The following is a 56,952-nucleotide window of genomic DNA, read 5'->3' as shown; positions in this document are numbered from 1 at the left end:
CGAATACCGCGCCCTGCTCTCCCTCTACAACATTACGGTGGAGGAAGCCCGTGGCAACGTGGACGGGCGCGAGTATCACGGGCTGGTCTATGCCGCCACCGACGATGCCGGGAACAAGGTGGGCAATCCTTTCAAGGCATCCCGTATCGGGAAGTCCGTCGGCTATGAAGCCGTGCGGCGCAGGTTTGAATTTTCCAAAGGGCAGATCCGCGACAAGCGTCTGGCGGATATGACACGCAAGACCGTCGCCGCCGCGCTCGCCCGGACATACCGCAAGGAGGAGTTCATCGACCTGCTTCATGCAAAAGGCGTGGATGTGGTGTTCCGCCACACGGACGAGGGGCGCATCTACGGGGCGACCTTCATCGACCACCGCACGGGCTGCGTGCTGAACGGCTCGCGCTTGGGCAGGGAGTTTTCCGCCAACGCCTTGCAGGAGCATTTCACCCTGCCGTATGCCGGCACTCCGCCGATACCGTTCACTTTCACGGAGGACACGCCACAGGCAGACATCCGTTCCTATGAGGAACACGACGAGGGGCACTCCACCGGCTTGGGGCTGCTCGGTGGCGATGCATCGGGCGCACAGGCTCAGGAAGCCGCCTTCGAGCGTGACCTCAAACGCAGGCGGAAGAAACGCCGCAAGGGTTTGGGGCTGTAATCCATTTTTTCATCAACTTAAAAAAGAAACAGATTTATGTCACAACAGGAAGACGATTTGAGGGCATTGGCGAAAATCATGGATTTTCTGCGTGCCGTAAGCATTTTAATGGTGGTCATCCACCTCTATTGGTATTGTTACGAAGCCGTAAGGCTGTGGGGCATCGACATCGGCGTGGTGGACAGGGTACTGATGAATTTCGACCGCACCGCAGGGCTGTTCCGCTCCATCCTTTATACGAAACTCTTTGCGTTGGTGCTGCTGGCACTCTCGTGTCTGGGCACGAAGGGGGTCAAGGAGGAAAAAATCACGTGGGCAAGGATTTGGACGGTGCTTGCCGCAGGGCTGGTGCTGTTCTTTCTGAACTGGTGGATATTGTCCCTGCCGTTGCCCGTAGAAGCAAACGCGGCATTGTACACCGCCACCGTTGCGGCGGGCTATGTCTGCCTGCTGATGTCCGGCACATGGATGAGCCGCCTTCTGCGCACCAACCTCATGGAAGACGTGTTCAACGTGGAGAACGAGAGTTTCCAGCAGGAAACGCGGCTCATCGAGAACGAGTATTCGGTGAACCTGCCCACACGCTTCTATTACAGGAAGAAGTGGAACGACGGGTACATCAACGTGGTAAACCCGTTCCGTGCGTCCATCGTGTTGGGCACGCCGGGCAGCGGCAAGTCGTATGCCGTGGTAAACAGTTTTATCAAGCAACAGATTGAGAAAGGTTATTCAATGTATATCTATGATTTCAAATTCAGCGACCTTTCGACTATCGCCTATAACCATCTGCTGAATCATGGCGATTGTTACAAGGTCAAGCCGAAATTCTACGTGATAAACTTTGACGACCCGCGCCGCTCGCACCGCTGTAATCCCATTCACCCCGATTTCATGGAAGACATTACCGATGCCTACGAGAGTGCCTACACGATAATGCTCAATTTGAACAAAACTTGGGTGCAAAAACAGGGCGACTTCTTTGTGGAGTCACCGATTATCCTGTTTGCCGCTGTGATATGGTTTTTGCGCATCTACAAGGACGGCAAGTATTGCACCTTTCCCCATGCCATTGAACTCTTGAACCGCCGTTACGAGGACGTGTTTCCTATTCTCACCAGCTATCCCGAACTGGAGAACTACCTTTCCCCGTTCATGGACGCATGGCAGGGCGGCGCGATGGAACAGCTTGCCGGACAGATAGCGTCGGCGAAGATACCGCTATCCCGTATGATTTCCCCGCAGCTCTATTGGGTCATGTCCGACAGCGAGTTTACCCTCGACATCAACAATCCCGACGAGCCGAAGATACTCTGTGTCGGCAACAACCCCGACCGTCAGAACATCTACGGTGCGGCATTGGGCTTGTACAATTCACGCATCGTGAAGCTCATCAACAAGAAGGGCAAGCTGAAGTCGGCGGTAATCATAGACGAGCTGCCTACCATTTACTTCAAGGGGCTGGACAACCTTATTGCCACTGCCCGAAGCAACAAGGTGGCGGTCTGCCTCGGCTTTCAGGACTTCTCACAGTTGAAGCGCGACTACGGCGACAAGGAAGCCGCCGTAGTGATGAACACGGTGGGCAACATCTTCTCCGGTCAGGTGGTGGGCGAAACCGCCAAGACCCTTTCGGAGCGTTTCGGCAAAATCTTGCAGAAGCGGCAGAGCATCACCATCAACCGCGAGGACAAGTCCACCTCCATCAACACGCAGATGGAGAGCCTTATCCCGGCGAGCAAGATTTCCACGCTAACGCAGGGCATGTTCGTCGGGGCGGTGGCGGACAACTTCAACGAGCGCATCGAGCAGAAGATTTTTCATTGTGAGATAGTGGTGGATGCCGAGAAGGTGAAACGCGAGGAGCAGGCTTACAAGCCTATCCCCGTCATCACGGACTTCACCGATGCCGACGGCAACGACCGCATGAAAGAGATGATTCAGGAGAACTACAACCGCATCCGTGCGGAGGTGCGGCAGATTGTCGCCGACGAATTGCAGCGCATCCAGTCCGACCCCGAACTGCAACACCTGTTGCAGAACAAATAGGTACGCCATAGGCGAAAAGAGAAAATCCGTAGCTCGGTTCAATTCACGACCGGGTTACGGATTTTCCTTTTCTTGTATCTTCTTTTCCGCTTTGAGCAGCTTGTTGAGGGGGGAAATGACAAGGGTCATCAGATAGTTTTTCAACTCGCTGTCTTCCTTCATCAAGATGCCGTATTCTTCGGCGAAGGCTTCCAACATCCATTTCCGGATGTCTGCCATATCCTCCCCGAAAGGTATCAGCCGGTTCTCATTCCAATAGGAGGTAACGGCAGACACAAACATTGACTTGAAAGCCGCCTTTTGTTCCGCGTTCAGTTTCTTGTAGCGTGTCCTTTCTGTAACGGGCGGTTCGCTGTATGGCATGACGGATACCGGGTCATAGACGGACACCAAGTCGCCGCCGTAATCAATGATTATCGGCAAGTCTGGCTTTATACCATGTTTCCGCTTTTTCTTTTTCGCCATCGTGTTTGGGAAAATATGCCGCTATAAATGAAGAACGCCCCCCAAGTATGCTGCCTTGCGGCTCGCCTGGGAGGCTTATTATCTTTTAGTTTATAACTGCCTTGTTAATCTTGTGATGCAAAGGTAGGCATTTTTTCTTGAACGACAAGCGTATGAAGCCGGAAATATGACTATTTCCAGATTTTTTCGTTTTCCCAACCCTCGGCAAAGCCCATTGCGGAAAGTGGAGCTACGCTTTTGTATTCATTGACCAACGCTTTTAGCCTGTCTTTGAACGAGGAAGTAGGATTGGCTGTTTGTAAGAGATACCCCAACATACAGAAAAAATAATATGCCTTGCCACGCTGTACCGTATCCGGATTGCTTATCCATACCAAATTTTTGGAAAAATGCAGTTTTTCAGGAACGATGCTCATATCCCTGTTCCAAAGCCTTGCATGGTGGGCGCACAGGTTACGCACGTAGTTCATGGTATGCAACCATGAGCAGAATGTCTTGGGAGGCAATCCGAAATAACCGGCTATACCGTTGATGTCCGCTCTATTCTTCAATCCCGTACAGATACGGGACAGATGGTTGAAATACATGATTTCCACACTCATCCACGAAGGAGGATTGACCGGATTGTCATATTTGTTCCGGTAGTGCTGGATGAATACCTCCGCACGGTTGCTGTGCAATTGGTCGCTGATATGTTTCTGGATTTCGGCATACACATCGAATGTCACGATTGAACCGTCACGCAGCACACGCCGTTCCGGGGCTTTGAATATGGAGGGATTGTCTTGCCAATGGGAACCGTATTTGTGGCTTAACTGGTAAATGATTTGTGTCCGGACGGCGATTTCCAGCCGTTCAATGGCATCGAACACGAGCAGGCGCAATTTCCGGTCGAATACGTACAGGTCATACACCATGTCCCATGTCGTGCCTTCCTTGAAGTTGTCAATGATTGTGCCGTTCTCCTTTTTCTTATAAGGCAGCATATAGGCACTGAGCCGGTAATAGCTGATGTTGGCGAGCAGTCTCTCCGCCCGTGGTATGTCCGAAACAGACATGCCCCTTGATTGCAACAGGGCGACTTGTTCCGTATAGCTCAAAGGCGGTTTCTTATATGTTTCCATTCTGTATGCTTTATAAAATTGAGCCACCTTTTAAGGTGGCGAGCCTTAGCTTTTTCCATCTAAGGGGGATAATTGTTACAAAAGTAATCTTTTTCATGGAGAAAACAGGCAAGGAATAGTCTTTTCTTCACGGATGCGTATAAAAACAGGCAAGGAGACGCCTCACGCGCCCCCTTGCCCGGTCTCAAAAGAAAATATATGAATGAAATGATTTATCTTTTCCGCATCCGTTCCCGCTCCTCGTCCTCCTGCATACGCCGGTTCAGCTTCTCCGCCGCCTTGTCGAAGAAATAGGTGCGGCTGTCGCTCTTACGCCGCTTGATGTCGGCATAGGCGTTGTAGCATTGCTTGTCCTTCAGCTTCAGGCCAAACAGCTTGCCGAAGCCCAGCAGCAGCTCGGTCACGCCCGTCTCGCCGCCGTTGATGCACTTCAGCGAGTCCAGCCCATACACCATCTCCACGAAGTCGGAGAGGTTGCCCGTCCACCGCATGAGCAGGGCATCGGCAGGAGTGTCGTCTTTCTTTTCGTCTTTGAAGGGGATGGAGGATAGTGGCGGCACTTGGGTCTTCACGCCGTCGAGCAGGTGGCGCACCAGCGACAGCGCCTTTTCCACGCAGGGGCTGGCACGCCCGCCGGCATATTGGCTGACGGCACACAGTTCCGCTTCCGCAAAGGCGAGCGTGAAATGCAGGTGGCGGGGGCTGCCGCCGCCCGTATAGACGGCGAATATCTGTTCTGAAAACTCGGTATAGGCGGCTTCCTGCTCCGGGAGGCTCATCCCTTTCTCTTTGGCGAGGCGAAGCAGCCCGCCGCTGGTCAATGTTCGGTAATCCATATCGGTTATTCTTTTTAGTTCGTTGATGACGGTCGGTTGCCGTACCGTAAAGAATAAGCCAAATGGTATGCCGGTTATGCCCGCACGAAGTGAAAAACAATGTAATATACTGATAGATAAGCAGATAAAAATTTTAAGTTCGGAAAGTCGGAAAAATAAAATCCTCTCATTTGAGAGGACTGACAGAACCGTTGAGAGAATCATTCCGTCTTTTTCCGATAGACCAGCCGGCAGATGCCGTTGCCGAAACTCCGGCTCTGGCGGAGCGTCCATGCCGAGGCACGGGGCAGGTCTGCCAGCGGCGAGAGACCCCCGCCGGAAAGCTGCGGCAGCAGATAGACCACCAGCTCGTCCACCATACGGTAGAGGAACAGCCCGCGAAGCAGCTCCACCTGACCGGCGTCTGTCACCTCGGCCACATAGGTGCAGCCCTCGCTCATGCTTTTCAGTTCGCACATCAGGTCGATGAGCGGATAACCGGGAGGAAGCGTGAACGTGCAGCGGCTGAGCCACAGCGGAAGGCCTTCCCGGTCGTGCCGGAACCATTCCATCCATTGCCCGCCAGCCGGCGGAAGATACCCGTCGAGGGTGAGTGCCATGATTACCTGTATCTTTGCCATACCTCTTTCCGTATTAAAAGCCGAAAGCGTGAAACCCACGCGACTCCGGACAGAGGCTCTGGTAAGCCCGAAAACAGAAGTGCATGGGCTCACGCTATAAGGTATAGCATAAGCCTCACGCAACAGCTTCCGTTTCTTGAAATGTACCAGATTTCTGTCCGAAACTCTTGCGACTTATGTATAATATCGGCAACAGACACCGTCCGTCACCGTTATTCTTCTATGTCTTTGGCCCGGCCATTGCCATGAACAGCCAAACCGGTTACAAATGTACGAAATCCGACCGAAATTCGGGCAGGATACGCCGTTTTTATTTCACTTCACCCCGTACTTCTTCATCTTGCGGTACAGCGTCGCCTCGCTGACGTGCAGTAGCGCGGCGGCGTGACCCCGGTGTCCGCCGCACAGGGCGAGTGCCTTCTCTATCGAGGACCTCCATTCCGCGTCGCCCTTCGGGTGCGGGTGGATGCCGCCGGTAAGGGAGGACGTGCCGCCGTCGGGGAGGTCCAGTTCCTCCGTACCCACCAGCGGGCTTTCCGCCAGCAGCACGGCACGGCGCACACGGTTCTGCATCTCGCGGATGTTCCCCGGCCACGGGTAGGACAACAGACGTTCCTCCGCCTCCGGCGTGAAACCCTCCGTCGGCTTGCGCAGCTCGGAGGAGAAACGCTCCCGGAAGAAACCCGCCAGCGGCAGGATGTCCGCACGGCACTCGCGCAGCGCGGGCAGACGTATCTCGAACTCGGCGAGACGGTGGTACAGGTCTTCCCGGAAGCGGCTCTCGCGGATGCCTTGCGCCAGATCCTCATTGGTGGCGGCGACGATGCGCACGTCAGCCCTCCGTTCCCGGTTGCCGCCCACCGGCGTGTAAGTACCCTCCTGCAACACACGCAGCAGCATGGACTGCGCCTCATACCCCAACGTGCCTATCTCGTCGAGGAACAGCGTGCCGCCTTCGGCCATGCCGAAATACCCTTCCGTGTCCTTCTCCGCACCCGTGAACGAGCCTTTGGCGTGCCCGAACAGCAGCGACGGGGCAAGTTCTTTCGAGATGACGCTGCAATTCACCGCCACAAAGGGCATCAGGCGGCGGTCGCTCTCCTCGTGTATCCGGCGGGCGACGGACTCCTTGCCCGTACCGTTGGCGCCGAGGATAAGCACGGACACCTCCACCGGGGCAACCAGTGTGGCCATGCGTTCTACCTCACGTGCCGCAGGGCTGCCAAGCCGGAACAGGGTTTTTCCGCCTTGCGGCAGCGATAGCGAGGGACGCAGCAGCTCACGGACGGTATCGAGCAGACGCTCCGGATCTACGGGCTTGGGCAGATAATCGTCCGCACCCGACTTCACGGCACGCACCGCGTCAGGGTAGTTCGCATACCCCGTCATTACCACAAAGGGCACGTGACGGTGCCCGCCGTTCAGCCACTCCAGCAGCGACAGCCCGTCGCCTTTGGGCAGGCGCACGTCAGCCAGAACCAGGTCAAAGCCCGACTTGCGGATGAGCCTGCGGGCGGAAGGCTCGTCGATGGCTGTCTCCACCGCATACCCGCACCGTTCCAGACGGTCGCGCAGACGCTGTGACAGGGCGATGTTGTCTTCAACGATCAGTATCTTCTTTTTCATCTTCCATTCTTTTTATTTCAGCGGCGGCCTCGGTTATCAATGCGCCCAGACGCCCGATAAGCCGTTCCGTTTCCTTATTTATCTTGCTGTCACCGCCTTCCCTGTCGTGGAGCGTCCGGCGGTAAGCGTCTAATTCGTTCTCGATGCGCAGCAGTTCCCACATGGGGTACATCCGGTGTACGGTCTCGCGCAGTTCCAGCCGGTTGGAACATGCCGCCGCTTCTCGCAGGGCGGCGATGTCGCGCCGGCTTTCCTCGATGAACATCTCCAGCAGTTTCCGTTTGTCGCTCACCTCGGCGGTCAGCGAGGCGAAATCGGCGGTGGAAGCTGCGTCTTCTTGGGGCTCGCCCGTCCGCCATGTGACGGAGGAGAGGAAGACCAGCAGTTCCGGCGAGGAAAACGGCTTGCGTATGTACCCGGCGAACCCGGCTTTCAGGTAATTCTCACCGTCCGTGTCACCCCGTGCGGTCATGGCAGCCACCGGCAGGCTGCGGGACTGCCCGATGTGGGACTGGCGCAGCAGCCGTAACAGGTCGAACCCGTTTGTGCCCGGCATCTGGATGTCGGTCAGCAGCAGGTCGAACTCCCCGCCGCGCAGTTCCCGTACCACCTCCTTGACGGTGCGGCACGTTCGGCAGCAGATGCCGTTGCGTTCCAGTATCTCGCCCGTTATCGTCAGTTGCACGGGGTCGTCGTCCACCACGAGGACACGTTGGGGAAGACGACCGCCCGTGCCGGGCGGGGCGGACGGCTCTTCCACAACCTCGTCCGTTTCCGCCAGCGGCAGCGTGACCGTGAACGTGCTGCCCGCCCCCGGACGGCTCTCCACGCTGATCTCACCGCCCAGCAAACGCACCAGCCCCTGTGTGATGGACAGTCCGAGTCCGAACCCTTCCGCGTTGGTCTCCGGCGCGGCACGCTCGAAGGGGGCGAAGATCCGCCGGGCGGTCTCGCCGTCCATGCCGATGCCCGTGTCCGACACCCTGAGCCGCAGAAAGCCGTTCCCGTAACAGGTCTCCAAGATGATCTTCCCCGCCTCGGTGAACTTCACCGCGTTCGAGAGCAGGTTGTCGGCGATCTGCTCGATGCGGTCGGCATCGCCCCGGACCGTCACGTCCGTGTCGGAACGCTCGTCCGAGAGCAGCAGCCCCTTGCTGTTGGCCGTGTGCGTGTATTCCTCCACGATGCGGTCCAGCAGACCGCCGAGACGGAACGGCACCTCGTTCAGCGTCTCCTTCGACTCGTTCAGGCGCGACAGGTCGAGCAGGCTGTTGGCAAGGCGCATGATATGGCGGGAAGCGTCGAGGATGTTCTCTAAATAGGCATTGCGCCGTTTCCGGTCTCTCGTGTTCATCGCCAGCTCCGCGCTGCCGCTGATGGCGTTCAGCGGACCCCGGATGTCGTGCGACAGGGTCACGATGATGCGCTTGCGTATCTCCAGCATCTCATGCCCCTTGCGGTGTGAGTCCTCCAACTCACGGCGGTCACGGTATTTCCGGCGGATGTCACGGTAAATGAACACGTAAAGCAGCAGGGCGCACAGCAGTCCCGCCGACGAGATGGCGCATATCAGGGCGAAAGCCTGCTCACGCAGGGCGGACACCCGTTGCAGGCGTTCCTCCGTGCGCAGCATGGCGTCCCGCTCGAAATCGTTTACCAGACGGTTGATATGGCGGTTCAGCAACCGGTTACGACGCTCCAGCGAGTCAGACAGGGCACGGTATATCTCCTTCTGTTCCCGCAGGGCGGCGAACACGTCATCACGGAACTGCCGCATGTCACGCACATGACGGGAGTTCGGCACGACACGCACGGTACTCGCCCCATACGTCCCCTCATTTCCGTCCTTTCCCTTTTTCTTCTTGGGCTTGAACCAGTTCCAGAAACTTTTCTTGCTTTTCTTTTCGCTTTCCTGTACCGGTGCGCTGACCACACGGTCCGGCACCGAGGCGGACTGTTCCAGCGGGGGCAACCGCTCGCTGAGCAGACTGTCCATGCGGCTGGCCGTCGAGGGCGTCTCCGCCAGACGGAGAATCTGGGTCTTTTTCTCGGCAAGCAGCAGCCGCACCGTGTCGATGCGGCTCTGTTGCAGGGAGTCGGGATAGGCGTCGCCTAACCTTTTCAGTATCTCCGACATCCGGCGGTCCTTCTCTTCGTAGGAGCGCAGGTCGTCCTTGTCCCACAGCAGGGCGCCGTCGCTGTAAAGCAGCAGGGCGATAAGGCTCTTGAAGGCGTCGTTCGTCAGTTTCCGCTGTCCGAGCATTGCCCGTTCCTCCTGTTCGGCTTGCTGGAACACCCGTTTCTCGTACCACACGGCATAGACGATGCCGCCTACCAGCAGGGTAAGCAGCAGATAGCCCGAAAGGATCTTGACCTGCAAGGTTCCTTTCGGGCGGGGTGTGGGCACTGTATGTCGTTTTCCCATGAACTTTGCGGATTCTACAAAAGCGCAAAGTTAGGAGGGTATGGGTGAAGCCTTGTTCTGATTTTCTGCGGAAAATTTCTGATTTCCGGCGGACATTCATCCGGCTGCGTCTTTCCGCATTTGCGAGGGGGATTTCCCGAAGTTCCGCCGGCAGTAGTCCGACAGGGTCGATAGCGACTGGAAGCCGTTGCGCACGGCTATGTCGGACAGCGGAATGGAGGTATCTGACAGCATGGCGAGGATGTCTTCCTTGCGGCGCTCGCGCAGCCATCCGGCCACCGGCTGCCCGAACTCCTCCTTGAACCGCTCGCGGAACACCGTTTCCGACTGGTGGCAGCGGGCGGCCAGCTCACCTGCGGTCAGGGTGCCCACGGGCATGCGCCCGGCCATGAGACGTACCGCCTCCCGGAAACCTCCGCACCGGAAATCCGGCAGACAGCGTTCCACCCGGTGGAAGTCCGCTTCCGTCAGAAAACAGGGATAATCCTCGTCCCCTTCAAGCAGGCGTCGCCATTCTTTCAACGCTAGCCCAGTCATCAGGTTGTACAGGGTGTTCAGGTACGGGTGCTCGCCATGGAGCGTCATACGCCCTGCCACCTCCATGCAGAACAGTACCCCGGCACGGTGTTGGGTGCGGTAATAATGTACGGAAATGTCCCTTACATAGCCCAATGCGGTGTTGTCCCGGCAATGGGCGGCCAGCAGGTACAGGACGCACCATGTCCTGTCGTCTGGTGACGGGGCGGTGGCTGCCTTGCGCAATTCTTCGGTGAGCCACCGCACGGCGTGAACATTCTTCGCTGGCTGTTTCAGCACCGTCCATGTGTCCGCGCGGCGCAGGTCCACGAGGTCGGCCGTCTTCTCCACTTCTTTCAGCCATTCCCGCCACTCCGTGCCGAGGGCGGCATATTCCAACATGTCAAATAAATTATCACTCATCATATATGTTTCGTCTTTATTTTAATCCTTCCGTTTTTCCTTTCTTCATATTCCATTTGACTTTATTGTCATGCTCCAACCGATGCCGTCTGTGTGAGCCAAATGATAATCCGGACTGGAATACAATAAGGCTTGTCAGAATGGTATGAAGACCGGTATCATCTTTTGCGACCACAGGTACATTGACAAGGCTACAAATGCAAGCGTAAATAAAACAAACAGCAGCGAGAGTGTTCCCCACAAAAACTTTCTGGGTTCTTCCTCCACCTCTTTTTTTATACGTTCAAAAGCCCCATTTTTACGCAAGGAATGATTACGAATCATCCAAAGAATAAAACCTCCACCAAGTAAAATAAGTACATACAAAAGCCCGTAGCAAGGAATTAAATTATAACCTGTTAATCCATCTATCAAAAATACAATCCCCGAATATACGCAAAAGTCAAGCTCTACAACAAACAACATTGCCGTATAATCTCCTGCAAGTGTCTCCCGCCGGAATTGATAAAACTTTATATAGGTATATTTCCAGACATTCATATCATTTGGCATTAAAGGTTATTACCGTTGTTACAAGGGTTCTAAAAATCTCAACCCATTTTTGCCAACATAGCAGCAAAACAAGAAAAAGAGAACCACAAATATAATATACAGGATGGACAAAATCCCCCAGAGCATCTTCCGAGGCTCCGCTTCGACTTCTTTCCTTATGCGCTCGAACGCATCTCCTTTGCACATGGAACGGTTGCGAAGCCATCCAATGGTTAGCGTCCCCAATATATAAAGAGCAAAGAAGAATGGCTCGTATTTCGTGGACAATACATTATCCACTAATCTGTCGATAAGTATCAGTATTCCAAAATACAGGAACATATCAAGAAATGCCACAAACAACATGGCCGCAAAATCGTCCGCGCCGTCTTTTCCGATTACCCTGCGGCGTATCTTGAAGAACTTGATATATATGTATTTCCAGACGTTCATATCAATTCACTAACGATACCGACTTAAAAAATGCCGCCCAGGTCAGAATGAAATAGCAAAATGCCCATAAACTTCCCCAACTTCGTCGTCTCTTGGATTTTACCGCATACTCCTGAATCATATTTGAGAACTTTTCCTTGGCGAAATATCTCTTATATACAAAAGCAATGAATGGAGCCATTATGATGATTATACAAATCCAAGAAGTCAGCTCGTATCTTGTCGTTACCGGTATATATGCGAGCACATCAATGGACGTGTAATAATTGAGAAGATTCAGCAAAGTAAGTACATTCGCAAACAGGCATACTGAAACAACCATCACTGAATCCATCTTCCCGTTATTATCTTTTCTTTTTTGAGCGCGTCTCAGTTTGTAGAAAAAACGATATATCCAATATACTATTTCTTTCAACATAAGCTCTAAGTTTTAGTGTCCTTCTGTTTGTTTCTTATACTTCGGAGAATCGACGGTTAAAGGCTCCAATATCTTCCTTACCTTTTGCACCGCCTCTTTTCCGTCATGGAACAGGCTGCACCACACGACGACCAGTTTCCTTTCCTCTGTGAACACAAGGCATTGTTCCGGGGATTCCGGCGCCCATTTCAAGGCGTAGTACTCCTTTTTCCCAATGGCATTCAAGCAGCGATTGAAATCCGGGTTATTGGACGACAGGATGTCCACCGTTATCCAGATATTTCCTCCCTGCAGGGAATCCGTTCCGGGCACTTCGAGGTAATGGCGGACATCGCAGTATCCAGCTCGGTCGGCCATGCGCTCCGCTTCTCCGCATCCGTTCAGGGAGGATGCCAGCTCTGCCAGGACAGGCCGTATCATGTTTTCATGGATGCCTGCGCATTGCTCTTTATCTGCATCGTCTGTTATTATGATGGAATCACCCGTATAAGTGTACCGTAAGCTCTGCAGCAGCCGGTAATCCGGCAGCTTGTTCCCGTTCCGGTCGATATAATACCATCCGTCGCTTTCCCAATAATGGTACTCTCCGCCGGAACCGGGCACCTCTTTCCGTTGGCCGGAATCCGTTACCTTTGCCCTGCCTCCCTCAAAGGGATAGCCGAAAGCAAAACGGGGGCGGATGACCGTCTTTCCCTCTTTGTCGGCATAGCCGATGCGTCCTTTCCTGTCCACGATACGGTACAGCCCCTCACTGGAATAATCGTCGCCGTTGTCGTATTGGAAGACCGTGTAATGCCGTGCGCAGCCGCAGCCGCACAGAATCATGGCGACACACAGGAATATTATGTTTCCCTTTGTTTTCAGCCCGTATTTCCGTTGTCCCTTCTCCATATACGTCAGTTAAGTTATCGGTCAGTTGTCATGCTCCAACTGAATGTACCAGTCTCCCTTAATCCGTTTGTACAGCGTGGTGTCGTTGTATGCCTTGCGGTATATCTCGTTCAAATCTCCGTGTTCCGTGACGTGCCCGTCGGGATGGTCTTCCAGTCCCGGATCGTACACGAAGTCCTTGCTTGTCCCGCCAATCGAGTAGCCGTGCGAGAAGTACGGCACGCTAAGGCTCGTGTAAGTGGTGTCCTGCCCGTCCCAACCGGACTTCTTCATCGCCTCTTTCTTCGCCTCCTTCCCGTAGTAGAACACCCGCTCACAAGAGATTGCCGCCAGCAGCGAGTCCAGCCTATGCCGGTCTTCCGTGGAGATTCCTTTCAGGCAGGCGGTGTCCTGCGTGTCGTAGGGCGGATAGTACATTCCGTAGGGACAGCGGGCAATGACCTCCCGAAGCGTCTCGAACGCCGCCTCATGCGCGAGGAAGTGCTGTGTCATCTCCTCGTCGGACGGTGGCACGGGAGGAGCGCCGCACCCTGCCGCAAGCAGCAGCGCCGTCCACATTAAAATCGGTATGTATTTTCGTATCTTGCCTTTCATTTGCATACAAAATTATAAAAAACACCTCGCAATCCTGCCGTAAAAGCCGGAAAAATGGTACATTTACGCTCAATTTTCAATATGCTTCCTTGGAGTCTTCCTGATGATTCATTTCGGCTTTTGGAAGTTAGGAAGCTGTTTGTGACCCGTTTCAACACTTTAAGTTTTCCGCTTATTTCAATGAACCTTTCCACCGTTGTGGAACTTCAGCGCTGACTCCGGCTTAGTATTATAAGTAGGGAAACGCAATGTTCACCGCTACCACCAACGCCACGATAGCCGCAATGTAAATCACCATCGCCCGTTTCCAGTAGCGGGGATGCTCACGCAGTTCCTGCCGGACTTCCTTGCGGATTTTCTTGTCATCCAGAAATCCCAAGGGAATGACCATCAGCAGCAAAGCCAGCACCGACACGCCGTAAAAGACGACCTTCTGACAGTCGGATTCCAGATGCACATACCCGTCTTGTCCCGCCGCCGCGAACAGAGTGCCGTTCAGCAGGAGCAATTCGGGGAGGATGGTCAGGGCATATATCCCGGCCCCCAACGCCTTGCGCTTCCTTTTGTTGTTCCAATCGGTGAAATGGCTATGCATGATTTTATGCAGCATCACTAATATGTAGAAGAAGCGGCAAAACACGTTCCGACTGTCTGTCATTTGATAGTTTTGTCTATCCATTTTAGTACTGTTCCCCATAAGGGTATATTGGCGACAAGCAAAAAGCCAAGAGAGAACAGAAAAAAGTAACACCGGGCAGGGCTGAACTTGCGTCCCGCATAGTGCCGCATGACCGCCTTCCGCCGGGAGGGTGGATATATCCTGCCGGGCAGATAGACTACCACGCTACAACCAACAATCATGGCGATTACAAGGAAATCGCGTACAGGAGGGTCGAAACATAAGACGATGGTAATTATCGGCCCAAGGACAACAACCATGATGCAAAGCATCAGCATACTATCCCCGTCGGGCCGACGTGGCTCGCCTTTGTAATGCTGCTGCGCCATTTCTCCCAACCAAAACAAATAGTCGAAGAAATAGTAGCGTCGTGGCCGCTCTTGCTCTTTATATTCCTGTTTCCTCATAAGGCATTCCGTTTTTCGTTTCCTACGCCGTGGCAAAATAAAGGCACGCCACACCTGCCAGGGCGATGACCAGCAATGCGCCCACACAGATACGCAACGCCTTTTCGCCGAAAGTGTCGCGCACCCAATACCATCCCCACCGGTTCGGCTCGTAGGTCCATTTCCACCCGCATATCACGCCGATGAGCCACAGCAGCAGGATGCCGCCCGCTATCAGATAGCCGTAGCGGGGATTCTCGGCTATCCACTCAAAATGTCTGTCTATCTGTTCGTTCATTGTCTGTATTATTATAACGTTTGGTAGCTAATCACCCTTTTCAGGAGAGGTTGAGCCGCTTGTTATAAGCTGTTTTTTATTCATTTGCTTTTTCTATATAGCCAAATTTGATTTTCTTAATAACTGAATTAGGCAATGTTGAATTTGATAAAAATAAGACATCAAGAATCCTATCTTTATGCTTACAATAACAATCAAGTTCTGACATGACTATATCAGGACTTGATATTATAAACAAGCTATAATTATAAACAAATGCCCTTTTCATAAAAGTAGCTTTACCATCCACACTATTATCCAAATACGCATAGAATAGAGCCTTGTTATTCTGATACAATTCGATAAAGTCGGTGGGATGAAAATAATAATACGAATAGATATCCTTTTGAGGATGATAAGGCATAAATAATTTCTCGCCTACCATATATGAATATGTCGTTTTTAGTATGCTATTTATGCCGTCAATCATAGCACTCTTGTCCGTTTCGTTTTCTTCTTTCTCTACATTAAAGAATTTAGATAGAATATCCTCAATATTATTCCCATTGTATGTGATACAATTTTTTGATAGTTTTATGTGTCGGCTAAACTCCCAAGAATATGGTGAAGAGAAAAGAAACGATTGGAAGAGTTTATTTCTATAATGCGCCTTGTTTTTCAAATTTGACCGATTCACGTTAATAATATTCAGATATGAATATAGTTTTGTAAATTCATTAAAATATGAATTTGTATGAATAGGTGCAAATATCAAAGATTGTAAGCATTGTGCAAATTCCCAAATCGCCAAATAATCAGAATACATAGGCTCTGAATCATAGTAACACCTATCAATTAGTGTTTTCACCTTCTCCCCGTATTCAAACAAAAAGAAGCTGGGGGTTATTTGAAATAGGCTTATGAATTGTTTATCAGATAATCTGAATAAGTCATTTCGACTATCCGTTCTTTGAAAGATAGCCGCCAGAACTGCCAAGTCTATATTGCCATGGCAATTATATGATGCGTTTTCAGAAATACCTGTTATCAAATTTGGTTTCATTGTTTTCTGCTTATAATGTTCAGCGGGTAATCGACCATTATAGGCGATTCATCCGCTTGTTATGCGCTTTATTTTATAATACAATTAAATTCTTTTATAAAATGACTTCCTTCAATATCTTTTGATGCAGTAGGACTTATCTTTATCTTAGTTCTATGCACATTTTCACCTATCGTAATCGTCAGATTTCTGCATAATTGCTTAATCCTTTCTACCACCACTTGGTACACATCATTATAATTTTCCAACTCATCACATAGTATTTCTCTATTTTCCTCTGTTGAATATATTTTCTTAGGATATTGTAATTGAACCCCCATGATATTCTCCGGGGAATTTATGTAACTGAATTTGGTTTGTAACTTACGTTCTTTGTCAAGGTATAGAGCAAATATATTAAACCCAACACAAGGCTCACTGAAATCCATTGTTTTATACCATAATTTATCATTTGAATCTTGAAAGGGAGCTCCATAGGCACACTTACTTAGATTATTCGAAAAGCCTTTGAGCAAATTGTTGAGTATAATATGATCGATTCTTTCACCGGACGTTAGTAAACGGTAAAAATTTTCGTAATCCCTTACAAAATCTGCAAAGTTGCTTTCTATATAATCCGCAGGTACTCTCCTGCAGTGTTCCACAATGTGAAACCCTCGCAAAATGTCTTTCAATTCTTGCGGTGTAACCAAGAAATTGTAAATATGCCATCCTTTTGGATAATATTTCATGCTCATATTGTATTAGCTTCTAAGCAGATAATGGTATGCAGCTTGCCGCCGTTAGGTGGCACAGGTGCTTGTTAGCTGCTTGTTACACTATACTTCCTCTTTTATAATCAGTTATGGAATGCCCTAATTGAGTTATTAATTCTTGAACAGTTAATCGTTTGTCCATTATTTGTTGAAGTTCATTATTAGTTACACCAACCAACTGGACAAATTGGAGTTTTCCATTTGGGGTTGTAATTTCTCCAGCTTCATCAAGAATGGTAACGAAACCTGTTAATTCAGACAATCCTTCTGAGTCAATTCCATTCGTTTGACCAGTATAGATATATTCAAAAGGTTGGAATATAGAACCATTTGAGAACGTTTCTCCTGCCAAGGATTGTAAGATGCCACAAACACATTCTAACTCATTTTGGACATTGTTCAAAGACGATTTTTTTAATTTCAAAGTAAATTCAAAACCGTAACCGCTATATTCCTTATCTTCGGATTCTTTTTCATAAAGTTCAGACAATCCGTAAGATACAAAATGAAAGAAATCGTCACTTTCATACACATTTATATTATCTAACGGATCTCCTCCAAGTCTGTATGAAAACAATGGAGCGAAATGTAGTGGTTCCGTTTGCTTTGGATATAGTTTTAGGAATGTGTCTGTTATTGCATTCCATCCTGTCATGTTTTTTACTTCTTCCATACTATTTTTACTTTTTGTTTTGCAGCTAATGTTTGGCAGATAAACCACTTACCTTAAGGTTTCATCTGTTTGTTAGCAACTTGTTCAATAATCAAAATATCTCCAAAGATATTTGAAAGCATTTTTCTATACTCATTTACATCTTCAATTATATTTTCATCATATGACACAGTTATTGAAGTAATATCATCCATACATTTATGTTTTGCCGAAAAGACAATCCCATTTTGACGTAAAATGACTTTGCCGCATAATCCATATCCAGAATTAGATTGGTCTGAATACTCAAAATAATATGAGTCCATACCTAATTTAATATCTTGTTCATCAAATTCTAATGCTCTTTCGACAATTACATATTCTTTGGGTTCATTCTTATCATCAGCAAAACCAACTAAATATGAGTTGTATTCTGTCACTTCATATACTATTTCATTTGCTATAAAATTTATTTCCATATTTCATTTAGCTTAATTAGTTGCTAATGTTTGGCAGCCTTCCGCTTATTCAGTCGGTTTGCTGTTTGTTATCTGCCATTATTATTTACATACTCATTATTTTCGTTGATCCCGAAATGTTCTAAACGGTATTTGTTTCGGGCTTCTTTATCCAATAATATAACTCTTTGAGGACGATCTATACCTTTTAGCAACATCTTGTCATAATATGTATCTTCATACAAAATATTCCATGGCTCTAAACCGTAGTAAGCATTACATAAACATAACAAGTTGGCATCTCCGGTTGACTTGTTTTTATTTACTTGCTTTACGTCAGCAAGAGGTTCCGCATTAAAAAGGACTTTGAATGTCTTGTTATTCAGGCATTCTCCTGTAGTGTTTTGAATGGAAATAACTCTGCTTCCTTTCAATTCATCAAACAAAACATCCTCTGTAGCACATTTAATCTCAAAAATAGCGCAAGTCGGAGATTTAGGTGTTAAATGCGTCCCAATAATTTGCCCAAACATAAATGTGTTGTCCTTCAGTTTTAAGCTGAAGACATCCCCAACTTTCCATTTTGCAGGACGGGGACGCTTCCATTCTTTTAATTTTTTGAAGACCTTTTGCCTATCAGTATCGGAAACTTCTATTTTTTCTTCCTTTTGCACCAGATCATTTATAATACCTGCCACCAAAAAGATTGTATTTGCACTTCGACTTGAAATGTCCGCATAGTCAGATTCAAAATCTATACAAGGTTTAGGTTTCAAATCTGTATGATTTTCCAATTCGCTTTTCAATAAAGCTATAGCCTCCGATTGAAAATCAACACCGAAAAGTTTTGTCAAGTCTTGAAATATACAAAAACATGCAAGATTTTCATCCGGTAGTTGAATCTCGACATTCCCATATTTAACCAATCCATCCATATTCTATATTTTTCTATTTGGCAGATAATGGGTTGCAGCTAATCGCCATTTTAAGGCGATTGAGGTGCGTGTTAGTGTTTATTCCTTGCAATTTTAAGAATTTATTCAGTAGTAATATCAAAATCTTGTTTATTTCTCCATGCTATCCTAAGATAATCACCTTTTATTAAACCTATATCACGGTAATATCTAACTATTTCAGAGGGCGACCAATCCTTGTCATCGGAAAATAATGTTCCAATTTCCATTAACATTTGAAAAAGAGCTGCACGCTTTTCAACATCATCAGTAGGAATAGAAATAGAATAATATGGTTCTACTTTTTCAAATCCAAGACATATAAGTTCATTTTTAAAATTATCATTATCATTGACAAGCAATATATTATTTCCTGCCAATTCAATAGCAACGACTTTATCTTTTAATTTTTCATTCATCATATTAAACACTAATGTTATGCTATCAGCCGATTTGGCTGTTATTTTTTCTAAGTATCAGACCTCGTTGTCCTCCATTATTAAGTCGTCCAACGGGCTTTTGATATTGCTCTTATAGGTGTCGGCGATGTGGACATACCGCTCCGTTGTCTTGATGTTGTTATGTCCCATCAGCTCCTTCACAATCTTGATGTCCGTCCCTTGCTCCAGCAGATGTGTGGCAAAGGAGTGGCGCAGCAGGTGCGGATAAATCCGTTTCGTGATGCCCGCCTCCTGTGCGGCGGCTTTCAGCCGTTTCGACACGATGCTTTCCGTAAAGGGTTCGCCCGGCCTGCGCTCGAAGAGCCACACTTTCGGCTTATACAGACGGTTGTATTCCGTCAGCTTCTTCATCAGCGGCCTCGACAGCAGCGTGTAGCGGTCTTTCTTGCCCTTGCCCTGCCGCACCCGTATCAGGTTGCGGGACTCGTTGATGTCGCCGGGCTTCAGTTCCAGCAGTTCGCTGATGCGCAGGCCGGCGGAGTAGAGGATGGAGAACATGCAGAAGAAACGCAGGTCTTTCGCCGCCACATCGAGTATCCGCTTGATTTCCTCCTTGCTCAGCACGTCGGGCAGGGTCTTCTCGCGCTTGGCACGGTTCACCTTGTAGCACCGCCGTTCCTGGCCGAGCACTTTCTCGTAGTAGAACTTGATGGCGTTGATGCGCTGGTTCTGCTGGCACGAGGATATGTTCCGCTCACGGATGAGATACAGCAGGTAGCCGTTTATCTCGTCGGACGTGATGGCCTTTACCTCCCGTTCCCTGAAATGCTCCTGAAAATCCCGGAAGTAACCGGTATATACCCGTACCGTGTGGTCGCTGTATCGCACCTGACGGAGTTTTTCCAGATAGCCGGCGGGCAGCGGCGGACGGCTGTCCTCCTCTTTCCGGGGCGTGTAGCCCTTTATGGCGGAGTAGTCGATGAACGCCATCTTCACATAGCGGTCGAAGAACTCCGCAAGCACGAAGCTCTCTTCCGGCAGATAAGCCCTGCCGCCGACAAGCTGCACACCTTCCTCCTTCGACAGCGGCAGGCGCAGGCCGTCGTGGTCGAAGCTGACTTCGATGAACTTCCTGCCGTGCCGGACGGTCGGCGAAAGTTTTATTCGGGGTTTATTCTGATATATTTCCATAATGAACCGCTTTTAATGGTTGTCCGGAAGCCATGCCTCCGCATGGGATTCCCTTGCCCGGCACATAACAACATCCGGCGGCATTCAGGCACGGGAAACCCGTTGAGTGAATACCGCCGGACATGGCTTTTCCTCCGCTTTGCTTTTGAGAAGGAAGAGGGCAATGGGATATGGATAGGGGGCAGCGATGCGGATGGTCAGAACCGGTTTCTTGGAGAAAATCCGCAGCAGGAAACGGCACGCGGTAGAAGTCCGTCCCCGGCGGGACGGATACGGCTGCTCCCTTGTATGTCGTCGTTTCTCTTGCCATGATATGCTTTCCTATTAAAATTAATCCTGTTCATCGCATTCAATTTGGGGGCGCACAGCCCCTATACCGCTCCAAAGTTAAACAATTCCATTGAAAACAGAAGAAAAAACAGCCGTTTTTTTGCTGGTCTCACAGATTTTTCTTATAATACCCCGCGCAAGACGGGCAAGAATGCTCAGGCGGACAAATCCTTAGAGCGCTATCATAAAAAATTAAAAACGGGAGTGTGTCAAATATAAATTGCTACACTCCCGTCAGGGGTACACCGCCTTTCCCGGCTTCCGCTTACAGCTTCACTCCCCGGTATTCCCTGTGTTCTATCCCCGGACTGCCTATGATGACATGGCTGCGGATATAGTCATGCGCTGCATCGTCCGGCTTCGGCACATGTTCCGCTTTCGGCATTGTCTGACCGCCTTGTTCCTGCCCCTGACCGGGCGTTTCCTCTTGCTTGGGTGCCAGCTCCAGCTGTATCTTGCGGTCAAGGGCGGCAAGTTCGGATTTCAGTTGCTTCAATTCATCCTCTTTCTTCCATGTCTTGCCCGCTATCTCCCGCAACTGCGGTATCTCTTGCTCCAGCACTTCTTTTTTCGCCTTGTACTGGTCGATGACCGAGGGTATCTTCTCCAGCGCGTTCAGGAAGTTCACGGCGGCGGCATGGGTATCCGCCATCGCCAGATGCCCGTTGTTGTAGCTGTACCTGTAGTTGCCTGCCACCACAAAGCGGTTGTCGCAGAACTCCAGCCCGTCTTTGAGTGTCTTTTCGCTGACCACCTCGATGGGGAAGCCATACAATTCGCCCACGCGCTTGTACTGTCCTCCCGTCGTGGCGTTCTTCGCTATCTCCTGTAACCGCTTGCCGATGGCCTTCTCGTCGGTGGTGTCCAGCCCGTCAATCTTGATGGGATTGAGCCGGTTGCCCTCCTTGTCAGTCTGTACGGCGGCGGTAAACTTCTCCCAGTCCTCCGTCATGCCGGCGATGACCGCTTGGTTGTTCCTAAGCGCCGAGGTCTTGCTCTCCAATTTCAACTCCGAATCCCGCTTGCCCTTGTGGAACGATTTGCGTTCGCCCTCCAGCGAGGCGATTTTCTTTTCGAGCTTCGCCTTGTCCAGCAAGTCCGTGTTGCCGGAGAGTATCGCCATGTACTCCGAAAAGTTCATGCCCGACTTCTCGTCCATCGCCCCCTCGTCGATGGTTCGTGCGCCCAACGTGCCGCTTTTCAACTGCGAGATGAACGTCTGCTTGCAATGCAGCAGGTTGAACTTGTAGCTGTCCAGCGACTTCTCCACCGCATAGATAATGACATCCACCTTATTATCCGCATACAGCTTGGCAATCTCGTTGCCTTTCCGCACTGCCCGTCCGTCACGCTGGGCGAGGTCGGACGGGCGCCACGGCGTGTCGAGGTGATGGATGGCCACCGCCCTCCTTTGGGCATTTACTCCCGTGCCGAGCATACTCGTCGAGCCGAACAACACACGCACATAACCGCTGTTCATCGCCTCTATCACCGCCTTCCGTGCCTTCTCGTTCTTGCACTCCTGAATAAAGCGGATTTCGCTTGCGGGAATGCCGTAGTCCTCCACCAGCTTGCGTTTGATTTCGGTGTACACGCTCCAGCCGCCACCGGGCTGATACGTGCCCAAATCCGAAAAGACGAACTGCGTGCCTTTGTGCGCGTCGTATTTGCGGTAGTATTCCGCTATCATCTTGGCGCAATGGCTTGCCTTGTTGTCGGGGTGGTCTTCGTAATTCGGGTCAATCATGCGCATATCCAGCGCCATCTTCCGTGCGTAGTCCGTGGCGATGAGCATCTTCGCCTTCTCCTCCGTTTCCGAGAGCGGCGGTCTGCCCAATATCGTCGCATCTCCCGACTTGGCGAACTGCATCAGCTTCCCGATAAACACCTCTTGGTCCGGGGTGGGCGGTATGTGGTGCAGTATCTCGTTCTTCTTCGGACGGTCCACGCCAATGTCCTCCGCCGTGCGGTAGTCGGTTATCTCGTTGTAGAACGCCGCCAGCTCCGGCACCTTGATGAAATAGCGGAAGCGTTCCTTCTGCACGATGTTGTTCGTCACGTTGAACTCGAAGTCGGTGGTCTTTTTGGCGAATATCGCCGCCCATGCGTCGAAGCAGCGGATGTCCTGTTTCTCCAGCGCCTTCGGGCGCAGGTATTTGAACAGCAGGTACAGTTCCGTCAGCGAGTTGCTGATGGTCGTGCCAGACAGGAACGTCGCCCCCAAGTCCCTGCCCGTCCTCTCCTGTATGGTGCGGATGGCGAACAGCAGGTTCAACGCCTTCTGGCTTCCTTCGGAGTTGCCCAGCCCCGCCACACGGTCATGGCGCGTGTTGAACGTCAGGTTCTTGAACTGGTGGCTCTCATCGACAAAGAGGTGGTCGATGCCCATCTGCTTGAAGTCCACCACATCGTCCGTGCGTGACTTGATGGCGTGTTCCACCTTTTCGAGCTTCGCCTGAAGGTTGATTTTTCTTTTCTCCAGCCCCCTCAGCATGGCGCGTGACACGTCCTTGCCCTGATTGCGCAGCACTTCGAGGTTTTCCTCCACCGAGTCCAGCTCTTCCTGCAAGATGCGCTGCTGCAACTCCGGCGACTGCGGTATCTTGCAGAACTGGTCGTGCGACATGATGATGCAATCCCAGTCGTTGTTCTTGATGTCGTTGAAGAAGCGCACACGGTTGGCTGCCGTAAAGTCTTTTTCCGAGGCATAGAGTATTTTCGCGTTGGGATAAGCCTTGCGGTAGGTCTCGGCAATCTCGCGCACGTTGGCTTTCAGCCCGATAATCATCGGCTTGTGAACCAGCCCCAGACGCTTCATCTCATAGGATGCGACACACATTATCAGCGTCTTGCCGCCGCCCACTTCCTGGTCGGCGATACCGCCGATGTTCAATTTCAGCATCCATACGCAGTCCTTCTGCGAAGGATACAAGTCCTTTATCCCCAAGCCTTTCAGGTCCAAGTCCGGGAACTTCTGGTGCGAGCCGTCGTACTTCGGGCGCACGAAGCAGTTGAACTTGTTGTTGTACATGTCCGTCAGCCGTTTCTTGAACTCCGGCGACTGTTCCTCCAGCCATTCGGTGAAGCCGTTGCGAATTTCATCAATCTTCGCATTGGCAAGCTGTATGCCCTCGCTGTCGCGCACCTTGATGTCATTGCCGTGCTCGTCCTTGCCGATGCTTTTCATCATGTCCGGGCAGGTGTTGTGCAGGGCGTGCTTCAGGAGGTTCATGCCGTCGTAGTGGCGGTAATAGCCTTTCACCAGAAACTCGTCCGTGATTTTCATCGTCTTGTGGCTGCACGCCACCGCATACTCGTCGATGTTTTCCGAATAGGTTATCCGCACCTCCGTATCGAACAGGCGGCTCATGTAGGCGGCATACACTCCCGTGGGTATCCAACGCTCCCCGAAGTTGAAGTCCAAGTCCTCGAAGGGGATTTGTTCGGGCACGGCATCTTTCAGGGTTTCAAGCGCCTCTTTCGCCTGCGGCAGCATTTCGTGTCCCTCATGACTATTCACCCAATTTTCCACGTCGGCGACTTTCTGCACCACGTTTCCGGCGATGAAGCGGTCGGCAATCTCATAGCTATTCTCCAGCGGATTGTAGAACACTCGTCCTTTCAGGGCTTCGAGTATCTCCGCCTGCGGCAAATCACAAAGCGACTCCATGTAGGGCAGGTTCACGCCGCCGTACCGGTTCAGCGAGGCGGACAGGGCTTCTTCGGGCGACTCCACTCCGGCAAGTGTTTCCTGCGAGAAGGCGACGGGATGGTCGAAGATGTCCGCCTTGACGAACTGCCCGTTCTCGCCGCGCTCCAGCGAGAGCATGTTGCGCCCCGAAGCGTCCATCAGGATGAGCTTGGCGTTGTGCTTGGCGTTCAGGTTGCCGTAGCGCATGACAAACTCGTCATAGTAGGTGTTCAGGTTGCGGCGCAGCAGGGCGTTCTCCTCGTGGTTTTCCGCTTCGTGGGTGTAGAGCCGCTCGTAGGTGTTGCGCAGGTCGATGTAGAGCTGTGCCTTCTGCGCCTGCATCCCCTCCATGTCGAGCGGCTGGAAGGTCGCCCCGTACTTGGTGACATCCTTCAGCACCCCGATTTGGAAACGGACGCCGCCGGTATGTTCCCATACCAGCGAGCCTTCCTTCAGGTGCGGCTCCATAATGCCCTTGAACGGACGGGGCATCATCGTTTCCTCCTTCCTGCGCTGCCGCTCTTCCGGTGTCAGGGCTGCTTCCTCCTCCCGCATCTCCCTTTCCACACGCTCAATCCGTCTTCTTCCCTCTGCCTCAAAGCCGTTCTCTACCGGATAGACCGGGCGCACGGACGAGGATTGTTCCGTTTCCCTCGCCTGTACCTTTTCTTTTTTCGTCTCCGACAGCCCTGTCGTTTGCTTGGCGGCATTGGCATCCATTTTTTCCTTTCCCATCCGGCGCAGTTCGGCACGCCTTTCGGGTGTGAGTGACATCATCATCTCATAGAATCCGTTGATGGGCGGGTTGGTTTCCCAGTCCAGACTGCGGTAAACGGCATCCTCCGGGTCATCGTCTTCGGCTGGGGCGGTAGCGCCTTCGGGCTTTCCGTGCATGGGTATTGGCTCTTCGTGCCGGCTTTCCGGCATTCCGCTCGCCTCTTGACGGATGATTTCCTCCATCTCCCGTACCTCTTCGGGGCTGATGGCAGGAGCCGTTTCCGCGCTTCTGCCTCTTGCCGCTTCATTTTCTTTTTCCGCCGTTACCCTCTGCCCGTCAGCAGGCATCGGGAACAATGACGGTTGCACCGGCTTCCGGCGTTTGGACTTGGTTCCTTTCTTCCTGTCCGGTTTCAGTCCCCGTTCCGCCAATCTGCGCTCCTCCTGCGTGTAGCCGAACAGGTCGTACAGGTCCATTACAGGAGCCTCGGACCGCTTCGTTTCCGCTCCCTGCGCTACGGCTCTCATCGGCTGTACCGGATTCCCTTCTCTTTTCGTCTCCGTCTGTTCACCCGTATCCGTCAGGGCATTTCCTTTTTTCACCTCTGTACCCTGCCCGGCAGCAGTTTTGATGTCATTTTCTCTTTTCACCTCCGCTTCTTGCCCGGCAACCTGCCTGATGTCATTTCCTTTTTTCGCCTCCGCCTGTGCAGGCTGCACGACAATTGCCTGCCGGGGTTCCTGCCTTTCCCCCTTGACACCGTTGTAGCGTTCCAAGTCCAGCCGTGCCGACAGGTCCGCCGACAATATCCGGTACAAGTCCGTGGCGATGCCCTCCACGCCGCCGCTGTGCGTATATACCATAGCCGGCTTGCCGTAGGGGTCGGTATCCCTTTTCGCGTCGGTGTGGATGATGTATTCCGGGTGGTCGAAAAAATACCCGTTGGTGGAAATTCCCGTATGGTTGTTCTTTACGACATCGCCCAACCTCTTGTCCTCTTCGGAAAGTTCCTCCTTGCCTTCGTTCTTTTGCAGGATAATCAGGTCGCACCCCACCTCCGTGTTGGCATTGTCCGTGAACAGGTTGTTCGGCAGGCGGATGGCGGACACCAAATCCGCCTTTCTCATCATCATGTAGCGTGTGCCGCCGTTACCCTCCGTGTCCAGTACGCCCTGCGAGGTGATGAATGCCACGATGCCGCCGTCACGCACCGCGTCCAGCCCTTTCAGAAAGAAATAGGTATGTACCTTCCTTGCCGCTATCTTTTTGAATACCGAGCCATTGGTGTATTCCGGGTCGAACACCGCTATATCCCCGAAAGGGATGTTGGAAACCGCAAGGTCAAACCGGTTCAGGAACGGCTTTTCTATCTTCTCGAAGCCTTCCGTGCGTATCTTCTGCTGCGGGTACAGGTGTCCGAGCATCTTGCCCGTCAGCAGGTCTTTCTCGAAAGCCATGACCTCCGCCTGCGGATTGTCCGACAGTACCGGGGCGATGAACGCGCCCATGCCCGCCGACGGCTCCAGCACGAGCTTCGGGCGCACCTTCTTGTCGTGGAGCACGTCCACGATGGTGTCCGTGATGGCTTGCGGCGTGTAGAACGCCGTCAGCACCGAGGCTTTCAGCGAGTCCACATACCGCTTGTACTCCGTTTCGTCCCGGCTGTTCTCCCTGATGATACGGTGCAGTTCCACCGTCGGGGCGAACAGTTCAAGGTCGGACTTCACCCAATGCACGGCATCCGCCAGTTCCTTTGCCGGGTTCAGGATGCACTTCAGCCCTCCGAAGCCGCAGTACCGCTCCAGCAGCGCACGTTCCCTTTCCGTCGGGGTGCGCCGTTCCCGGTCAAGCGTGAACGCCGTGCGTACCGCCTCGATGTTGTCCCTCAGTTTCTGTTTCCTATTGAACGCCATAGGACTCCAGATAAAGCATGACGGTTCCGACCAGCTCCGTGTAAAGCAGGTCATGCGCGGGTGACAGGGCGAAGGTGTCATCCGACGTGTCGTAACCGGCAAACAGGTTGTTCAGGTGGGGGTAGAGCCTGCGGCAGAACGGTTCACGCTCCTGTTCCGCCACCTCGTCGGCAAACTCCCTCTCCACGACCTCCGTCAGCAGGGCGTAGGGAGAGAAGTGCAGCCCTGCGAGCAGCACGCGCATGGCTTCCTCGTGGGCGTCCTCCACCGTGCCGCCCGCCAGCCTTTCCTTCTCGAAGGTGGCGGTGGCTGCTTCCTCGCGTCCGGCAATGAAACCGGTATCCGATGCTTTGTCGGGATGGTATTTTCTCAGGTAGTCCAGCAGGTACAGCCCGTAATAGGACAGTTCCGTCGGAACGGTTTTCTTGTTCTGTTTCATCTTTTTATGGATTTAGTGGATAAATGATTATAGATATGTCCGTTACTCTTTTCACCGGCTGTGTGAGGCTGAGCCCGCCGACCTGTACCTCTCTTTTCGCCGGCTTGTCCGGCATTTGCCGGAAAGGAAGAAAAAAGGCACCCGGTATCCCTCCGAGTGCCGCCACTAAATCCATGTAAATAAACAGTATCAACGAATTGAAACAGATTATTCCATGAATCAGTGGCAAAAGTAATGCAAATCGAGGGGAGAACAAAATAAGTTCGCTTATTTTTATTCCGAGATGCTGCTTACTTTATCAAAAAGTAGTCATTTATTTTCTTCTTCCTTTCATGTTTGTCCCTTTTCTTGTTCTTTTCGCCTCCGGAAACTCGAACACGGTGTTGAAATCCGCATCGAAGGCGACCGCCGCGCTGAACGGCTTGCCCTGTTTGCTCTTGAAGCCGCTGAGGACACCCGTCCTCCCTTTTGCCAGCAGGTCGGTCATTTCCGTGTCGGTGAGCGTCCTGCCCGCTATCTGGCGGAACACCGGCAGGGCGCAGTCCGGGTTGTCGCAGCGCACCACCTTGCCGTAGAACTGCATCGTGCCCGTGCCGCACTTGGGGCAGGCGCAGCCCGATGCCTTGTGACCAAAGATTTTGTCGCAGGCGAGCAGTTCCGTGGTTATCTTGCGGGTGTAGCCCTCGATGTCACGCAGGAAAGCCTCGTGCGGTGTCCTGCCTTTTTCTATCTCCGCCAGTTCCGACTCCCAGCGCCCGGTCATTTCCACGTCGGCGATGTCCATGCCTTTCACGATGGAATACAAGGCAAGCCCTTTCTCCGTCGGCACGAGCGATTTCTTCACGCGCACCATGTATTCGCGCCGGAGCAGGGTCTCGATGATGGCGGCACGGGTGGCGGGCGTGCCGATGCCGCAGTCCTTCAACGCCTGCCGCGCTTCCTCGTCCTCCATGCCCTCGCGTCCGGCGGTCTCCATTGCCGCCAGCAGGGTGCTTTCCGTGTGCAGCGGCTTCGGACGGGTCATGCCCGAACTCATCGTGCAGCCGTTCATCGACAGCGTGTCGCCCTCCTTCCAGTCGGGCAGTACGGTGTCCTCCCTGTCCTCGCCATAGACCGAACGCCAGCCCGCCTTGCGGACGATGCACCCTTTGGTTTCAAACGCCACGCCTTCGCACTCCGCACGGACGGTGGTCGTGTCCTTGACGCACTCCGGGGAAAATGCCTCAATCATGCGCCCCACAATCATGTCGTAGATGAGCTGCTCGTTCTTGTAGAGTGCCATCGGACGGTTGGGTGTAACCAACAGCGCATGGTGGTCGGTCACTTTCGAGGCGTCCACGCTGCGGCGGTTCAATTCACCCATGCTTTCGATTTTATCTGCAAACGATGAATGAGAGGAAAGCCTGTCGAACAGCAGGGGTACTTCGGCAAACACATCCTCAGGGATGTAGCGGCTCGACGTTCTCGGATAGGTGACGAGCTTCGCCTCATAGAGCTTCTGCACGAGGTCGAGCGTCTGTTCCGCCGTGAAGCCGTGCTTCGTGTTCGCCTCCTTTTGAAGTGTAGTTAAGTCATATAATAATGGAGGGTTCTCCACCTTCTCTTTCTTTTCGACTTTGACAACGGTTGCCGCCATTTGTGCCTTTACCTTATTATATAATGCGACGGCTTCCTCCTTGTCTTTCCATTTCTCCACCGAGGCGAACTTTACAATCTCATTCACGCTCACCGACGGGGTGGAGAAATGCAGTTGGTGTACCGGTTCGGGCGTGAAACGCTTGTTCTCCCAGAAACGCTTGCAGACCATCGCCAGCGTGGGTGTCTGCACACGCCCTACGGAATACGTGCCCCGTCCGGCGGCGACGGTCAATGCCTGCGTGCCGTTGATGCCCACCAGCCAGTCGGCTTCGCTCCGGGCTTTGGCGGCTTGGTAGAGGTTGTCGTACTCGTGACCGTCCTTCAGTTCCTTCAATCCCTTGCGGATGGCGGCATCGGTCAGCGAGCTTATCCACAGTCTTTGAAAGGGCAAGGTACAGCCAGTATAGGCATACAGGTACCTGAATATCAATTCTCCTTCACGGGCGCAGTCAGTTGCCACGATAATACTGTCGCTCTCGTTCCACAGCTTGGTTACCACTTTAATCTGTTTCACCGCCGCAGCGTCCGCCTTGTAGCCCTTGTCCGTCTTCTCCTGACGGGGAACAAGCTCGAACCTTTCGGGGATGACGGGCAGGCTGTCGCGCCGGAAGCCCTTGATTCCGTACCCGTCGGGCATGGCGAGCTGTACCAGATGTCCCAATGCCCATGTCACGTGGTAGCCGTTTCCGGTGAAATACCCTTCTTCTTTCTTCATCGCGCCGACAATCCGTGCTATCTCACGGGCGACGCTCGGTTTTTCTGCCAATATGGTAATCATGTCTTTTTCTATTTAATTTTGTTGATACTCTTGTTTCTTCGGGTGGGAATGAAACGGGGCACGGCCTTGTCCGTGGGATATGCGGTACAGGGCGGTGTATGCTCCCCGTTTCAATCCGTTGATTATTGTCGGATGGATTTAGTGGCGGCAATCAGGACACCTTCACACCTTTGGATTTTCTTGTCTGCCGTTTCTGCTGGGTTTCGTCCTTTGGTGCGGTCTGACCCTGCTGCAACGGCTCCTTCACGTGCTTGGTGGCCTCGTTGGTCTTGCCCTCGTTGTTCACGGCAAGCTGCGTCCTGCTCTCGTTCGACGGGGTGACGGTCTGCGCAAGGTCGGGATTCTGCGAGTAGGTCAGCGGACGCCCTTTCTCGAAGCTGAACTTCAGGTACTTCGTGCAGGGCTGCCCTTGGTCGTCCTTCGCGTTGGCAAGCACCACCGTCTTGCCCGCCACGTAATCCTTGATTTGCTGTTCGGTAAATGTGTCGTCTTTCCATTTTTTGATGGGACGGATGCTGCCGTCCTCATTCGTCCACGAGCGGTTGCGGCGTTGCCGCTTCCCGTCGCTTTCGTTCCCTTGGTTCTGCTGCGTGTCGGACGGGTCATTGTTTTGCCCCCGCCTGCTGTCCGCCAGCCGTTGTGCCTGATTCTGATTTTTCTGTCCCGGCACGAACTCCACATCGCGCTTGTCGGCGTTCACTTGGAGCAGGGCATGGAACTTACGCCCGTTCTTGAGCGTCACTTCCTTGGGCAAGGCAAGCCCGGCACGCAGGATGTCCTTCTCCGCCGATGACACGGGGGTCAGCCCGATTTTGTCCGGGATGCGCACCTTGTTCGCCGGAACATCCACGATTTCATTCGTCAGGCGGTCGATGCTGATGTACGAGGGGCGGAACTCGCCGGTCCTCTCATCCGCCACGCTCACCATCTTGCCCAGATTTCCCGTGTGTTTCAGGTTGTTCCTGTCCTCATCTGTAAAGGAATAGCCCTTATAGGGAACATCCAGCCTTGGCGCGTCACGGATGAAATGCGGAGTGAGTTTCAGCTTGCCGTCCTCCGTTTTTTGGAATGAGAGGCGGGCTTGCAGCTCGTAGCTCTCGTAGCCGAAGGTCGGCTTCACCGTCACCAGCCCCGTCTTGCCGTAATTCATCAGGGCTTTCAAATCCTTTTCTGAAAGCTTTTCCCTGTCAATGCCGCACTTGCGCAGCTCTTCCCAGTCCACTTGGTCATCCGCTATCAGGTTCTGCTTCTCCGGCTTCTGTTGCTGTTGCTCCTGTGCCGGTTCCTGTACCTGTTCCGTCGGCGTTCCGCCCTCTTGGGACGGCTGTACGCCCTGTTCTTGTTTCAGTTCTTCCATTGTCTCATCTGTTTTTTGTTGTACACTATTTTCGTCAGTATTCTCTTTTTTCGCCTCCTCCGCAGCCAGCTGTTCCACAGCCTCCGTCTCGGCATTTTCTCTTTTCGCCTCCTCCGTTTCCGGGGTCTGTCCTCCGGCAAGCGTTTCCGCCGCCTGTCGCTGGTATTCAGAAGTGTCCACCTTGTGCGCCGCGAGCATTTCCGCATTTGCCGCAGGGTCTTTCAGCAAATCCTTGATGACCGGCAGCACCGCATCTGCCATGTCCGCCGCCACCCGGTAGAAGCCGAAGCGTGTCGGCTCCTTGCACTGGCGGTAGAAGTTCCTGAAGAAGTTATCCACCATGTCGCCGTGGCGGTCGAAGCGCAGGAAGTCCTGCGAGTGTTCTGCCTTTGCTGGAGCCGTCTTCGGATAACCCTTGCTGTCCAGCCCGGCTACTACGCTGATTTCGCCCGTCTTCTCGTCGCGGACGACCAGCACGTCTTTCTCGTTTTTCTTTTTCTGTTCCATTTTCGATGTTTTTTAATTTTAATTGATTATTAACACTACGGCTTGCGCCGCTTATCCGTTTTCTTGTCGTATCGCTTTCCCTTTGCCCATGTCCGCAAACATTGGGCGGGGCGGGATGCCGGGACTGCCGGGACTCTGCCCATGCATCCCTTTTTTCCTTCTTTTCGCCTTTGCGATATACTCTCAGCGGTGTCCCGCCACACGCTTCCCGCCTTTTCTCTTCGCCTTGTCCGGTTTCCTCTTCGCCTCCTCCTTCATCTTCAGCACCTTCTCGCCGTCCTGCACAACCTCCTCCATGTTCCGGCTGATGAACTCCAGCACGTCCGACTCCTTGTAGTAGCTCTTGCGGCTGATTTTCCGGTAGCGCAGCCCGTACTCGCTGCGGAAGCGTTGCAGCGACCGCTTGCTGGTGCGCAGCATCTCGCACAGGTCCTGGTTGTCATACAGCCGTTCCCCGTCCATGTACTTCACCCCGGCGGCATCCTTGTTTATCAGCACCGAGATGATTTTGTCCTGACGGTCAAACCGCTCCATGATGCGTTGCATCCATGCCTCGAACTGCTCCTGCGCCACGGTCTCCGGGTCTTTCCCCCTGACGGTTTTCCGCCCGGTCTTGCCGCCGTTTCCCGCACCCGTCCTGCCACGGGCTTGTTCCATTGTCATTGTGTCCATAACTGTTATTTCTTAATGATTACGGTGCAAAGGTCTGCAATCCGCCGCAGCCGCATTCCATAGTATGGGAAGGGTATGGAATGATTTTTTCCGTTTTCCTCCCGCCGCCCCTTGTTTTCCCCGCATACGGGCGCAAAAAAGGCGGCTCTGCCCGGCATTCAAGCACGGGCGAAGCCGCTCTTGTTTTCTCTTCCGCACCGTTCGAAATGTTAAATCCGGAGCGGAAGCCTGCGCCTCCCGAATATTTTTGTATATTTGAATTTATTGTATGCAATGCCGCCATTGCCGATAAACTGCCCTGTTCCCGCAACTCAAGCGGCCCGAAGTCGTGGCTCGGGCAACCGGGCAAAACGGGTCTCAACTTGTGAAGGCGAGTGGGCAGGGAGAATGGACGGCCGGAGAGGACGATGGCGGATTCCGTTGATGGTATAACATTATTGGCAATAAATTTAATTCCTCAAAAATACTACATGTAATAGTCTGAAAATCAAATTATTGAAAATTTTATGATTTTAATTGAGGAACAAATAAGAAACAAAATTGCTAATTAAAGTCATTTCCCGATTTTTTGTTTTCACTCTGTTTCTTTCCTTGCACTTGCTTATAATCGGGACTTCTTGAACAGCTTCCTTCCAGAATTTTTTTCCTCGTTCGACAGTTACATTTGAGCTTCCAAGAGCCATTGCAGCCAAAAGAAAAACAAGTCTTCTTTAGTTCATACAAAGGTAAGGAAAAACTTATAGGCAGGCAAATTTGTCTGCCTAAATATAGTTTACTTTGATTTAGCATATATATAGGCTAACGGACTAAACTAAACCTTCTCCCAGACTTCATTAAAATACTCCGTTCCCTATTGTACAGCACAAAGAGAAAACATTCTACGGTATATTTTTCTTTTCGCTGCACCCCCTTTTTATAAGCCATCAACCTTTTATACGAGTTCTTCCCTTCCCTGTGTTCGCACATCCGCTTTCGGGCTGCCTGATATGAATTGTGTCGCAAAGGTACTTGTCATGTCTTTCTTGTATGCAAGGTCAAAGCCTGACGGTTCACGACAAAATCTCCACCCTCCGCTTCGCGCGGGTAGTATTTAATCGTGAAACCTTGCATAAAGAGCCATGACACCTTTCGAGGCGACATAATTAAATCAAACCCGAAAGTAGCAGATGCTACAAGAGGGAAAAAAGAAAACTTAAAATTCAGAGTTATGGCAAACTATGCAACAAACATTTTCCACGCAAGTACGGAAAACAAACAGGACCTCGATAAGATAGAGGCATTTCTGGACGATAATTTCAACGGCCTTGTCAACCGGTATGGCGACACGGTAGATGCCGAATTTTCTTCCCGTTGGGAATACCCGGAAAAAGAAATTGATGAACTGGTAGCCTCTTTGGCAGCCAAAGACAAAATCTATATCCGCATACTGACATACGAGTTAGAGGACGAATACGTGAGCTTTCGGATATTCTCGCAAGGCAAATGGAACATCAAACTGTAACCTAAAACACATTCACTATGTACGAATACGAAGAAGACAGCGATATTATCGGCTTATCCTGCACGCTACACGATCCATATAAAGGTTACACGGAAGGCACAATTGTGGGCGACTATGGCAATACCATAGTTGTCTGCCTTGAAAGCGGCAAGGAAATTTCAGAATACCGTGATGAAGTGGTTATCCATGATTAAACGATAGCAAACGTATGATACAGATAGCAACAAAATTCGTCAAATGGGACATTCCCGAACTGGAGATATTACAGGACAGCAAGGTTTACAAATTGCGGGTACACCTGAATAACGGAGGCAAGTTAAACCGGGAAGAAAAAAACTGGATTACCCGTAACGTGCGAGAGAGCATTTATTTCAAACGTGGAATTGCCTTGAGCGGTTATCACTTTGACTTTTCCGACGTTCTCAAACGGTATTTCGTCAAACAGTACGGAAGTATTCACGAGTATTATGCTACTGACAAAACAGCATTACGCTCGATACTATATGGCAGAATCGAGGATATTGTAGAAGTAAACAGTTAAAAAACAAGGATAATGGGAAAATACAAATTTTATCAAGACCGTAAGGTTACAAGTTGGGAACGGGATTATTTCAGTGTGAAAGCAAATAGTTACGAAGAAGCCGAGGCAATCGTCCGCTCATGGAACTGTGAGGACGTGTCGAACATCATTGACAACCGTCTTTGCTATGAAGAGTGGCAAGCATTGACCGATACATCGGAATTCATGCTCCCCGAAGAAAACGACGGCAACCCGACAATAGAGATTTTCAATCAAGACGGAGAATCAATAATGACTAATGTACCCGAAACACCTCAATCAAACCAATAGAACTATGAATGTAACAATCGAACACGTCTTTTGCCGCTATAGCGATGAAGCGGAAGAAATCTATTTCCGAATCATGAACACGATTCTTCTTTCAGTCGATGAAACCGAACTTCGTGCAAGTATGGAACGCTTGAAGAACGAAACCCCGCTCGATGAGTATTTCATATTCGGATACGGAGCACACCATATCTGGATAAACCAACGGCGACCGAGCAATAAAAACAGAATTTTCAAACATCGGATTATGGTAGCCCATTTCTGACGGGAACAGGCAAGAGACCTCCGATGTACTTTTACGGGCTGAACTGGAACTGCCAGTTGCAGCCCGTTTCTTTTCTCACGATAAACATGCTGGCTCAATACCTTTTTTTATCCTCACAATCAAAATTCTTATACAGCCTGGAATATCCATTTATATTTTTCTTTTCGCTGCAACCCTTTTATATAAACTATCGGACCTTTTGCAAGAGACCTTCTCTTCCCTGTATTCGCACATCGCTTTCGGGCTGCCTGATATGAATTGTGTCGCAAAGGTACTTGTCATGTCTTTCTTGTATGCAAGGTCAAGCCTGACGGTTCACGACAAAATCTCCACCCTCCGCTTCGCACGGGTAGTATTTAATCGTAAAACCTTGCATAAAGAGCCATGACACCTTTCGAGGCGACATAATTAAATCAGGCCCGAAAGTAGTTGGTGCTACAAGAGGGAAAAAAAGAAAACTTAAAATTTTATAGATTATGGCAAACGATGTAACAAATTCAAATGGAAGAGTAACGGTAGACGAAGTAATACACAGAGATTCAGTTTTCAGATACCAGTTATTAGGACGCTTACAGTCAGATTGTGAGTATTACCTTAATTACGGTAACAGACACCCCAAATCCTTATGGGCTGGTGACGAAAAATTGCAAATTGAGTTTATGATAAAACTGCATGATAGTTTCAAAGAGGACGAAAAACCGGAGTGGCTTACGATGGATAAAATTTTGGAATACAGCAAGAGAATGATAACACAAGAAGAATAAAATTATCACAAAGAAACAGATTAAAAATGTAATATTATGGCATGGTTGGCAGTAAATAAAGACGGAACAGAATGGATTATGCCCGAAAAGCCCGTTGTGGGCATTGGGAGTATTTGGAAGAAGTGTACAACATACCAATCGAGATAGAACTCCCCAAAGGGACTGTTTACAAACTTCTCGGCAAAGAACTGACATGGGATGACGAGCCGGTAGAATTACAGACCGAAACAGAAAAAAGGTAAATACAGTAACGGGCTGTAGTATCAGTTTCAGCCCGTTTACACCGGCTAAGACAGATATGCCGGTGCGATACCCTCTTTTATTTTCGAACATACGCTCATACCGTTTCCTTCGGAAATACCCCTTTATACCTTCTGGCTACGCCATATCCTTTTATATCGAACGTTCACTCGCACGAACGCTACCTCGCCGCTTTACACACAAGGCAGCGTCCTGCCTTTTTCCCTTTGCCGTTTCTCCATTCCTTCGACCGGGAACAGGCAGGACAGCCCCACACTGATACACCGTACACGCCGATTGTCGGCTCTCCATCCGTTGAAATCCACCGCAAAAGCAGCCCTATGGGTTGGTCGGACGGCATACCCGCTTGTGCCGTTTCCATCTTGCCAGTGAACGGCATGTTTCCTATCCCTGGTATTCTTCCCGGCTTCATGCCGGAATAAGCCGTCCCTTGTGTTGTCAGGCGGACAAGTCCTTTCGAACCAAAATCCGCCACGATCTGTCTTGCCTCGTCTTTTTCGCGACCGTTTTCTATCGAAGTCATCATCATTATTCCGTTGCAAAGTTAGTATGCAGACGGGAACGGCCATGCGGCCTTGACCAATGGCGTACCGCATAAATCTTCCTTTATCGGGCCTTCGGTTTGGGGCTGCGCTCCAAAATAAAGAGTATTTATGCGCTATCCTTGGTGCATCCCCTTGACTGCACCTACTTTTTCCGCACCGTAAAAATGATTTATTAACTTCAAAAAACAATCGCAATGAAAAAGATCGAGAACAGTTTCGTAGTAACCGGATTCGTAGCAAAGGACGCTGAAATCCGCCAGTTCACCAACACCAGTGTAGCACGTTTCCCATTGGCAATCAGCCGTCAGGAGAAGAACGGCGATGAAACCAGCCGCATATCAGCTCTAATGAGCATGGAAGCATGGCGCAAAAAAGAGAATGCCGGTTCGTTCGACCAACTGACCAAAGGTACGCTCCTGACCGTGGAGGGCTATTTCAAACCCGAAGAGTGGTCCGACAAGGACGGCGTAAAGCACAGCCGTATCGTGATGGTCACCACCAAGTTCTATCCGGCCGTCGAAAAGGAGGAAACTCCCGCCGAGCCGGAAAAGAAACCGGGAAAAGGCAAGAAATAACCTCTGCCTTATCCGGACAAAGCGGCTTGGAAGCCGCTTTTGTTTTGCTCGTTACCGTTCCGGAACGTCCCCACTTTTATACTCCTTCATACTCCACACGAAGAGTCCGCCGTCGTCCATTGATTTTCCCGTGCAAAGTTAAGGCGGTCGGGAATCGGCAAGGCGCGGATTCATTTGTGGTTAACAACCATCAACTCGCAAGCTCGTCAATACTTGTTCAACACAAATGAAACCGTCCACGGGACTATCCGCTTCCTCCTTGCCTTATTTCCCTTCTGTCCGCCTTGTGGTCCGCACGTAAAATCAAATTCCGCCGGACGAGGGAAACCCTCCGAAGGCAGGGATAAAAAATGAAAGTCAAACTTAAAATTCAAAGCGTATGAAACAGATAATTTGGTCAAGCTATGACCTGTTGGACGAAAAGGCAAAAGAATACTATCAAAATTCCCAGAGGGAAATATTGGACGATGACAGTTACGAGGTCAGCGACGAAGAATGGGCTGAAGAAGTATATCGCTGGTTGGATGATGAACGGAGCAACCTAAATAAAGAAGTGGACGGCATTATTGTCGTGTTCGGCAACTTGGGATTATGGAAAGGCCGGAGACAAGGCTATCAAATATTGGGCAGCACCATTGCCGATATTTTGAAATCCCAGTGCGACGATGCAGAATGGTACGGCGACGGCTACAACATTCGCGGACGGATGGGCCATCATGACGGTACGAACTACGCCTTATATCGTATCGCCAAAGACCGTGACGAAGCGGAACGTATCGCCGATAAGATTTACAACCGTGAAATCGACGAAGAAGGTTTCCGCCGGAGAACACGTTCCCTCTATCCGTATGTAGCCGCCGTGTACGGCTGGAAAACAAGGCAGCGCAAGCCGGACAAAGCAGCATAAAATGCTGTCCACAAATACCGCAATGCACCCGCCAGAGGTGGTTGCGGTATCCTTTATCGAATGGCCGAACGCAGAACCGTCACCTTTTATAATCAGCCCTATTCCTTTTTTATAATCACTCACGGAGCAATATCCACCCTTTATACCGACCCCGGTCTTTCGCATATCTCCCGTCTTTTCTTCTTTCCATCACCGGTTTGGTTTTACCAGATGCAAAGGTAGGCCGTCGCACTTGATCCGGTGGCTTGAAGTGCATTTCTTGCAAAATTCTTCCTTACAGGGGTAAGAGTAATTTGGCAAGAAAAGCCACCGTATGAAGTTTTCCCGACAGCCATGTACCGCATCCGTAAAACCCAAAAGCGGTTCAGGAAGAAAGAGCCGACAAGAGGGGAAATAAGTATTAACAATTTCAAAAAACTAAGATTATGCCTAATCATGTGACAAACCGTTTAGAAATAAACGCAGACCGGGAAACAGTACAAAAAGTAATGAATTTCTTAAAAGGTAAAACCGATGATGACAATACGCCTTGTTACATCGACTTCAACAACATCATTCCTATGCCCGAAGAACTGTTGATAGAAAAAAACAGTAGTGGAGATTTCGGTATGAGATGTCTCGAAGCAATGCAGCGGCAGCCATTCTATTTTTTATTGGACGATGACGATTTGAGAGCCGTTCAATGGATGAGAGGATTGGCGGAAAAAGACAGACAAGAAGCGCTGCAACTTGGAGAAACGTATCTGGAAAACCGGAAAAAGTACGGTTATCCCACTTGGTTTGAGTGGTCTATCGCCACATGGGGTACAAAATGGAATGCCTATAACCAGAGTTTTGAAGAGCCGAACATACTTTGGTTCGATACGGCATGGAACGGCGTGCCACAGCTTATCCAAAAACTTTCCGAAATATTTCCGGATGTGGAATTTCATTACGCCTATGCAGACGAAGACTTAGGTTTCAATACGGGAAGAGGAACAGCCCGCAATGGAGAAATCGACATGACGATACCCGAAGGTGGAAGCAACGAAGCCTTTGAAATCATGTTTTTTGTGAAACCGGGAATGGACGAATATTTTGAACTGACGGACGAAGGTTACAAATGGGTTTCCTAAACATTCGGTACAGATAATGACCGGTACGGGTTCGGGATACATTGGCAATAGATGTGTCCTGAATCCTTTTGCCGGAATTACCCCTTTATATCTTCATAACCTTTTCCCTTTTATCGAAGTGCGGTCCGTCCCCCCCCCTTGTACTCCGGCTATCCAGCCGGAAAGCAATCCTCTTATAACACCTTAGCCTCTCCGTTTTACTCTTTACAGCCGTTTCCCAGACACACTCCATGCCGAAAGCCCGGTTATTGTTTCTGCAAAGTTCGATTGTCGGCTACCAGTCCCGACAAGGACCGCTGGCGCTTGCAGCCGGAAAATCTTCCTCTCCGCCTTCGTTGGAGAGCGTATTTACCGTTGCCTCCTTGCCCGCACTTGCCGCCAATCCCGTGGGCAGAAAAATAATCAGCCTTTCGGTACGGGATTGTACCAAAGGGAAAAACAAAAAACAGTTCAAACTTAAAATTTAAAGCGTATGACATTTAGAGAATTTATGCGAGAAAACGGTTACGAGTTACAGACAACTTTTTGGGAGGACTTCTCAATAGCGGACCGATTCGGTCTGTCAGCTATAAAAGACACTTTCAAACGTGCTTTCGAGGGATGGAAAGATAACTATAAATACCTCACAGAACTGATATTGGTACTCAATCATAAAATCTGGCAGTATTATGAAACGAAACCGGAATTTGCGACACTTTACAACACCCTTTGGGAGCAGGCAGGTCAATATGCGGTAGAGAACCTGAAAGATGACGAGTTAAGTTATTATTACGAGGTGACGGATTAAGCAAGGAAACACAAAGAGCCGCCGATGAAAGCCGGCTCTTTGTGCCAGCTCCTTTTTTATAACATACGGCAAAATAAATACCGCAACCGTCCACAAAAGACAGTCGCGGCGTCCTGTTATCCTGTGTAACCATTGCACAGCGGTCTCCCGACACACTTATGAAGAAAACCGTTTATACTTTCTTTATTTTCCCTCTTTTACCGCATCCAAGAATGTCTTTGCGGGCTTGAACGCAGGAACATGGTGAGCCGGGATCACGATAGTCGTGTTCTTTGAAAAGTTACGAGCCTTTTTCTCCGCCTTCTGTTTGAGGATGAAACTTCCGAACCCTCGCAGGAACACCTCGTTCCCGGCGATCATCGACTCCCTGACACTCTCCATGAATGCCTCTACTACAGTTGTCGCTACCGACTTTTCTATTCCGGTATCCTGTGCGATCCGGGCAATAATATCCGCTTTTGTCATACTGTTTTATTATAAAATCCGTCGCAAAGATAATAACATATCTCTTTGTCGCCTGAATTGCCGGCCTGATAATATTACGGAAACGATAACCCCCTTTTACCTCACGATGTTCCTTCGGCACGAACCGTTCTATTCCCGCAGACAAGCGGAAAGCCGCCGATAAGAGGAAAGGGACATCAAAAGCATGCAAGTCCGTATCCTGCAGTCAGGACAGGCAAGCCCCGGCCACCGTTTACCGGTCATGATGGTAATCACTCTTGCTGAAACCAGCGAAAATAGCTTTCAGAATCTTTCCGATAACATAGAAAACCACTATAAAAACGATAAGTTCTCCCATATTCTACAATGTTTAAAGTTAATATAAAGATACTAAAAATCAGCGAGAATAGAAAGCATATAGCCCTAATTCTCAAAAAATATTTCATTTTAATCCGGCGAGAATAAAGGCTTATTGCCCGTCTTTCGGTTTACGTTTGCCCAACGGCCCTTTGAATTTTCCCCGGTTCAGTTCGACACCATGCTTGTTGAGCACGCTGAACACCGAACTCCGGCTGTTGTACCCGCTTACCGCCATGATGTCCTCGAAAGAATGACCGTTGACATACATATCAACGATGGTATTCTCCCGGTCGGCCTTATCCATCGCCTTCATCGTTTTTTTCGGGACTTTCGCTTTCTGTTGCAGGTTCATGACATGCGCGGACGAATACCGCAATACCGCCACCTCTTCGGGAAGCGCCCCGAACATCTCCAGCACATCGGCAGCCGTCGTTTCGGGGAACAGTTTTCCCCGCGAGTCGATCCGGTCATGGATGGATATGATACGCACCACCTTGATTCGGCACAACTCGATGAACGCGGACAATTCGCGCGACCCACGGAGAGCGTTGCTGAATTTGGCCACCACGATTTCGTCGCCTCTTTCGAGATTCGCTACAAGCTGTTTCCATTTGGGACGCAGTGCTTCGTTATCGACCGATTCCTCTATCACTTGTACACAACCGTACTTCTCCATCCACTCTTTGTCAGCCTCGAGTCCGTCGTAACGGTCCGCCTTGAATATGTAACCTACTTTTGCCATATCACTGTGCGTTTCTATGATAATAAGTACAAATGTAAGAGTTTTATTTTAAACTAAACCATACTTTGAGCAAAAATAGTATGAGAAACCCTCTGAATATCCCGTTATCTTCACTTGTTTTCATTGAAAATCAAACTATTAAGTACAATGTTAAAAATAGCTTATAAAATAAATTTCGGCGGTTGACATCTTGAAATTTATACTTAGATTTGCGGTGATAAATACAAAATCAAACTATAAATCATATGAAATCATACTTAAAAATCATACTCTCCATTGCTGGACTTTCTGCCGTTTCTACTGCCGTTTTCACGCTCACATCATGCGACAGTACGAACGGCAAATCACTGGTCGAAGCCCAGTCCACTCCAGCCAATCTGTACCGGAAGTATCTGTCCGAAGTACGCGGGCAAAAAGAACTTTCCTTTGAGGACTTGACCGCTTATATCGGAAAGTGGCGGACCTTGAAAGACTCCGTGACCGCAGCCATGCACCGGGACACGGCTTATCGGACACATTCCGACATACGAGAGGAGTGCATTCTGCTGCACGATTCCGTCCGTTCAGAACTTTCCCGGCTGGCGATGTCGAAACCTCGCACCTACAAAGAAGTGCTGGTTTTGAAAGAACGCTTCTCACCTTATGCCGGGGACGTGGAATTGTGCCGTTCCGCCGAAGAGATCCGTCCGTTTTTCGCAGAACTGGATAAACGTCCGGCCTGTCGGGGTAGCAAGGAGCAAATTCTGTCAGCATATCGTAACGTGCTTGCCGAAACCCTGAACAGCGGAATACACGGGAACGGAGACCTCAAAAGATTCATCGAAAAAGAGGATGCCGCTTTTCGGGCTTTCCTGTCCGGGTTGTACGAGCTTGGCGAAGCGAATATGGCCGACATCACCCGTGACACGGAGAAATGCTGCTCCGAGGTGTTTTTCGCCGCCGGACGCAAGGAAATCACTTACAAGGACGCCACGATATACATGGCCTTACGTACCGACCGTCGGCTGATTCAGAACGTGCGTGCCTGTCTTGACAACATACGCCGTGGGAAGGTCACAACGCCCGAACAGGCACAAGCCTATGTCTGGATGATTCTACAACCTTATGCTTCCTTGGACGGCCTCTGCATGACGCTATTGTCCCCGGAAGATAAGGAAACCCTTTACAGTATGGCCGCAGAAACGCCTGCCGCGTTCGAGAAACTGCGCAGAATCCTGCCGTCGGAAGGCGACCGGTTGGACGAGCTGCCCGGTATGCTCATGGAAATATTCATCGCCTCATTGTAAAAGCCTATTCACAAAATAAACGATATATGATTATGTTACGACACTTTCTGGATGACTTCATGTCGTTCGTGCCCCTGCAAATGCCGCAGCTTCTCAATGTGGCAACGATGGAGGAGCCGCAATTTTACGGCGACTACGTTCTGCTCACGTTCCCGCTACGGGACTCCTATGATCTGGAGGAAGTCATGGACATATTCGAGGACGACATGGAACTGATTACGCTCTACCACCATGTGCCGGTCGGACTGGAGAAATCCGGCCATAGCACCTGTGCCTACTCCAATCCCGCTTTCGGACAGATGTTCAAGATGAACGCCCGGACAGACGCGGACGGCAAGGTAAACCGTATCATCGCAACGATCTACGATTCGCTGGAGCTGATGTACGGCGACCTGTGTCTCGACCTGAAACTCCACGCCGGGAACGGCAGCTTCAAGTACAAAAAGAATCAGGAGGACGTGCTGTTGGACTTCATGTAAAACAGGCACTATGCGAAACACGATATACCGCCAAATGGTTTTCTGCATCAACACGTATCGCACGTGGATAGAGGTGGCCGATGACAACCTCTACAAGGAGCACGTCATTCCGAGAAACAACCGGACTGACTTTCTGGTGTCCCGCACACTGGTACTGCGTGCCTGCAAACCGCACGGCACATACAACCGGGGCATGACGTGGACGATTCCGGAGCATGATCTGGACACGGCACTGGCTACATATCGTAAGCAGAACGGTACATTCAAGGCCCGGATGAAGAAAGGCGCGTCGTCCCTGACAGCCGAAGACGCCGAGACCATTATCCGCTTGGCCACTCACGGGGTTGTCCACTTGGAACTCGTGGTACGGTCCGTTCACATACCTTCAAAACCCTATTACCTGTTATGACCTGGATTATATTACAATTTGTATTTCTTGCAATGCCTGTCGTCCTTCCGGCATTATTGTACAGAAGCAGGCGTTACTTCATGGCAAGATTCTACGATAAGATGGTGTGGAGCGAAAAAGCCCGCAGGCTGTACGCCCATGTGTTGCTTATCGTACTGCTCCTCTTTCATTATGTCTATACGAGCGGACACCCCGGTGAGTTCGGTGTCGTGCCATCTACCATCGTGTGTGCCGCATGGGCCTCTTTCCGGCGGGCGGACCGATGGATGCGCGGTCTGCTCGACCGGCCGAAACGTTTCGTCTGGTTTGCGCTCTTGGCATTGGTCATCGGCTTCGTGCCACATCTGTACACGATGTCCGTAACCATCTCCTTTGTTCTTTTGGCTGCCCTGTTCTACCCGTCTGCAAGAGTCATGTCCGAAAGGACAGACATGCGCAAATTCCTCGAATGGCTGGAATATCCCGGAGCATTAGCCGACAGTTATCATAATATCATCACGCGAGGCTGCCACGATAATGCGGATAATGGCAACCTGAAACTATCCGCACATTATGAATCATCAAAAACAGAACGAAAATGAGAAATAGAAATGAAGCGCCCGCCGCCATACTGGCGAACGTGGAAGTGTTCGACTACCTGAAAGAAAAAGTCGGCGAGCGGAAGACGAGGACGGAAGCCTACTACGATTTGTTGGATAAATCGCTGGCAGGTTTCGTCTCCCCGTTTTTAAGAAGGCAGGACTACGACCTCTCTCCCTGCCAGTGCCATGTAACCGTTTCCGACCTTGCCTCGGAGTGGCATTGGCATCGGGCTACTGTCCGCTCTTTTTTGGACACGCTCGAAGCGCTCGGGCAGTTGGAACGCACCCGGTTGGCAAAAAGCGTCGTCATTACCATGCCCCTGCGGACCGGCACGCCTGCCATGCCGGACAGCGGACAAGAAGAAGCGGACTTTGCCACAAGGATACAGGAAACACTGTACGACTGGATTATCGGCAGGGCAACCTCTTTCGATGTAGGCAAATCATGCGGACAAATCATTCACCAGACCTTGACGGAGATAGCCGGACGGGACAGCCGTATCTATCCGGACAATCCTTCCGGCACGACATCGGCACAGACTGTCCGGTCAGAAGAACGACTGCGTGGGATCGTCTTGGAATGTATCGCCCATGCCGCCCTGCGACGGGTACTGCGTAAATCGAGGTTCGACGACGGCTCGCCGCTCGTGCAGTTCTTCCGGCTCGACCTCGGCGGAGAATTGGCGGCGTTCATCGAAGCCTCGAAAGAGCTTGCAGAGCTTGTTATCGAAGGAAAGCCGGACGGGACAGAGTTCGGTACGGACGAAGAGACAAAACGCCTTGAATCGCTTCGCAAGCCCTTTTTATCGCTTCTGGCGAAGGCACAAGAGGAAAGCTGAACGGGGATTCGCGGACAGAGATTGTATAACCACGGGCAATTCTCCCCGGTTCAGGTTCAAATATCCTTCCAGTTATAGCAGGCATCCGGGCTTGCCCGTCTGCCACTGAACAAAGGGAAGGGGGAGCCTAATACCCCTGCTGACTGACGTCGCAGGGAGAAGTGTCCAAGCAAGCAGCAAGCTGGGACACGGGGAATTGTCCGAAACAACACGAAAACAGTATGGCAAATGCAAAACAGGTTCTCGATGTTCAGGTATCGAAAGGGATCACCGCCGCCCAAGGCAACGAACACCTGCGTAATCGCAGCGAAGAGGCGGAGAAGTACGCCATGAGCAAGGGCAACTACGACCCCACCCGCAAACATCTGAACTTCGAGATTGTGCCCGGAGGCAAGGTTCGCCCCATCGACACGAGCCGCAATATCCCGGAACGGATAGCGGACATATTGGGCCGTCGCGGGATCAAAGACCCCAACGAGGGATTGGTTGAACCGAAATACCGCACGGTGGTAAACATCATTTTCGGCGGTTCGCGGGAGCGGATGCACGAACTCGCTTTCGGCACGCAGAAGGTGGATTTTGAAAAAGGTGCGGACAATACCCGCATCAAAAGGAAGAGCGACATCGAACGTTGGGCGAAGGATGTCTATGCATTCGTTTGCGGCAGATACGGCGAGCAGAATATAGCCGCCTTCATTGTACACCTCGACGAATTAAATCCGCACGTGCATTGTACGCTTCTGCCAATCAAAGACGGGAGGTTTGCGTACAAGGAGATATTCGCCGGAAAGGACAAGTTCGAATATAGCGCGAGGATGAAACAGCTCCATACGGACTTTTTCGCCGAGGTCAACACGAAGTGGGGAATGGAGAGAGGCCGGAGCGTCGCCGAGACCGGCGCACGGCACAGGACGACGGAAGAATACCGCCGTATGCTCTCGGAAGAATGTACCACCATTGAGCAACAGATTGGCCGACATCAGGAAGTCCTGTCCGCCCTCCATTCGGACATTCGGCTGGCAGAGCGCAGAGTCAAAGGTTTGACCTCGATGGTGGAAAACTTGAAAAGGGAGAAGAGCGAAAAAGAGGCTCAACTGTCGGCACTCGAAAATGATATGGATACCCGGAAAGATGATGCTTTGACCCTATCTGCCGAGAAAGAAAAGCTCGAAAAAGAGCTGACTGCTATCCAAGGGAAACTGGCAGACAAACAGGAGAAGCTACAAACCGCCGACCGACAGCTTTCCGACTTCAAGGCAAACATGGATGCCATTGAGGAACGCACGGAACAGCTCAAGGAGGAAGCCTACGAATACTCCCGTGATGTCCACTCCAAAGTGGACAGCCTACTCAAGGACGCCATGCTGGAAAATATGGTCGATGAGTGGAGGGAACTGTCGGCGCGGATGAAGCCTTCCGAACGGCAACTTTTCGACGACACGCTCGTGCGTTCCGTGGCGGAACGGGGAGCGGAAGTCATGCGCTGCGCCACGATGCTCTTTCTCGGTATGGTCGATGATGCCACTACGTTTGCCGAAACACGTGGCGGAGGAGGTGGCGGAAGCGACCTCAAATGGGGACGTGATGAAGACGAGGACAACCGGGCATGGGCGCTTCGCTGCATGAGGATGGCGAGCCGCATGATGCGCCCTTCCATCGGCAAGAAGCCCAAGCGTTGAATGGCAAGGTTTATAATAAAGAATCGGATAAACAACAAATTAAGGATATAAGAATATGACGAAAAATATCATTTTCATTATTGCGGCGCTTTGTTCGCTGCAAGCCCGTGCGGATGTACAACCCACGGAAAGGGATACTGTACACCGCACGTACCGTTACGATGACACAGAACTGCTGCAGCCGTTACAGCCCTTATACCTTGACGGAGTGGTCGTTCCGGCACGGGGAAACGGCAATTGGTTTGTCAGTATCGCCGGAGGTGCGACAGCTTTTCTCGGCACGCCGCTCGGTTGCGAAGACCTGTTCGGGAGGTTGAAACCCTCGTACAGCCTTGCCCTCGGCAAGTGGTTTACCCCGTGGGTAGGTGCACGCATAAATTACAACGGGTTGCAGTTCAAGGACGGCACGCTGGCCGTGCAGGAGTACCATTATCTCCATGCGGATCTGCTGTGGAATGTGCTTGGCGGCAGCTATGTCCGGCAGAAACTGGTGCGCTGGCATCTGGCACCCTTTGCGGGTATCGGACTGCTGCACCATGCGACCAACGGGCATAACCCGTTTGCAATCTCCTACGGCATACAAGGGCAGTATCGCATTTCCAAAAGGGTAAGCGCCCTCATGGAACTCTCCGGTACGACCACCTTCCAAGACTTCGACGGGTATGGCAAGGCGAATCGGTTAGGCGACCACATGCTTTCACTCACTGCCGGATTCTCTTTCCATATCGGCAAGGTCGGCTGGAAACGGGCCATAGACCCAAGCCCCTATATCCGCCGCGATCGGCAGCTCGTCGATTATATCAATGTACTGTCGGAACAGAACAGCCGCTACGCGGGACAGCATGACAAGGATAGCCGGACGCTGGCCGAGCTGAAGAAGATACTGGAAATCGAAGGATTGCTCGACACGTACAGCCATTTCTTCGATGATGACGATGCTATCGAGCGCAAAGGTTATCCGAGGAACAATTACAGCGGGCTGAACTCCCTGCGGGCAAGGTTGAAGAACAAGCATTGGAACGGAAAATCACCATTGGAAGGACAAGCCCCGAATGGAAATGGCCGGGCAGACAGCCTGCAGCACTGGCCGGATAGCGTGCCTGGTCTCGGAACAGGACAGTTCGAGAATCTTCCCGACAGCACTTTGGCAGACTATGCCGTTCGGATGCAGTCCGGACGGGAATGCATCGGTGCTCCCATCTTCTTTTTCTTCGAACTCGGCACGTCGCACCTGACAGACCCCTCCCAATTGGTCAATCTCGACGAACTGGCGAGAGTGGCGAAGAAGTACGGGTTATCGGTAAGCGTCATTGGTGCGGCTGACAGCATGACCGGGACAGTATCCGTAAACAATGCCTTGAGCGTATCGAGAGCCGGTTATATCGCCGAGGAATTAATCAAACGAGGAGTGCTGGGCGACAAGATAGTCCAAACTCACCAAGGCGGTATCTCCGATTATACGCCCAATGAGGCCAACCGACATACAAAGGTTATGCTGTATTTCAAATAATACTTTTTGTTCATACGATGTGCAAACAATTTATTCGTTTATGGAGAGCCGGTCTGCGAAGATCGGCTCTTTTTTTGTTCGCCCTGCATGAGCGGATTGCTTTAGGTGGCCGAACGCACCGCAATAAACACTGATTGTCGGTAAATAAAAAAATAAGCACCCGATTTTACACCTAATAAAGTAAAATTGGTCGTTTTTGCTTTATTCAAGCATATAACATAATTCTGCCACGTTATGAGGAGAAGGGTGGTTTTCAAATATTACGGAAATAGCCCCAATAGCTTCTTTATATTCACCTTTTCCGCAATAATGTATTGTCGGAGTATATTTTGGCATATTTTTACATTTAACGATTATCACTATATTCTCAGGGTATAAAATTACGGAGATTTATTCTATGATCAACGAATTTTATAAGAATTTGTATTGCAGCAAGAAAAATATATGCTTGAAGACAAGAATACTTGTCATCGTAACAAGCCTAATCGTATGAGTGACTTTAATTCCATAAACGGATATAATCTTCTGCAAGAGTGTTTGTTATTCCTTTTTTTTGTACTTTTGTATTCCATCATGTTGAATCATAATTTTTTACGTGCCAATGAATATGCAAGACTCTTATCTGACCTCGAAGCCGCACTACGAGATTCTGGACGGACTGCGCGGTGTTGCGGCTGCCATGGTAGTTGCCTTTCATCTGCTGGAAGCGCATTCCGGCGGCAATCATCTGAACCAGATTATCAATCATGGCTATCTGGCTGTCGATTTCTTCTTCATGCTTTCGGGGTTCGTCATCGGCTACGCATACGATGACCGTTGGAACAAGATGAGCACGGGAACCTTCTTCAAGCGCCGTCTTATCCGGCTGCAACCTATGGTGGTCATGGGAAGCATTGTGGGAGCCGCGCTCTTTTGGTTTCAGGAAGCTCCCTGCTATCCGGCAATGGAGGGCGTGTCCGTCGGCACGGTACTGCTGGTCATGCTGTTGGGCTGTACACTGCTGCCTCTGCCTCTAAAATGGGACATCCGGGGATGGATGGAAATGCATCCGCTGAACGGACCGGCATGGTCGCTTTATTACGAATACATCGGCAACATACTGTACGCCTTGTTTATCCGCAAGTTTAGCAAGACGGCGCTGACCGTCCTCGTGGCGATAGCAGCGTGCTTTACGGTACACCGTTGCCTCACAGCGCCTGCCGGTGACATCGTGGGCGGATGGGCTTTGAACTGGGAACAGCAGTACGTGGGACTGATCCGGCTGATGTATCCCTTCTTCGGCGGGTTGCTCTTGTCTCGGCTCGGCTGGCTGATACGCACCCGCAAGAACGCTTTCCGGTGGTGCAGCCTGATGATAATCGTCGTGCTTTCCGTGCCTCGTATCGGCGGGGAGGAGGGTTATTGGATGAACGGGCTTTACGAGGCTTTCTGCATCATCTGCATTTTCCCGGTCATCGTCTCGATGGGGGCGGGAGGCAGGATAACGGGCAAACGCTCCGCTGCCGTATGCAAGTTTTTGGGCGACATATCCTATCCCGTCTATATCACCCACTATCCGTTGGTCTATATTTATACGGCATGGGCGTTCAACCGTCAGGCGACGCTTGCCGAAGGGCTTCCTTACATGCTGCTCACTTTCATGGGGGCTTTCGCTCTTGCCTATGCCTGCCTGAAGTGCTATGATCTCCCGGTGCGCAAATGGCTCACGGAACGTTTCTTGAAGAAGAAATAAAAAGCGGTAAAGAAATCCTACATTTATTATCGTATTTCTATCGGATGACAGATAAAGTTCCGGCGCCGATGGTGTTTCGCGGACGACACAATCGGATAACGCGTACCCAAATGTCTATTACCGTTTCGCTGATAGAAGAAAAGCCCCTTGATGCCTTTGCTTGCCATAGGTTCGAGGGGCTTTTGGGGTGGCTGCAAACCTCTTTTTGTTGAATAGGTTCTTTCGATATTGTCACACCTTTTTCTATCCCGACCGACGTATAAAACGTGCGTGTGCATGTCGGTTGTACAGGCCAAAGACATACCGGGGGAATAAAAACAGCACTGCCCGCCTGTAAAGGGGTTTCCTACAGACGGGCAGCGAGTAAAGTCGGCCTTAAAGCCGGCGGTTGTCATTCGATGGTAACGCCGCTGGGCGGTACATAGGCCGCACGGATGCGGAGGTAGGTGCCGGTACGGGGGGCTTTGCCGGTGGTGCCGTTCTCACTCGTGTACGTATCGTCCCAGTCACTTTCTGCATAACCACCGTCTGGCAGGGCCTTGGTGGCACGGGCATAACTGTTGTCCTCATAGTAATCATATGGCCAAATACCAACCCGTCTTTTCCCCGCCGCCGATGACCAATAAAAATTGTTTTGAAACTCCGGATATGTATTGTAATAGGAGGTTAGTATGGCCTCTAATTGGCGAATGCCGGGCAAGAACCAACCGGAAGAATTGGTCATGCCCTGTACGACTCCGTTGTCATTGCGCTTGTTCTTGTTGTAGCAATACTCCGCAGCAGAACGGGGCTTTTCGTTCAGGTTCATTGTTGATTGTCCTGCTTTCGAAATAATATGCTGGGTAGCTTCAGCCCCGTTGTAATAGATATTGCACCAAGTTTCATCTTTTCCTTGTATGACCAAATTCCAACCCAAGTATTCTCCATTCAACCCCCATTCCAATCCGTCATAGATATAATTCCCTTCAAACTCGTTCAGGGGGTCGTAATGGGAAATATACTCTTCGTAGGCTTCTACATAGATTTGCTGCGTGGGATTGTCGTCGTCTCCCGGCACGGTTACCGGCAACAGACCGTGCTGTACGATTTCAATGGTACGGATGCGTGGCGTTTGCGTCTTGTCGTCGGTGTACGAGATGTTTACGGTGGCGGTGCGGTCTTTCGTGCTTAGGTTTTCGTCCAAGTAGAAATAAATACGGTCACGGTTCGTCTTAATGGTATATTCGGTATTATTCGCAAGGGTTTTGGTCACCAAGTCCGTGGTGAAGTATTTGCGTTTGCCGTTTCCCGCAGTCCATGCCTGTCCGGTCGCCAAATGGGTATCTGCACTCATGTCGTCAGAGAGTGTTCCATACTCCATATTTTCGGCGGGCACACGTTCCATGCGTATCCAAGTGTGACTTTCCGGGTCGGCTATGCTGACGGTCATCTGCGGATTTGCCTCCTTCTTGAAAAGGTACACGTCCAAAGGCGTGACACAGTAGTGGGCATCGTGCTCGCGTTCGCGCAGCATGGACAGGTAGAACGGGTTGTTCTGCTCGGTGATGTTGACACGGGCATCGAAGGTGATGTGGTCCGGGTTGTTACCCACATGGGTCAGCCCGCTGATGACGATGTTATTGGCATAGTGCCTGTTGCGTATCACCTTGAAGTCCTTCACCGGGTCACCTCCGAGATAGAAGGTGTATTCGGCCTCGATGGTGGTGTTATCCTGTCCTGCAGGCAGGGAGGGGTCGCCGTTATAGGTGGTGTAGTAGGCTCTCATCTTGAAATAGGTGGCCTTGCTGTTTTCATTCACTAACTTCGGCTTCCATCGCTGTTTGTCAACATCGTCTACCACTCCGGCCGGATACTTATAGCTCTCCGGATCTTCGTCCGGGGCAATCATGTTCTCGAACATGTAGAAGGTAAGGGAGGCGGCCCCGCCGTGGTTGTAAACGACGGCATCGCTCGGTATGTTTTCTACATTGCGGTATGGTTCATCGGTATTCAGCTTGGTCTGGCCATCGGCAGGCTCTGTCAGGGGCACGGCGGTAGGCATGTTGTACACGCCCCATTCCGCAATGGAGAGACGGGGCAGTTGTCCGCTCTCGTCCGAGTGGTCGGAATCGATACTGATGTTGATGTCGATACGGGCCATCAGTGCCTTGAGTTGCATCGTGAGGCTTCCCTTCTTGGTGAGGTCCACGGTAGTCGCGCTTTTGCCTGCCATCGGCATTCCCGTGCTGGGCAGGGTCGTGATGGCATCGTGGGTATCAGGGGTGTAATTGGCAGGGTCGTACACGAACGCTTCGAGCAGCTCCTTGGGAGTTTTCCCGTCTTTGCCCCCTTGGGGGAAGTTGTCGGGATAACCGTCACCGTCGGCATCGGCTACCACTTCCGGAGTCACGTTGGCCAAGGCGTAGATGGTGGTTTTTTGGGCGAGCGTTTGATCTACAAACACGTCCGTAGGAATGCTGACATTGCTCGTATTCGCCGACGGAGCCATATACGGCGAGAATACTTTCGTGTTGCTCGATTGCAGATAGTCGTCGTTTTCGTCGAAGAAGAACAGGTAGAGCTGGTTGATACGCTTCTCCTTGTCGTCCTTGGCGATGGCCGAGCGGGTGACGACTTGTTGCGGCAGCATGTTTTGGCAGACGGCCTCGATGGTGAATCCGTCGCCGGGCGGAACGGTACCGCCGCCAAAGTCCTCCTCCGTGGTGCAGGCTGTCGGCAAAAGCATGGCGGCCACCGGCAGGAAGTAATAAAATATCTTTTTCATCTTTATGCTGTTTTCAGTTGTTGCTTTATTGGATTGAGACGTCGCTGTCGCCCCCGTCTTCCCAGAACTCGTCCTCGGCGGCGATGAAGTTCAGCGCGAAGGTTTCGCCCACGAAGTTAAGCTGCGCCGTATAGCGGACGCCCGCACGGGGCTGGAACTGCGTCGGACGTTCGGCAGAGGCGTTCTTTGCTTCCCCCCTGTAGGTGTATTCGACATGGACCTTCACGTTCTCGCCGAAATAAGTGCCGTCCGTGGCGTTGCTCAACAGAAGCAGGTGTTTGTCGCCTATCAGGGGGACGGAACTGTTGGGAGCTATTGCAAACCCTTCCTCGTTGTTATATATCACGTATGTGCCGGGATAGGTGCCGCTGTAGGTGTAGAATCCGTCTTCGTTGGTGTTCTTGCTGAAATCTATGGTAATCGAGCGAGTGAAGTTGCCCGACAAGGTAACGCGCTTGACGGTAACAGTTTCATCATCTCCCCCGTAATTGTAGTTGTTCACGGCGAAGCCCAAGCCCGTCATGATATGGCTGAAATTGAAGCGCACGTTTCCCGTGGTGCGCAGGTGGTTATAGACGACGGAGACCATCGCGTCGGGCGTCTCCTTGTCGTCCAACGTGGTAGTCGCTACATCGCCCGTCTCGGCGAACGGCATGGTGAACGTCAGTTTCGGCACGCCCCGTGTGGTGGCATTGGTAGGACTTTCCACTGTAAAATCGTCCATCGGGTAATAGGCGAAGAAGGTGTACCGGTAGTTGTCGGGGGAGATCGCCTCCTGATTCTGCGTCGTGTTGTACCATTTTCGTGGGCCGCCACTGTTATTATAGTCATAAGTGCAGGCCGAGCCGTTGTAGGTGACGGCTTGATTGAAGAACACGTCGGGGAAGGCGTTGCCGCTCTTGTTGCCCCAGTTCGCGCTGCCCGATGCCCAGTCCATTTCGGTGTCGCTACCGCGCTGGTAGGGCACGCAGTAGCCCAATACACCGAATGTGCCGCCGGTAGGAAATGCGTCGTGGAACGTGCTCCGGGTGAGTTCCTCCACGGTAATGGTCGGGGCGGCAAAGCGGATGGCGTCGGAACTGTCGGCTTCGGGCTGCGCCCATTCCTCCTGCTGGCAGGCGGCGCAGAGGAGCAGGAGGGCCGGAAGTATGTATCGTTGCTTCATTTGGATGTTCATTTTATCGTCAGGTTACAGATAGCTTATAATAAGGTTATTGGGTCACGTCGATGGTTACGTTCCCGCCTATGGCGTCGCTCCATGCGTTGACCGTGGGCGGGTCGAACACGATGTAGCCTCCGCCGGTGAGGGTGAACGAGTAACGGTAATGGTTCGCCGCCTCCCACATGCTCACGGTGGTGGCAGGCAAGGTGTAGGAAGCGGACTTTTCTGTCTCGGCATCGGTGTCGTAGATGACGGTCAGCTTCACCCCGCCCGCAAGCGATTGCGGAATGAGCAGCAGGTCGCCCGACACGTTCGCGTTTCCGGCAGGGGTTACGTTGGTCTCTTTCTTCACGCTGACCTTCCCCGTTGTCGTGTTGTTCCACGCAGTTTCTGCGTTGTCGTCGTAGTCGCCCTTGACAGCCAGCCCCTCAAGGGAGATGGAACGTACCGTGGCGTTGCCTCCCTCGCTGCGTGCCACGAAGGTGAGGCGTGCCAGCAGATGTTGGAATTTGAGGGCTACCGCACCGGGAGTCTGGCCTGCCACGACGGAAATACCCGTCTTTTTCGCCGTCATCAGGTCGTACCCTTTCGTGGCGTCGAAGCCGTTGACGGTAAAAGTGCCGTCCGTGCAGGCGACAGAGGACACGGCATCGCCCAGCGTCTCCGCGGATGGGTAGAGGGCGTAGAAGTCGTAGGTGTTACCGGGGAGCCAGTATCTCGTGCCCTCGTAACCCCACATGCCGGAAAGGCATGTCACCTTCTCGGCGTCAAACACGCTCGTGGCCGTACCGCCCGTCACGGCGGTATAGCTGCCCCAAACGCTGAACGAGTTCCCGTCGGTCTGCATGTCGTCTGCGTCGTCGATGGCGGCTCGTGTCACGGCAGGACCGGCGAAACGGATCGCCAGACTGTCATCGCCTGCCTCCATGTCCGGACCCGTGCTTTCCGTACAGGCTCCCAGCAGGCAGGCTACAGCCGGTATGAACAAGGTCTTGAATAGGTTGTTATTCATAATCATACATTGTTTCTTTATATCCGGTCATTTCTGATGCTACCGGCAGCGTAAAATTAAGGAGTGATACTCCCGTTAGTGGCCATGAGGGGACATTCAACCCCTCATAACCTGATGTGATGTCTTTAGCTATTTGCAAGCAATCATTCTCCGACCTCATTCGGAGTTACTGGAGTTTGGTCCACGTCTGTCCAGTCTTCCACAGCATCGACCTTGAACTCAATTACCTGTTGTTTCAAATCCGGGTCAATCTTGCTGCCGTTGATTTCAACCGTATAGTTGTACCTGAAGCCCGGAGTCCATTTGCCTTTTTCTGTACCTTCTTTATCTCCTTGATAGTTCAACTTTCCGGTGAAATTATTTTCTGCTATTTTCCCTGATTTATCAGAGAATATCGCGGTAAAGCTAACCGACAACTCTGTGTTGTCTTGCGGAATGACGAAGCAGGTCGTCGAGTGAGAATCGTCTTTCACCGGCTCCGCAATATCCTCTATTGTTTCGAAATCATAGTCCGCCTTTGGGACACTTGCAGTCTCCCAAGCGATAGTCGGTTTCTCCACCTTATAAGTCGCTGTACCCGTAGCGGTTTGTACCGCGTTCACCTTGATGTTTTCGATTTTCATGATGTAGTCATGGGAGTCCGTGTTCGTGAAGGTGAACTTCACCTGAGACAGCATGTGGTAGAAAGATAAGCCTACCGGAGTATTATCAGAAGCTTGTGCGGTCTTTTCATCGGGTATGGCCACGATCAGGTCTTTGGCATTGTTTGCCGTGTAATCTGTGAACGTCAGTTTCTGCTCACCCTCGATGAAATCCACGTTCTCGTTCTCGATTTTGCTATTCCCATCAGAATAAGCTCCGAAACGATACTTCTCGCCCGATTGCCAATAAGCGGTCTGTACAGGATTCCAACCTGATTGATCTCCCACATTTCCTCCTGTTACCTCGACATTGGTATACACGGGAGTCCACGTGCCCTCTCCATAGTTTCCGAAAACGAAGAACTTGTTAAGATTTTCTTCCGTTGTTTCGGTCACACTACTTCTCGTTGAATGGTTCACGAAAGTCTCGAACTGGATTGCCCGGCTCTGCGGCATATCCACGACTTCTTCATTCGAACAGCTTGCCAGTGCTGCTACAGCCACGCCAAGCATCAAAAAACTTTTCTTCATAAGATGTAAAAATTAAATTAAAAATGGTTATTCCAGTACCTGTTATTTTATTCGTTTCAGTCGAGGGGCAGCGGTATGTCCACCCATTCTCCCCAGCCGTCCACATCCACGTCAAAGCTGCCTCCGCCTTCCAGACCCTCGTCATCGGAAATCGACAGCCCGCTCACGACGATAACGCCGCCCCGTGGTTGACCTTTTACTTGGTCGGTGACATCGAACTCGAAGGTCTTGAACTTGCCGTTCACCATTCTCACCTCCAAGTTCAGGCTGTACCGCCGCCCGTCCGTATCGCCTCGCCCGTAATGTTCTCCCGGGTAGTCGGGCACGCCGAACGACTGTACCAGAGCTTCCGCTCCATAATCTTCCAGTGTACAGTCGAACAGTACCGTGGCCGCGTTTTCCCCGGTATGCCCGTCGTTCAGGTAGACCGTTTCGGCCATGCCCGCCAAGGCTCCGCGTGCCAAGGCCACGTATTGTTGTCCGCTTTCGAACTCGTAGCGTATCATATAGGTGTAAACCAACGGACGCAAGGTAACCGGCAGCTCCGTCGGGACAAGTGTCTTTTCCGCCGTGTATTCTTCCATGTATGCCCCGTAAAGCATGTCGGGCTGGTTCACGGTACGTTCCCCCGCGTGCAGTTCCCGGTAAGAACTCCGGGTCACGCCTCGTGTGGTGGCAGTGGCGGATTCCGAGGCGGCCACACCGTCGAACACGATATATTCCGTAT

General features: G+C 51.2%; 56 protein-coding genes and 1 pseudogene (2 of these 57 only partly in view). 22 read left to right on the top strand and 35 right to left on the bottom strand.

From position 1 onward, the window contains the following. Both mobB and mobC read left to right on the top strand, forming a co-directional pair. A protein-coding gene (gene mobB / locus BQ5591_RS07730; protein WP_071148918.1) for a conjugal transfer protein MobB crosses the window boundary here: on the top strand, positions 1-661 show its 3' portion. It extends 587 nt beyond the left edge of the window; only the last 661 of its 1,248 coding nucleotides appear in the window; its start codon lies beyond the left edge, outside the window; the stop codon is at positions 659-661. 36 nt (positions 662-697) lie between these two features. After that, on the top strand, positions 698-2,707 hold the full coding sequence (mobC, locus tag BQ5591_RS07725; protein ID WP_071148917.1) for a conjugal transfer protein MobC: 2,010 nt from the start codon (positions 698-700) through the stop codon (positions 2,705-2,707). 54 nt (positions 2,708-2,761) lie between these two features. On the opposite strand, the gene BQ5591_RS07720 is transcribed toward mobC, so the two are convergent. The 27 genes from BQ5591_RS07720 to BQ5591_RS07590 form a co-directional block, all read right to left on the bottom strand. Next, a complete protein-coding gene (locus tag BQ5591_RS07720; RefSeq protein WP_071148916.1) occupies positions 2,762-3,172 on the bottom strand; it encodes a hypothetical protein in 411 nt (136 codons plus the stop codon). Positions 3,173-3,342: 170 nt separating this feature from the next. Next, positions 3,343-4,296 carry an Abi family protein gene (locus tag BQ5591_RS07715; RefSeq protein WP_071148915.1) on the bottom strand — a complete coding sequence of 318 codons (954 nt, stop codon included), beginning with the start codon at positions 4,294-4,296 and terminating at the stop codon, positions 3,343-3,345. A 212-nt stretch (positions 4,297-4,508) separates the two neighbouring features. Then, positions 4,509-5,336 (bottom strand): RteC domain-containing protein, encoded by an 828-nt coding sequence (locus BQ5591_RS07710; RefSeq protein WP_235817057.1) that lies wholly within the window; start codon positions 5,334-5,336, stop codon positions 4,509-4,511. Then, positions 5,333-5,791 carry a bifunctional DNA primase/polymerase gene (locus BQ5591_RS07705; RefSeq protein WP_159434442.1) on the bottom strand — a complete coding sequence of 153 codons (459 nt, stop codon included), beginning with the start codon at positions 5,789-5,791 and terminating at the stop codon, positions 5,333-5,335. Before BQ5591_RS07705 ends, BQ5591_RS07710 begins: the two co-directional genes overlap by 4 nt. 276 nt (positions 5,792-6,067) lie before the next feature. After that, positions 6,068-7,378: a sigma-54-dependent transcriptional regulator gene (locus tag BQ5591_RS07700; protein WP_071148912.1), complete on the bottom strand. Its 1,311-nt coding sequence runs from the start codon at positions 7,376-7,378 to the stop codon at positions 6,068-6,070. After that, positions 7,353-9,803: an ATP-binding response regulator gene (locus BQ5591_RS07695; protein WP_083380901.1), complete on the bottom strand. Its 2,451-nt coding sequence runs from the start codon at positions 9,801-9,803 to the stop codon at positions 7,353-7,355. Before BQ5591_RS07695 ends, BQ5591_RS07700 begins: the two co-directional genes overlap by 26 nt. A 96-nt stretch (positions 9,804-9,899) precedes the next feature. Further along, positions 9,900-10,745 (bottom strand): helix-turn-helix transcriptional regulator, encoded by an 846-nt coding sequence (locus BQ5591_RS07690; RefSeq protein ID WP_083380900.1) that lies wholly within the window; start codon positions 10,743-10,745, stop codon positions 9,900-9,902. Between the two features lie 132 nt (positions 10,746-10,877). Then, a complete protein-coding gene (locus BQ5591_RS07685) occupies positions 10,878-11,282 on the bottom strand; it encodes a hypothetical protein (RefSeq protein WP_159434441.1) in 405 nt (134 codons plus the stop codon). Between the two features lie 30 nt (positions 11,283-11,312). Next, positions 11,313-11,726: a hypothetical protein gene (locus BQ5591_RS07680; RefSeq protein ID WP_071148909.1), complete on the bottom strand. Its 414-nt coding sequence runs from the start codon at positions 11,724-11,726 to the stop codon at positions 11,313-11,315. 430 nt (positions 11,727-12,156) lie between these two features. Further along, positions 12,157-13,035, bottom strand: a complete 879-nt coding sequence (locus BQ5591_RS20780; RefSeq protein ID WP_083380899.1) for a WG repeat-containing protein — start codon at positions 13,033-13,035, stop codon at positions 12,157-12,159. 21 nt (positions 13,036-13,056) lie between these two features. Continuing rightward, the gene (locus BQ5591_RS07665; protein ID WP_071149377.1) at positions 13,057-13,617 is read right to left on the bottom strand and encodes a DUF4948 family protein; all 561 of its coding nucleotides are present in this window, start codon (positions 13,615-13,617) and stop codon (positions 13,057-13,059) included. A gap of 241 nt (positions 13,618-13,858) precedes the next feature. Then, positions 13,859-14,308: a hypothetical protein gene (locus tag BQ5591_RS07660; protein ID WP_235817056.1), complete on the bottom strand. Its 450-nt coding sequence runs from the start codon at positions 14,306-14,308 to the stop codon at positions 13,859-13,861. Continuing rightward, entirely contained in the window at positions 14,284-14,715 is a 432-nt protein-coding gene (locus BQ5591_RS07655) for a hypothetical protein (RefSeq protein WP_071148907.1), read from the bottom strand. Before BQ5591_RS07655 ends, BQ5591_RS07660 begins: the two co-directional genes overlap by 25 nt. Before the next feature lie 22 nt (positions 14,716-14,737). After that, positions 14,738-14,992: an immunity 17 family protein gene (locus BQ5591_RS07650; protein WP_071148906.1), complete on the bottom strand. Its 255-nt coding sequence runs from the start codon at positions 14,990-14,992 to the stop codon at positions 14,738-14,740. A gap of 76 nt (positions 14,993-15,068) precedes the next feature. Beyond that, a complete protein-coding gene (locus BQ5591_RS07645; RefSeq protein ID WP_071148905.1) occupies positions 15,069-16,034 on the bottom strand; it encodes a hypothetical protein in 966 nt (321 codons plus the stop codon). Between the two features lie 68 nt (positions 16,035-16,102). Further along, entirely contained in the window at positions 16,103-16,771 is a 669-nt protein-coding gene (locus BQ5591_RS07640; RefSeq protein ID WP_071148904.1) for a hypothetical protein, read from the bottom strand. Between the two features lie 76 nt (positions 16,772-16,847). Next, entirely contained in the window at positions 16,848-17,462 is a 615-nt protein-coding gene (locus tag BQ5591_RS07635; protein ID WP_071148903.1) for a suppressor of fused domain protein, read from the bottom strand. A gap of 53 nt (positions 17,463-17,515) precedes the next feature. Next, positions 17,516-17,920 (bottom strand): Imm10 family immunity protein, encoded by a 405-nt coding sequence (locus BQ5591_RS07630; RefSeq protein ID WP_071148902.1) that lies wholly within the window; start codon positions 17,918-17,920, stop codon positions 17,516-17,518. Between the two features lie 68 nt (positions 17,921-17,988). Next, complete coding sequence (locus BQ5591_RS07625; RefSeq protein WP_071148901.1) at positions 17,989-18,834, bottom strand: Imm26 family immunity protein; 846 nt, start codon at positions 18,832-18,834, stop codon at positions 17,989-17,991. Positions 18,835-18,935: 101 nt separating this feature from the next. Then, positions 18,936-19,274: a hypothetical protein gene (locus BQ5591_RS07620; protein WP_083380940.1), complete on the bottom strand. Its 339-nt coding sequence runs from the start codon at positions 19,272-19,274 to the stop codon at positions 18,936-18,938. Between the two features lie 54 nt (positions 19,275-19,328). Then, positions 19,329-20,444, bottom strand: coding sequence for a tyrosine-type recombinase/integrase (locus BQ5591_RS07615; protein ID WP_071148900.1), 1,116 nt, complete (start codon positions 20,442-20,444; stop codon positions 19,329-19,331). Beyond that, positions 20,425-20,754: a hypothetical protein gene (locus tag BQ5591_RS21355; protein WP_159434440.1), complete on the bottom strand. Its 330-nt coding sequence runs from the start codon at positions 20,752-20,754 to the stop codon at positions 20,425-20,427. Before BQ5591_RS21355 ends, BQ5591_RS07615 begins: the two co-directional genes overlap by 20 nt. Before the next feature lie 285 nt (positions 20,755-21,039). Further along, positions 21,040-27,096 (bottom strand): N-6 DNA methylase, encoded by a 6,057-nt coding sequence (locus tag BQ5591_RS07610; protein WP_071148899.1) that lies wholly within the window; start codon positions 27,094-27,096, stop codon positions 21,040-21,042. After that, positions 27,083-27,535, bottom strand: a complete 453-nt coding sequence (locus BQ5591_RS07605) for a DUF1896 family protein (protein ID WP_071148898.1) — start codon at positions 27,533-27,535, stop codon at positions 27,083-27,085. Before BQ5591_RS07605 ends, BQ5591_RS07610 begins: the two co-directional genes overlap by 14 nt. Before the next feature lie 313 nt (positions 27,536-27,848). After that, on the bottom strand, positions 27,849-29,951 hold the full coding sequence (locus BQ5591_RS07600) for a type IA DNA topoisomerase (protein WP_071148897.1): 2,103 nt from the start codon (positions 29,949-29,951) through the stop codon (positions 27,849-27,851). A gap of 151 nt (positions 29,952-30,102) precedes the next feature. Next, complete coding sequence (locus tag BQ5591_RS07595) at positions 30,103-31,815, bottom strand: DUF4099 domain-containing protein (RefSeq protein WP_071148896.1); 1,713 nt, start codon at positions 31,813-31,815, stop codon at positions 30,103-30,105. 183 nt (positions 31,816-31,998) lie between these two features. Beyond that, on the bottom strand, positions 31,999-32,487 hold the full coding sequence (locus tag BQ5591_RS07590; RefSeq protein ID WP_071148895.1) for a helix-turn-helix domain-containing protein: 489 nt from the start codon (positions 32,485-32,487) through the stop codon (positions 31,999-32,001). A gap of 1,207 nt (positions 32,488-33,694) precedes the next feature. On the opposite strand from BQ5591_RS07590, the gene BQ5591_RS07580 reads away from it, so the two are divergent. The 7 genes from BQ5591_RS07580 to BQ5591_RS07550 all read left to right on the top strand — a co-directional run bounded on the left by BQ5591_RS07580 (position 33,695) and on the right by BQ5591_RS07550 (position 36,106). Then, positions 33,695-33,988, top strand: coding sequence for a hypothetical protein (locus BQ5591_RS07580; RefSeq protein WP_004294347.1), 294 nt, complete (start codon positions 33,695-33,697; stop codon positions 33,986-33,988). A 17-nt stretch (positions 33,989-34,005) separates the two neighbouring features. Beyond that, positions 34,006-34,182, top strand: coding sequence for a hypothetical protein (locus BQ5591_RS07575; RefSeq protein WP_004294348.1), 177 nt, complete (start codon positions 34,006-34,008; stop codon positions 34,180-34,182). 14 nt (positions 34,183-34,196) lie between these two features. After that, a complete protein-coding gene (locus BQ5591_RS07570; RefSeq protein ID WP_004294349.1) occupies positions 34,197-34,529 on the top strand; it encodes a hypothetical protein in 333 nt (110 codons plus the stop codon). Between the two features lie 12 nt (positions 34,530-34,541). Beyond that, on the top strand, positions 34,542-34,838 hold the full coding sequence (locus BQ5591_RS07565; RefSeq protein WP_004294350.1) for a hypothetical protein: 297 nt from the start codon (positions 34,542-34,544) through the stop codon (positions 34,836-34,838). A gap of 4 nt (positions 34,839-34,842) precedes the next feature. Further along, positions 34,843-35,100 (top strand): hypothetical protein, encoded by a 258-nt coding sequence (locus BQ5591_RS07560; RefSeq protein WP_004294351.1) that lies wholly within the window; start codon positions 34,843-34,845, stop codon positions 35,098-35,100. A gap of 476 nt (positions 35,101-35,576) precedes the next feature. Then, complete coding sequence (locus BQ5591_RS07555) at positions 35,577-35,864, top strand: LPD11 domain-containing protein (protein WP_004294352.1); 288 nt, start codon at positions 35,577-35,579, stop codon at positions 35,862-35,864. A 71-nt stretch (positions 35,865-35,935) separates the two neighbouring features. Further along, positions 35,936-36,106 (top strand): hypothetical protein, encoded by a 171-nt coding sequence (locus BQ5591_RS07550; RefSeq protein WP_004294353.1) that lies wholly within the window; start codon positions 35,936-35,938, stop codon positions 36,104-36,106. Positions 36,107-36,285: 179 nt separating this feature from the next. Here BQ5591_RS07550 and BQ5591_RS07545 read toward each other — a convergent pair whose 3' ends face one another. Continuing rightward, a complete protein-coding gene (locus tag BQ5591_RS07545; protein ID WP_004294354.1) occupies positions 36,286-36,648 on the bottom strand; it encodes a hypothetical protein in 363 nt (120 codons plus the stop codon). A 216-nt stretch (positions 36,649-36,864) separates the two neighbouring features. On the opposite strand from BQ5591_RS07545, the gene BQ5591_RS07540 reads away from it, so the two are divergent. From BQ5591_RS07540 to BQ5591_RS07520, 4 genes are all read left to right on the top strand, one after another. Next, positions 36,865-37,245: a single-stranded DNA-binding protein gene (locus tag BQ5591_RS07540; RefSeq protein ID WP_004294355.1), complete on the top strand. Its 381-nt coding sequence runs from the start codon at positions 36,865-36,867 to the stop codon at positions 37,243-37,245. 379 nt (positions 37,246-37,624) lie between these two features. Next, positions 37,625-38,152 carry a hypothetical protein gene (locus BQ5591_RS07535; RefSeq protein ID WP_004294357.1) on the top strand — a complete coding sequence of 176 codons (528 nt, stop codon included), beginning with the start codon at positions 37,625-37,627 and terminating at the stop codon, positions 38,150-38,152. A 425-nt stretch (positions 38,153-38,577) separates the two neighbouring features. After that, positions 38,578-39,267, top strand: coding sequence for a DUF1281 family ferredoxin-like fold protein (locus tag BQ5591_RS07530; protein ID WP_004294358.1), 690 nt, complete (start codon positions 38,578-38,580; stop codon positions 39,265-39,267). Between the two features lie 472 nt (positions 39,268-39,739). Beyond that, on the top strand, positions 39,740-40,054 hold the full coding sequence (locus tag BQ5591_RS07520; protein WP_004294361.1) for a hypothetical protein: 315 nt from the start codon (positions 39,740-39,742) through the stop codon (positions 40,052-40,054). A 183-nt stretch (positions 40,055-40,237) separates the two neighbouring features. On the opposite strand, the gene BQ5591_RS07515 is transcribed toward BQ5591_RS07520, so the two are convergent. Both BQ5591_RS07515 and BQ5591_RS07510 read right to left on the bottom strand, forming a co-directional pair. Then, entirely contained in the window at positions 40,238-40,519 is a 282-nt protein-coding gene (locus BQ5591_RS07515; RefSeq protein ID WP_004294362.1) for an HU family DNA-binding protein, read from the bottom strand. A gap of 448 nt (positions 40,520-40,967) precedes the next feature. After that, positions 40,968-41,600 carry a recombinase family protein gene (locus tag BQ5591_RS07510; protein WP_004294363.1) on the bottom strand — a complete coding sequence of 211 codons (633 nt, stop codon included), beginning with the start codon at positions 41,598-41,600 and terminating at the stop codon, positions 40,968-40,970. Positions 41,601-41,845: 245 nt separating this feature from the next. Between BQ5591_RS07510 and BQ5591_RS07505 the strand changes: the two genes are divergently transcribed. The 9 genes and pseudogenes from BQ5591_RS07505 (at position 41,846) to BQ5591_RS07470 (ending at position 50,115) form a co-directional block, all read left to right on the top strand. Further along, positions 41,846-42,886: a hypothetical protein gene (locus BQ5591_RS07505; RefSeq protein ID WP_004294364.1), complete on the top strand. Its 1,041-nt coding sequence runs from the start codon at positions 41,846-41,848 to the stop codon at positions 42,884-42,886. A 26-nt stretch (positions 42,887-42,912) separates the two neighbouring features. Continuing rightward, entirely contained in the window at positions 42,913-43,365 is a 453-nt protein-coding gene (locus tag BQ5591_RS07500; RefSeq protein WP_004294365.1) for a hypothetical protein, read from the top strand. Positions 43,366-43,375: 10 nt separating this feature from the next. After that, positions 43,376-43,774 (top strand): hypothetical protein, encoded by a 399-nt coding sequence (locus tag BQ5591_RS07495; RefSeq protein ID WP_004294366.1) that lies wholly within the window; start codon positions 43,376-43,378, stop codon positions 43,772-43,774. Further along, positions 43,771-44,355 (top strand): hypothetical protein, encoded by a 585-nt coding sequence (locus tag BQ5591_RS07490; protein WP_004294367.1) that lies wholly within the window; start codon positions 43,771-43,773, stop codon positions 44,353-44,355. Before BQ5591_RS07495 ends, BQ5591_RS07490 begins: the two co-directional genes overlap by 4 nt. Beyond that, positions 44,352-45,194, top strand: a complete 843-nt coding sequence (locus BQ5591_RS07485) for a hypothetical protein (protein WP_004294368.1) — start codon at positions 44,352-44,354, stop codon at positions 45,192-45,194. Before BQ5591_RS07490 ends, BQ5591_RS07485 begins: the two co-directional genes overlap by 4 nt. Before the next feature lie 221 nt (positions 45,195-45,415). Further along, positions 45,416-46,873, top strand: coding sequence for a MobV family relaxase (mobV, locus tag BQ5591_RS07480; RefSeq protein ID WP_004294369.1), 1,458 nt, complete (start codon positions 45,416-45,418; stop codon positions 46,871-46,873). Between the two features lie 55 nt (positions 46,874-46,928). Beyond that, complete coding sequence (locus tag BQ5591_RS07475; protein ID WP_004294370.1) at positions 46,929-48,383, top strand: OmpA family protein; 1,455 nt, start codon at positions 46,929-46,931, stop codon at positions 48,381-48,383. 361 nt (positions 48,384-48,744) lie between these two features. Then, positions 48,745-48,881 (top strand): annotated as a pseudogene (locus BQ5591_RS22285) (IS982 family transposase); the annotation flags it as partial. A 103-nt stretch (positions 48,882-48,984) separates the two neighbouring features. Further along, positions 48,985-50,115 carry an acyltransferase family protein gene (locus BQ5591_RS07470; RefSeq protein WP_007219402.1) on the top strand — a complete coding sequence of 377 codons (1,131 nt, stop codon included), beginning with the start codon at positions 48,985-48,987 and terminating at the stop codon, positions 50,113-50,115. 391 nt (positions 50,116-50,506) lie between these two features. Here the strand turns inward: BQ5591_RS07470 and BQ5591_RS07465 are convergent, their stop codons facing one another. The 5 genes from BQ5591_RS07465 to BQ5591_RS07445 form a co-directional block, all read right to left on the bottom strand. Continuing rightward, positions 50,507-52,879 (bottom strand): DUF4906 domain-containing protein, encoded by a 2,373-nt coding sequence (locus BQ5591_RS07465; RefSeq protein WP_071148893.1) that lies wholly within the window; start codon positions 52,877-52,879, stop codon positions 50,507-50,509. Positions 52,880-52,904: 25 nt separating this feature from the next. Beyond that, the gene (locus BQ5591_RS07460) at positions 52,905-54,044 is read right to left on the bottom strand and encodes a fimbrillin family protein (RefSeq protein WP_007219403.1); all 1,140 of its coding nucleotides are present in this window, start codon (positions 54,042-54,044) and stop codon (positions 52,905-52,907) included. 46 nt (positions 54,045-54,090) lie between these two features. Beyond that, a complete protein-coding gene (locus tag BQ5591_RS07455) occupies positions 54,091-55,053 on the bottom strand; it encodes a fimbrillin family protein (RefSeq protein WP_235817055.1) in 963 nt (320 codons plus the stop codon). 143 nt (positions 55,054-55,196) lie between these two features. Next, a complete protein-coding gene (locus tag BQ5591_RS07450) occupies positions 55,197-56,225 on the bottom strand; it encodes a fimbrillin family protein (protein ID WP_004294375.1) in 1,029 nt (342 codons plus the stop codon). A gap of 56 nt (positions 56,226-56,281) precedes the next feature. Then, positions 56,282-56,952, bottom strand: partial view of a DUF5119 domain-containing protein gene (locus tag BQ5591_RS07445; RefSeq protein ID WP_004294376.1) — the 3' portion only. Its footprint extends 358 nt past the window's final position; 671 of the gene's 1,029 nt are visible here — the last part of the coding sequence; its start codon lies beyond the right edge, outside the window; the stop codon is at positions 56,282-56,284.

It is taken from the genome of Bacteroides ndongoniae, assembly GCF_900108345.1.
Classification (GTDB): Bacteria; Bacteroidota; Bacteroidia; order Bacteroidales; family Bacteroidaceae; genus Bacteroides; species Bacteroides ndongoniae.
This window is presented reverse-complemented; position numbering and strand designations above follow the sequence as displayed.

Excerpts from the sequence above, each read along its gene's own strand:
- mobC (WP_071148917.1), top strand. The coding sequence starts at position 698 with ATGTCACAACAGGAAGACGATTTGAGGGCATTGGCGAAAATCATGGAT.
- BQ5591_RS07720 (WP_071148916.1), bottom strand. The coding sequence starts at position 3,172 with ATGGCGAAAAAGAAAAAGCGGAAACATGGTATAAAGCCAGACTTGCCG.
- BQ5591_RS07715 (WP_071148915.1), bottom strand. The coding sequence starts at position 4,296 with ATGGAAACATATAAGAAACCGCCTTTGAGCTATACGGAACAAGTCGCC.
- BQ5591_RS07710 (WP_235817057.1), bottom strand. The coding sequence starts at position 5,336 with ATGATTCTCTCAACGGTTCTGTCAGTCCTCTCAAATGAGAGGATTTTA.
- BQ5591_RS07700 (WP_071148912.1), bottom strand. The coding sequence starts at position 7,378 with ATGAAAAAGAAGATACTGATCGTTGAAGACAACATCGCCCTGTCACAG.
- BQ5591_RS07695 (WP_083380901.1), bottom strand. The coding sequence starts at position 9,803 with ATGGGAAAACGACATACAGTGCCCACACCCCGCCCGAAAGGAACCTTG.
- BQ5591_RS07690 (WP_083380900.1), bottom strand. The coding sequence starts at position 10,745 with ATGATGAGTGATAATTTATTTGACATGTTGGAATATGCCGCCCTCGGC.
- BQ5591_RS07685 (WP_159434441.1), bottom strand. The coding sequence starts at position 11,282 with ATGAATGTCTGGAAATATACCTATATAAAGTTTTATCAATTCCGGCGG.
- BQ5591_RS07680 (WP_071148909.1), bottom strand. The coding sequence starts at position 11,726 with ATGAACGTCTGGAAATACATATATATCAAGTTCTTCAAGATACGCCGC.
- BQ5591_RS20780 (WP_083380899.1), bottom strand. The coding sequence starts at position 13,035 with ATGGAGAAGGGACAACGGAAATACGGGCTGAAAACAAAGGGAAACATA.
- BQ5591_RS07660 (WP_235817056.1), bottom strand. The coding sequence starts at position 14,308 with ATGGATAGACAAAACTATCAAATGACAGACAGTCGGAACGTGTTTTGC.
- BQ5591_RS07655 (WP_071148907.1), bottom strand. The coding sequence starts at position 14,715 with ATGAGGAAACAGGAATATAAAGAGCAAGAGCGGCCACGACGCTACTAT.
- BQ5591_RS07650 (WP_071148906.1), bottom strand. The coding sequence starts at position 14,992 with ATGAACGAACAGATAGACAGACATTTTGAGTGGATAGCCGAGAATCCC.
- BQ5591_RS07645 (WP_071148905.1), bottom strand. The coding sequence starts at position 16,034 with ATGAAACCAAATTTGATAACAGGTATTTCTGAAAACGCATCATATAAT.
- BQ5591_RS07640 (WP_071148904.1), bottom strand. The coding sequence starts at position 16,771 with ATGAGCATGAAATATTATCCAAAAGGATGGCATATTTACAATTTCTTG.
- BQ5591_RS07635 (WP_071148903.1), bottom strand. The coding sequence starts at position 17,462 with ATGGAAGAAGTAAAAAACATGACAGGATGGAATGCAATAACAGACACA.
- BQ5591_RS07630 (WP_071148902.1), bottom strand. The coding sequence starts at position 17,920 with ATGGAAATAAATTTTATAGCAAATGAAATAGTATATGAAGTGACAGAA.
- BQ5591_RS07625 (WP_071148901.1), bottom strand. The coding sequence starts at position 18,834 with ATGGATGGATTGGTTAAATATGGGAATGTCGAGATTCAACTACCGGAT.
- BQ5591_RS07620 (WP_083380940.1), bottom strand. The coding sequence starts at position 19,274 with ATGATGAATGAAAAATTAAAAGATAAAGTCGTTGCTATTGAATTGGCA.
- BQ5591_RS07615 (WP_071148900.1), bottom strand. The coding sequence starts at position 20,444 with ATGGAAATATATCAGAATAAACCCCGAATAAAACTTTCGCCGACCGTC.
- BQ5591_RS21355 (WP_159434440.1), bottom strand. The coding sequence starts at position 20,754 with ATGGCAAGAGAAACGACGACATACAAGGGAGCAGCCGTATCCGTCCCG.
- BQ5591_RS07610 (WP_071148899.1), bottom strand. The coding sequence starts at position 27,096 with ATGGCGTTCAATAGGAAACAGAAACTGAGGGACAACATCGAGGCGGTA.
- BQ5591_RS07605 (WP_071148898.1), bottom strand. The coding sequence starts at position 27,535 with ATGAAACAGAACAAGAAAACCGTTCCGACGGAACTGTCCTATTACGGG.
- BQ5591_RS07600 (WP_071148897.1), bottom strand. The coding sequence starts at position 29,951 with ATGATTACCATATTGGCAGAAAAACCGAGCGTCGCCCGTGAGATAGCA.
- BQ5591_RS07595 (WP_071148896.1), bottom strand. The coding sequence starts at position 31,815 with ATGGAACAGAAAAAGAAAAACGAGAAAGACGTGCTGGTCGTCCGCGAC.
- BQ5591_RS07590 (WP_071148895.1), bottom strand. The coding sequence starts at position 32,487 with ATGGACACAATGACAATGGAACAAGCCCGTGGCAGGACGGGTGCGGGA.
- BQ5591_RS07580 (WP_004294347.1), top strand. The coding sequence starts at position 33,695 with ATGGCAAACTATGCAACAAACATTTTCCACGCAAGTACGGAAAACAAA.
- BQ5591_RS07575 (WP_004294348.1), top strand. The coding sequence starts at position 34,006 with ATGTACGAATACGAAGAAGACAGCGATATTATCGGCTTATCCTGCACG.
- BQ5591_RS07570 (WP_004294349.1), top strand. The coding sequence starts at position 34,197 with ATGATACAGATAGCAACAAAATTCGTCAAATGGGACATTCCCGAACTG.
- BQ5591_RS07565 (WP_004294350.1), top strand. The coding sequence starts at position 34,542 with ATGGGAAAATACAAATTTTATCAAGACCGTAAGGTTACAAGTTGGGAA.
- BQ5591_RS07560 (WP_004294351.1), top strand. The coding sequence starts at position 34,843 with ATGAATGTAACAATCGAACACGTCTTTTGCCGCTATAGCGATGAAGCG.
- BQ5591_RS07555 (WP_004294352.1), top strand. The coding sequence starts at position 35,577 with ATGGCAAACGATGTAACAAATTCAAATGGAAGAGTAACGGTAGACGAA.
- BQ5591_RS07550 (WP_004294353.1), top strand. The coding sequence starts at position 35,936 with ATGGATTATGCCCGAAAAGCCCGTTGTGGGCATTGGGAGTATTTGGAA.
- BQ5591_RS07545 (WP_004294354.1), bottom strand. The coding sequence starts at position 36,648 with ATGACTTCGATAGAAAACGGTCGCGAAAAAGACGAGGCAAGACAGATC.
- BQ5591_RS07540 (WP_004294355.1), top strand. The coding sequence starts at position 36,865 with ATGAAAAAGATCGAGAACAGTTTCGTAGTAACCGGATTCGTAGCAAAG.
- BQ5591_RS07535 (WP_004294357.1), top strand. The coding sequence starts at position 37,625 with ATGAAACAGATAATTTGGTCAAGCTATGACCTGTTGGACGAAAAGGCA.
- BQ5591_RS07530 (WP_004294358.1), top strand. The coding sequence starts at position 38,578 with ATGCCTAATCATGTGACAAACCGTTTAGAAATAAACGCAGACCGGGAA.
- BQ5591_RS07520 (WP_004294361.1), top strand. The coding sequence starts at position 39,740 with ATGACATTTAGAGAATTTATGCGAGAAAACGGTTACGAGTTACAGACA.
- BQ5591_RS07515 (WP_004294362.1), bottom strand. The coding sequence starts at position 40,519 with ATGACAAAAGCGGATATTATTGCCCGGATCGCACAGGATACCGGAATA.
- BQ5591_RS07510 (WP_004294363.1), bottom strand. The coding sequence starts at position 41,600 with ATGGCAAAAGTAGGTTACATATTCAAGGCGGACCGTTACGACGGACTC.
- BQ5591_RS07505 (WP_004294364.1), top strand. The coding sequence starts at position 41,846 with ATGAAATCATACTTAAAAATCATACTCTCCATTGCTGGACTTTCTGCC.
- BQ5591_RS07500 (WP_004294365.1), top strand. The coding sequence starts at position 42,913 with ATGATTATGTTACGACACTTTCTGGATGACTTCATGTCGTTCGTGCCC.
- BQ5591_RS07495 (WP_004294366.1), top strand. The coding sequence starts at position 43,376 with ATGCGAAACACGATATACCGCCAAATGGTTTTCTGCATCAACACGTAT.
- BQ5591_RS07490 (WP_004294367.1), top strand. The coding sequence starts at position 43,771 with ATGACCTGGATTATATTACAATTTGTATTTCTTGCAATGCCTGTCGTC.
- BQ5591_RS07485 (WP_004294368.1), top strand. The coding sequence starts at position 44,352 with ATGAGAAATAGAAATGAAGCGCCCGCCGCCATACTGGCGAACGTGGAA.
- mobV (WP_004294369.1), top strand. The coding sequence starts at position 45,416 with ATGGCAAATGCAAAACAGGTTCTCGATGTTCAGGTATCGAAAGGGATC.
- BQ5591_RS07475 (WP_004294370.1), top strand. The coding sequence starts at position 46,929 with ATGACGAAAAATATCATTTTCATTATTGCGGCGCTTTGTTCGCTGCAA.
- BQ5591_RS07470 (WP_007219402.1), top strand. The coding sequence starts at position 48,985 with ATGAATATGCAAGACTCTTATCTGACCTCGAAGCCGCACTACGAGATT.
- BQ5591_RS07465 (WP_071148893.1), bottom strand. The coding sequence starts at position 52,879 with ATGAAAAAGATATTTTATTACTTCCTGCCGGTGGCCGCCATGCTTTTG.
- BQ5591_RS07460 (WP_007219403.1), bottom strand. The coding sequence starts at position 54,044 with ATGAAGCAACGATACATACTTCCGGCCCTCCTGCTCCTCTGCGCCGCC.
- BQ5591_RS07455 (WP_235817055.1), bottom strand. The coding sequence starts at position 55,053 with ATGAATAACAACCTATTCAAGACCTTGTTCATACCGGCTGTAGCCTGC.
- BQ5591_RS07450 (WP_004294375.1), bottom strand. The coding sequence starts at position 56,225 with ATGAAGAAAAGTTTTTTGATGCTTGGCGTGGCTGTAGCAGCACTGGCA.